Source organism: Micromonospora sp. DT228, from assembly GCF_049841595.1.
In the GTDB taxonomy this organism is placed as follows: domain Bacteria; phylum Actinomycetota; class Actinomycetes; order Mycobacteriales; family Micromonosporaceae; genus Micromonospora.
In genome coordinates, this window is sequence record NZ_JBNCKO010000004.1 from 350,813 (window position 1) to 408,483 (window position 57,671).

Annotated in this window: 47 protein-coding genes and 1 pseudogene (1 of these 48 cut by a window edge); 20 read left to right on the plus strand and 28 right to left on the minus strand. The window is 69.6% G+C overall.

The window, feature by feature from the left end:
- The first annotated feature begins 132 nt into the window (after nucleotides 1–132).
- From ACLQ29_RS11055 to ACLQ29_RS11075, 5 genes are all read left to right on the plus strand, one after another.
- Nucleotides 133–969, plus strand: coding sequence for a PIG-L family deacetylase (locus tag ACLQ29_RS11055; RefSeq protein ID WP_393367282.1), 837 nt, complete (start codon nucleotides 133–135; stop codon nucleotides 967–969).
- 555 nt (nucleotides 970–1,524) lie between these two features.
- On the plus strand, nucleotides 1,525–2,136 hold the full coding sequence (locus ACLQ29_RS11060; protein ID WP_425771512.1) for a DUF5753 domain-containing protein: 612 nt from the start codon (nucleotides 1,525–1,527) through the stop codon (nucleotides 2,134–2,136).
- Complete coding sequence (locus ACLQ29_RS11065) at nucleotides 2,127–2,318, plus strand: DUF397 domain-containing protein (RefSeq protein WP_425771513.1); 192 nt, start codon at nucleotides 2,127–2,129, stop codon at nucleotides 2,316–2,318. Before ACLQ29_RS11060 ends, ACLQ29_RS11065 begins: the two co-directional genes overlap by 10 nt.
- Nucleotides 2,319–2,667: 349 nt before the next feature.
- Nucleotides 2,668–3,861, plus strand: coding sequence for an endo-1,4-beta-xylanase (locus tag ACLQ29_RS11070; protein ID WP_425771514.1), 1,194 nt, complete (start codon nucleotides 2,668–2,670; stop codon nucleotides 3,859–3,861).
- A 224-nt stretch (nucleotides 3,862–4,085) separates the two neighbouring features.
- The gene (locus tag ACLQ29_RS11075) at nucleotides 4,086–4,427 is read left to right on the plus strand and encodes an ArsR/SmtB family transcription factor (protein WP_208641223.1); all 342 of its coding nucleotides are present in this window, start codon (nucleotides 4,086–4,088) and stop codon (nucleotides 4,425–4,427) included.
- A 4-nt stretch (nucleotides 4,428–4,431) separates the two neighbouring features.
- Here the strand turns inward: ACLQ29_RS11075 and argS are convergent, their stop codons facing one another.
- Nucleotides 4,432–6,150 (minus strand): arginine--tRNA ligase, encoded by a 1,719-nt coding sequence (gene argS, locus ACLQ29_RS11080; RefSeq protein ID WP_425771515.1) that lies wholly within the window; start codon nucleotides 6,148–6,150, stop codon nucleotides 4,432–4,434.
- 413 nt (nucleotides 6,151–6,563) lie between these two features.
- Between argS and ACLQ29_RS11085 the strand changes: the two genes are divergently transcribed.
- Nucleotides 6,564–7,265 (plus strand): hypothetical protein, encoded by a 702-nt coding sequence (locus ACLQ29_RS11085; RefSeq protein ID WP_425771516.1) that lies wholly within the window; start codon nucleotides 6,564–6,566, stop codon nucleotides 7,263–7,265.
- A gap of 133 nt (nucleotides 7,266–7,398) precedes the next feature.
- Entirely contained in the window at nucleotides 7,399–8,079 is a 681-nt protein-coding gene (locus tag ACLQ29_RS11090) for a class I SAM-dependent DNA methyltransferase (protein ID WP_425771517.1), read from the plus strand.
- Here ACLQ29_RS11090 and ACLQ29_RS11095 read toward each other — a convergent pair.
- The gene (locus ACLQ29_RS11095; RefSeq protein WP_425771518.1) at nucleotides 8,069–8,452 is read right to left on the minus strand and encodes a hypothetical protein; all 384 of its coding nucleotides are present in this window, start codon (nucleotides 8,450–8,452) and stop codon (nucleotides 8,069–8,071) included. The two genes, ACLQ29_RS11090 and ACLQ29_RS11095, sit on opposite strands and share 11 nt — an antisense overlap.
- A gap of 423 nt (nucleotides 8,453–8,875) precedes the next feature.
- On the opposite strand from ACLQ29_RS11095, the gene ACLQ29_RS11100 reads away from it, so the two are divergent.
- A complete protein-coding gene (locus ACLQ29_RS11100; RefSeq protein ID WP_425771519.1) occupies nucleotides 8,876–9,298 on the plus strand; it encodes a DUF6223 family protein in 423 nt (140 codons plus the stop codon).
- Between the two features lie 16 nt (nucleotides 9,299–9,314).
- Here the strand turns inward: ACLQ29_RS11100 and ACLQ29_RS11105 are convergent, their stop codons facing one another.
- The 4 genes from ACLQ29_RS11105 to ACLQ29_RS11120 all read right to left on the minus strand — a co-directional run bounded on the left by ACLQ29_RS11105 (nucleotide 9,315) and on the right by ACLQ29_RS11120 (nucleotide 13,876).
- Nucleotides 9,315–9,977 (minus strand): response regulator, encoded by a 663-nt coding sequence (locus ACLQ29_RS11105; protein ID WP_425771520.1) that lies wholly within the window; start codon nucleotides 9,975–9,977, stop codon nucleotides 9,315–9,317.
- A complete protein-coding gene (locus ACLQ29_RS11110; protein WP_425771521.1) occupies nucleotides 9,974–11,119 on the minus strand; it encodes a sensor histidine kinase in 1,146 nt (381 codons plus the stop codon). Before ACLQ29_RS11110 ends, ACLQ29_RS11105 begins: the two co-directional genes overlap by 4 nt.
- 92 nt (nucleotides 11,120–11,211) lie before the next feature.
- Nucleotides 11,212–13,197, minus strand: coding sequence for an ABC transporter ATP-binding protein (locus tag ACLQ29_RS11115; RefSeq protein WP_425771522.1), 1,986 nt, complete (start codon nucleotides 13,195–13,197; stop codon nucleotides 11,212–11,214).
- 187 nt (nucleotides 13,198–13,384) lie between these two features.
- Complete coding sequence (locus ACLQ29_RS11120; RefSeq protein WP_425771523.1) at nucleotides 13,385–13,876, minus strand: MarR family winged helix-turn-helix transcriptional regulator; 492 nt, start codon at nucleotides 13,874–13,876, stop codon at nucleotides 13,385–13,387.
- A 108-nt stretch (nucleotides 13,877–13,984) separates the two neighbouring features.
- On the opposite strand from ACLQ29_RS11120, the gene ACLQ29_RS11125 reads away from it, so the two are divergent.
- From ACLQ29_RS11125 to ACLQ29_RS11155, 7 genes are all read left to right on the plus strand, one after another.
- Nucleotides 13,985–15,034 (plus strand): LLM class flavin-dependent oxidoreductase, encoded by a 1,050-nt coding sequence (locus tag ACLQ29_RS11125; protein ID WP_393367268.1) that lies wholly within the window; start codon nucleotides 13,985–13,987, stop codon nucleotides 15,032–15,034.
- Entirely contained in the window at nucleotides 15,027–16,055 is a 1,029-nt protein-coding gene (locus tag ACLQ29_RS11130) for an LLM class flavin-dependent oxidoreductase (protein WP_425771524.1), read from the plus strand. Before ACLQ29_RS11125 ends, ACLQ29_RS11130 begins: the two co-directional genes overlap by 8 nt.
- Before the next feature lie 27 nt (nucleotides 16,056–16,082).
- Nucleotides 16,083–16,778 carry an NADPH-dependent F420 reductase gene (locus ACLQ29_RS11135; protein ID WP_425771525.1) on the plus strand — a complete coding sequence of 232 codons (696 nt, stop codon included), beginning with the start codon at nucleotides 16,083–16,085 and terminating at the stop codon, nucleotides 16,776–16,778.
- A gap of 96 nt (nucleotides 16,779–16,874) precedes the next feature.
- Entirely contained in the window at nucleotides 16,875–17,324 is a 450-nt protein-coding gene (locus tag ACLQ29_RS11140; protein ID WP_425771526.1) for an iron chaperone, read from the plus strand.
- A gap of 222 nt (nucleotides 17,325–17,546) precedes the next feature.
- Nucleotides 17,547–19,787: a YncE family protein gene (locus ACLQ29_RS11145; protein WP_425771527.1), complete on the plus strand. Its 2,241-nt coding sequence runs from the start codon at nucleotides 17,547–17,549 to the stop codon at nucleotides 19,785–19,787.
- Nucleotides 19,788–19,844: 57 nt separating this feature from the next.
- Complete coding sequence (locus ACLQ29_RS11150; protein WP_425771528.1) at nucleotides 19,845–20,639, plus strand: inositol monophosphatase family protein; 795 nt, start codon at nucleotides 19,845–19,847, stop codon at nucleotides 20,637–20,639.
- Nucleotides 20,640–20,737: 98 nt separating this feature from the next.
- The gene (locus ACLQ29_RS11155) at nucleotides 20,738–21,415 is read left to right on the plus strand and encodes an HAD family hydrolase (RefSeq protein WP_425771529.1); all 678 of its coding nucleotides are present in this window, start codon (nucleotides 20,738–20,740) and stop codon (nucleotides 21,413–21,415) included.
- A gap of 138 nt (nucleotides 21,416–21,553) precedes the next feature.
- Here the strand turns inward: ACLQ29_RS11155 and ACLQ29_RS11160 are convergent, their stop codons facing one another.
- The 5 genes from ACLQ29_RS11160 to ACLQ29_RS11180 form a co-directional block, all read right to left on the minus strand.
- Nucleotides 21,554–23,104: a pectate lyase family protein gene (locus tag ACLQ29_RS11160; RefSeq protein WP_425771530.1), complete on the minus strand. Its 1,551-nt coding sequence runs from the start codon at nucleotides 23,102–23,104 to the stop codon at nucleotides 21,554–21,556.
- A gap of 403 nt (nucleotides 23,105–23,507) precedes the next feature.
- Nucleotides 23,508–24,662, minus strand: a complete 1,155-nt coding sequence (locus tag ACLQ29_RS11165) for a serine hydrolase domain-containing protein (RefSeq protein WP_425771531.1) — start codon at nucleotides 24,660–24,662, stop codon at nucleotides 23,508–23,510.
- Between the two features lie 3 nt (nucleotides 24,663–24,665).
- The gene (locus ACLQ29_RS11170; protein ID WP_112585274.1) at nucleotides 24,666–25,490 is read right to left on the minus strand and encodes a carbohydrate ABC transporter permease; all 825 of its coding nucleotides are present in this window, start codon (nucleotides 25,488–25,490) and stop codon (nucleotides 24,666–24,668) included.
- Nucleotides 25,487–26,440 (minus strand): carbohydrate ABC transporter permease, encoded by a 954-nt coding sequence (locus ACLQ29_RS11175; protein WP_425771532.1) that lies wholly within the window; start codon nucleotides 26,438–26,440, stop codon nucleotides 25,487–25,489. Before ACLQ29_RS11175 ends, ACLQ29_RS11170 begins: the two co-directional genes overlap by 4 nt.
- Nucleotides 26,437–27,753: an ABC transporter substrate-binding protein gene (locus tag ACLQ29_RS11180; RefSeq protein WP_425771533.1), complete on the minus strand. Its 1,317-nt coding sequence runs from the start codon at nucleotides 27,751–27,753 to the stop codon at nucleotides 26,437–26,439. Before ACLQ29_RS11180 ends, ACLQ29_RS11175 begins: the two co-directional genes overlap by 4 nt.
- A 411-nt stretch (nucleotides 27,754–28,164) precedes the next feature.
- Between ACLQ29_RS11180 and ACLQ29_RS11185 the strand changes: the two genes are divergently transcribed.
- Together ACLQ29_RS11185 and ACLQ29_RS11190 are read left to right on the plus strand one after the other, a co-directional pair.
- Nucleotides 28,165–29,190, plus strand: a complete 1,026-nt coding sequence (locus tag ACLQ29_RS11185) for a LacI family DNA-binding transcriptional regulator (RefSeq protein WP_425771534.1) — start codon at nucleotides 28,165–28,167, stop codon at nucleotides 29,188–29,190.
- A 53-nt stretch (nucleotides 29,191–29,243) separates the two neighbouring features.
- A pseudogene (locus ACLQ29_RS11190) lies at nucleotides 29,244–30,218 on the plus strand (family 43 glycosylhydrolase); the annotation flags it as partial.
- Between the two features lie 64 nt (nucleotides 30,219–30,282).
- Here ACLQ29_RS11190 and ACLQ29_RS11195 read toward each other — a convergent pair.
- The 6 genes from ACLQ29_RS11195 to ACLQ29_RS11220 form a co-directional block, all read right to left on the minus strand.
- Entirely contained in the window at nucleotides 30,283–32,679 is a 2,397-nt protein-coding gene (locus ACLQ29_RS11195; RefSeq protein ID WP_425771535.1) for an RICIN domain-containing protein, read from the minus strand.
- Nucleotides 32,680–32,753: 74 nt separating this feature from the next.
- The gene (locus tag ACLQ29_RS11200; RefSeq protein WP_425771536.1) at nucleotides 32,754–33,605 is read right to left on the minus strand and encodes a sugar phosphate isomerase/epimerase family protein; all 852 of its coding nucleotides are present in this window, start codon (nucleotides 33,603–33,605) and stop codon (nucleotides 32,754–32,756) included.
- Between the two features lie 6 nt (nucleotides 33,606–33,611).
- Nucleotides 33,612–34,793: a substrate-binding domain-containing protein gene (locus ACLQ29_RS11205; protein WP_425771537.1), complete on the minus strand. Its 1,182-nt coding sequence runs from the start codon at nucleotides 34,791–34,793 to the stop codon at nucleotides 33,612–33,614.
- Between the two features lie 13 nt (nucleotides 34,794–34,806).
- Entirely contained in the window at nucleotides 34,807–35,790 is a 984-nt protein-coding gene (locus tag ACLQ29_RS11210) for an ABC transporter permease (protein WP_425771538.1), read from the minus strand.
- A gap of 2 nt (nucleotides 35,791–35,792) precedes the next feature.
- Nucleotides 35,793–36,767 carry an ABC transporter permease gene (locus ACLQ29_RS11215; RefSeq protein ID WP_425771539.1) on the minus strand — a complete coding sequence of 325 codons (975 nt, stop codon included), beginning with the start codon at nucleotides 36,765–36,767 and terminating at the stop codon, nucleotides 35,793–35,795.
- Between the two features lie 114 nt (nucleotides 36,768–36,881).
- Nucleotides 36,882–38,393: a sugar ABC transporter ATP-binding protein gene (locus tag ACLQ29_RS11220; RefSeq protein ID WP_425771540.1), complete on the minus strand. Its 1,512-nt coding sequence runs from the start codon at nucleotides 38,391–38,393 to the stop codon at nucleotides 36,882–36,884.
- Between the two features lie 525 nt (nucleotides 38,394–38,918).
- Between ACLQ29_RS11220 and ACLQ29_RS11225 the strand changes: the two genes are divergently transcribed.
- Nucleotides 38,919–42,467 (plus strand): ThuA domain-containing protein, encoded by a 3,549-nt coding sequence (locus tag ACLQ29_RS11225; RefSeq protein ID WP_425771541.1) that lies wholly within the window; start codon nucleotides 38,919–38,921, stop codon nucleotides 42,465–42,467.
- Nucleotides 42,468–42,551: 84 nt separating this feature from the next.
- Here the strand turns inward: ACLQ29_RS11225 and ACLQ29_RS11230 are convergent, their stop codons facing one another.
- The 7 genes from ACLQ29_RS11230 to ACLQ29_RS11260 form a co-directional block, all read right to left on the minus strand.
- Nucleotides 42,552–43,559 (minus strand): aldo/keto reductase, encoded by a 1,008-nt coding sequence (locus ACLQ29_RS11230; protein WP_425771542.1) that lies wholly within the window; start codon nucleotides 43,557–43,559, stop codon nucleotides 42,552–42,554.
- Between the two features lie 70 nt (nucleotides 43,560–43,629).
- The gene (locus ACLQ29_RS11235) at nucleotides 43,630–44,391 is read right to left on the minus strand and encodes an SDR family NAD(P)-dependent oxidoreductase (RefSeq protein ID WP_425771543.1); all 762 of its coding nucleotides are present in this window, start codon (nucleotides 44,389–44,391) and stop codon (nucleotides 43,630–43,632) included.
- Nucleotides 44,388–45,413, minus strand: coding sequence for a zinc-dependent alcohol dehydrogenase (locus ACLQ29_RS11240; RefSeq protein WP_425771544.1), 1,026 nt, complete (start codon nucleotides 45,411–45,413; stop codon nucleotides 44,388–44,390). Before ACLQ29_RS11240 ends, ACLQ29_RS11235 begins: the two co-directional genes overlap by 4 nt.
- 107 nt (nucleotides 45,414–45,520) lie before the next feature.
- Complete coding sequence (locus tag ACLQ29_RS11245; RefSeq protein ID WP_425771545.1) at nucleotides 45,521–46,744, minus strand: mandelate racemase/muconate lactonizing enzyme family protein; 1,224 nt, start codon at nucleotides 46,742–46,744, stop codon at nucleotides 45,521–45,523.
- Between the two features lies 1 nt (nucleotide 46,745).
- Nucleotides 46,746–47,573, minus strand: coding sequence for a carbohydrate ABC transporter permease (locus ACLQ29_RS11250; RefSeq protein ID WP_425771546.1), 828 nt, complete (start codon nucleotides 47,571–47,573; stop codon nucleotides 46,746–46,748).
- Nucleotides 47,573–48,553: a carbohydrate ABC transporter permease gene (locus ACLQ29_RS11255; protein ID WP_425771547.1), complete on the minus strand. Its 981-nt coding sequence runs from the start codon at nucleotides 48,551–48,553 to the stop codon at nucleotides 47,573–47,575. The genes ACLQ29_RS11250 and ACLQ29_RS11255 overlap by 1 nt, the downstream gene beginning before the upstream one ends.
- 5 nt (nucleotides 48,554–48,558) lie before the next feature.
- Nucleotides 48,559–49,710, minus strand: a complete 1,152-nt coding sequence (locus ACLQ29_RS11260) for an ABC transporter substrate-binding protein (protein WP_425771548.1) — start codon at nucleotides 49,708–49,710, stop codon at nucleotides 48,559–48,561.
- 257 nt (nucleotides 49,711–49,967) lie between these two features.
- Here ACLQ29_RS11260 and ACLQ29_RS11265 point away from each other — a divergent pair, with 257 nt between their 5' ends.
- Entirely contained in the window at nucleotides 49,968–50,738 is a 771-nt protein-coding gene (locus ACLQ29_RS11265; RefSeq protein WP_425771549.1) for a FadR/GntR family transcriptional regulator, read from the plus strand.
- Between the two features lie 81 nt (nucleotides 50,739–50,819).
- Here ACLQ29_RS11265 and ACLQ29_RS11270 read toward each other — a convergent pair whose 3' ends face one another.
- From ACLQ29_RS11270 to ACLQ29_RS11280, 3 genes are all read right to left on the minus strand, one after another.
- Nucleotides 50,820–52,205, minus strand: a complete 1,386-nt coding sequence (locus ACLQ29_RS11270; protein WP_425771550.1) for an RICIN domain-containing protein — start codon at nucleotides 52,203–52,205, stop codon at nucleotides 50,820–50,822.
- 168 nt (nucleotides 52,206–52,373) lie between these two features.
- The gene (locus tag ACLQ29_RS11275; RefSeq protein ID WP_425771551.1) at nucleotides 52,374–53,843 is read right to left on the minus strand and encodes an endo-1,4-beta-xylanase; all 1,470 of its coding nucleotides are present in this window, start codon (nucleotides 53,841–53,843) and stop codon (nucleotides 52,374–52,376) included.
- Nucleotides 53,844–54,362: 519 nt separating this feature from the next.
- Nucleotides 54,363–55,361: a PaaX family transcriptional regulator C-terminal domain-containing protein gene (locus ACLQ29_RS11280; RefSeq protein ID WP_425771552.1), complete on the minus strand. Its 999-nt coding sequence runs from the start codon at nucleotides 55,359–55,361 to the stop codon at nucleotides 54,363–54,365.
- 267 nt (nucleotides 55,362–55,628) lie between these two features.
- Here ACLQ29_RS11280 and ACLQ29_RS11285 point away from each other — a divergent pair, with 267 nt between their 5' ends.
- Nucleotides 55,629–56,975, plus strand: coding sequence for an extracellular catalytic domain type 1 short-chain-length polyhydroxyalkanoate depolymerase (locus ACLQ29_RS11285; RefSeq protein WP_425771553.1), 1,347 nt, complete (start codon nucleotides 55,629–55,631; stop codon nucleotides 56,973–56,975).
- 142 nt (nucleotides 56,976–57,117) lie between these two features.
- Here ACLQ29_RS11285 and ACLQ29_RS11290 read toward each other — a convergent pair whose 3' ends face one another.
- Nucleotides 57,118–57,671: the 3' portion of an arabinofuranosidase catalytic domain-containing protein gene (locus ACLQ29_RS11290; protein WP_425771554.1), read on the minus strand. 1,051 nt of this gene lie beyond the right edge of the window; the window shows 554 of its 1,605 coding nt (coding positions 1,052–1,605); its start codon lies beyond the right edge, outside the window; it ends in the stop codon at nucleotides 57,118–57,120.

Below are 57,671 nucleotides of genomic sequence, written 5' to 3' on the forward strand. Positions count from 1 at the left end.
AATGTAGGGAACCCGCCGGGTGGGCGATCGGGGTTTGCCGGTGCTCGGCCCCGGCCCGCCGCGCGCTGGCTAGGATGCACACAGCGTCGCCCCGCGCGACTCCGGGTGCGGAAACGACCGTAGGGTGATGGCATGGCTGAGCGACCTCTGACCCTGATGGCGGTGCACGCCCATCCCGACGACGAGGCGACGAGCACCGGTGGCGTCCTTGCCCGCTACGCCGCGGAGGGGATCACGACGGTGCTGGTGACCTGCACCGACGGGCGATGCGGCGACGGCCCGGGTGGGGTCAAGCCGGGTGACCCGAAGCACGACCCCGCCGCTGTCGTGGCGATGCGCCAGGCCGAGTTGGAGGCCAGCTGCGCGGTGTTGAAGGTCAGCCACCTGGAGACCCTCGGTTACGCCGACTCCGGGATGATGGGCTGGCCGACGAACGACCAGCCCGGCGCGTTCTGGACCACGCCGGTGGCGGAGGCGGCGGACCGCCTCGCCGAGCTGATCCGGCAGTACCAGCCCGACGTGATCGTCACGTACGACGAGAACGGCTTCTACGGCCACCCGGACCACATCCAGGCGCACCGGATCACCATGGCCGCCGTGGAGCTGACGGACACCCCGGCGAAGGTCTACTGGACCACGGTGCCGCGCACCGCGTTCGAGCAGTTCGGTCAGATCATGCAGGAGCTCGGCGTCGAGTGGGACGAGCCGGCCCCGGGGGCGGAGCCGGAGCCGATGCCGCAGCTCGGCCTGCCCGACGACGAGATCAGCACGTGGGTGGACACGAGCAGCTTCGGGGCGCAGAAGTTCGACGCCCTGGCCACCCACGCCAGCCAGACCGAGAACATCTTCTTCCTGCAACTGGGCCGAGAGCGGTTCACGGAGCTGATGGGAGTGGAGACCTTCGTTCGGGTTCGGGACCACACCGACGCGCCGACCCCCGAGGACGACCTCTTCGCCGGCCTGCGCTGAGCGCACAGGTCAGCTCCCGTAGCGACGCCCGAGCAGGCGACACGGGTTCCTTCCGCGGTCGCGAGGTGGAGCTGCGCCGGGTTGCACGGCCAGGGCGCGGCGCAGTTGCGGCACAGCCACGCGGGGCGCATCGGGATATGGGCGCGGGCGACGCGAGAAGTCCAGCGGCGGGCGCGGCGATCGGCCGGCGGCGGTAGGCCAGCGGACGGGATCGGTCCAGGCGGCCAGGGGCCAAACGGCGCTATCGGTGCGTCGAGCTTGGCGGGCGGCGTCGGCTCACGCTTCGGCTTCGGCTTCTCGTCGGGCACAGTTCTCCCCCTGCTGCTGTTGGGAAGGGGCCGCCCCAGGAGCGCTCGCCCGCAGGGGCGGCCCCGGTGCGAACGCGTCCGCCGGGTTTCGGGTCCCTACCGGCCGCGCCGCCTGGTTCCACTCTTGTGCGTGACCGCCTAGTGTCGGAAGGTGTTCGACCACGTTGGAGAGACCGCGAAGGCCAACGTTCGCCCTGGTGGGGACACATGGGGGTACGCGAGCTAGAGGCGGGGAAGGGCCGGAGGAATGTTCGCTCGGCTGCTCGATCGGCTCTCCGACCTTGACGCCGCGCCGCTCTGGCTGCGTGAGTGGATCACTTTCGAGCAGCAGGCTCGCACGTTGCGATGGTGTGAGGTCGCGTGGGTGCCGGGTCTCTTGCAGACCGAGGCGTACGCCCGTGCCGTGTTCGCCAGCGACGGCCGGGTTAGCGCCGAGGAGGTCGAGACGCGGGTAGCTGGAAGGCTCACCCGGCAGAAGATCCTTACCAGTGACGACCCACCACACCTCGTCGCCGTCCTGGACGATGCCGTTCTTCGGCGTCCCGTCGGTGGCGCGGCGGTGATGCGTGAGCAACTGTTCCACTTGGCGCAGCTCAACCAGGACCGGCGGCGGGTACGAATCCATGTCGTTCCACGCGGTGTCGGCGCGTACGCTGGCCTCGACGGGCCGTTTGTCCTCGCGACCCTGGCGGATGTGGTTGATGTGGGCTACCTCGACAACCGGCTCCGGGGTCAGGTGGTCGAGCGGACTGCCGAGGTAGCGGCCCTGCGTGAGCAGTGGGAAGCCATCCTCGCCGAGGCGCTGACCCTGCAACAGTCCACCGAGCTGATAACGGAAGCGGCAAAGTCATGGACCTGACCGGCGCACGTTGGCACAAGAGCACCCGCAGCGGCAGCAATCAAGGGGCCTGCGTAGAGGTCGCCGACAACCTTCCCGGCATCGTCGGCGTACGGGACTCGAAGGATCCGGCCGGGCCGGCGCTGATCTTCGCGCCGGAGTCCTGGCGGGCCTTCGTTGGTCTGGTCGCCGAGCGCTCGTAAGCAACGCCAGACGCATGAGGCGCCCGCCTCCGATATCGGAGGCGGGCGCTTCATGTTGTTCGACGATGTCGGCAGCGTGGCCGCAGCACACCCCCGTCATCCGGAAGTTTCGCGGGCATCTCCAACGAGCCCGCGCAGGTCATATGACGAATTTCCGGAAGTTTTCAGCGTTGACGCCTGGACATAGACGGCCTTAACGTTTCGAGCAGGTTTCCGGTCACCGGCCGGAACTACCGGCCCACTGCCCGCGCCAGGGCGCTCGATCGCGAATCCCGCTCCCCATCCGCCAACACCGGACCCGCACCTTATTGATCGACACTTGTCGATCAAGGTCTGGAAAGGAAGGCACATGTTGCTGAGACAGTGGACCACCGTCGGCGTGGTCGCCGTCGTCACCGTTGCGGCGCTGAACTCGGTGCCCGCCACCGCGAGCCGGCCGTACGACCCCACCGCGCAGAGCCTCGGCGCCCTCGGCCTGCGCCACGGCCTCCACGTCGGCACCGCGGTCAACATGGATGCGCTCGACGACGCCGGTGACCCGCAGTACCGCGCGCTGGCCTCCTCGGAGTTCACCTCGGTCACCGCCGAGAACGTGATGAAGTGGGAGGTCCTGGAGCCCACCCGGGGCACCTACAACTGGGCCGCGGCCGACCAGCTCATCGACTTCGCCAAGCGCAACCGGCAGAGCGTCCGCGGGCACGTGCTGGTCTGGCACAACCAACTGCCCGCCTGGCTGACGGGTGGTGTCGCCGACGGCTCCATCAGCAAGCAGGAGCTGCGCGAGCTGCTGCGCAAGCACATCACCACTGTCGTCAACCGGTACCGGGGCAAGATCTGGCAGTGGGACGTGGTCAACGAGGCGGTCAGCGACCCCTGGGACACCCCGTCGACCCTGCACTACAAGGGTTTCTGGGCGGAGAACCTCGGGCCCGGCTACATCGCCGACGCGTTCCGCTGGGCGCGGGCGGCCGACCCCAAGGCCCTGCTGTTCTACAACGACTACAACATCGAGGCGTTCGGCTCCGGCAACCCGGCGGACGACAAGACCCAGTTCGTCTACGAGATGACCAAGGGGCTGCGCGCCCAGGGTGTGCCGATCGACGGCGTCGGTTCCCAGGGTCACCTGGGCACCCAGTACGGCAACTTCGACACCCTCCAGGTGACCGCCGCGCTGAAGAAGTTCAGTGGACTCGGCGTCGCCACCGCGTTCACCGAGGTCGACGTCCGCAGTCAGCTGACGGCAGGCGTCCAGGCCGGCAACGCGGAGGAGATCAACCCCCGGTTGCAGGCGTCGGCCGCCAACTTCAGCGTGCTGATGAAGGCGTGCCTCGCGGTGCGGAGCTGCCTGTCGTACACGGTCTGGGGTTTCAGTGACAAGCACTCCTGGGTGCCGGGCTGGTTCGACGACCCGCCGGAGGGCCTGGCCACCATCTACGACGAGAACTACCAGCCCAAGCGGGCGTACCAGGAGCTGAAGTCGGACCTGATCCTCGCTGGCCCGCCGTACGTGCAGCAGCGCAGCACACCCCGACCTCGCCGCTGACCTCCGGTCGCGGCCGACTCGACGGCGTGTCCGTCGGCGTAGGGCCGTGTGGGGCGCGGCGGCGCCCCACACGGCCGGTACGTCTCCACGGTCGTCGACGTTCGACTCACGTTCAGCCGTCCCGAGTGGCCGTACGGACGCCGTTGGAGTATTGATGCCGGTTCTACCTGCTTATTGACGGTGTTGGTGTAACCATAGTGGGCGTGGGAACTGCGAAAACTGCCATGCCTGCGATCTCGCCGCTCACCGGCGATCCAATCAAGCGGGCCGATGCCGAACGGCTCGCGGGGGTGCTGAAGGCCTTCGCCGATCCAGCGCGACTGCGTCTGCTCAGCCTGATCCAGTCCGCGCCCGAAGGTGAGGCGTCCGTCAGTGACCTCACCGGGGCGCTCAACCTGTCCCAGCCGACCGTGAGTCATCACCTGCGGATCCTCACCGAGGCTGGCCTACTCGAGCGCGACAAGCGGGGGGTGTGGGCCTACTACCGCCTGGTGCCCGCCGCGATCGCGCAGATCGCCGACCTGTTGACGCCGCCCCGAAAGCGGGCGACGAAGAAGACCCGCTGACCCCTCACATCCGCTCCGGGGTGCGGATGCCGAGCAGGTGCAGCCCCTGCCGCAGCGTCCGGGCCGTCAGCTCGGCCAGCAGCAGCCGGCTCTCCCGCAGCTCGTCCGGTGCCCGCAGCACCGGACAGCGCTCGTAGAACGCGTTGAACGCGGTGGCGAGCCGGTGCAGGTAACCGGCGAGGTGGTGAAACTCGAGGCTACGCTCCACCTCGCCCACCACCGCGGCGAAGCCGAGCAGCTCGACCGCTAGCGCCCGCTCCGCCGGCAGCGTGAGCACGAGGGGCGTGTCCGGCCGCGCGGTGGTCCCGGCGCGCCTGGACATCGACCGGATCCGGGCGTACACGTACTGCAGGTAGGGCGCGGTGTTGCCGTCCAGGGCGAGCATCCGCTCCCAGTCCAGGACGTAGTCCTTGCTCCGGTCGGTGGACAGGTCGGCGTACTTGACCGCGCCGATCCCCACCGCGCGGCCGATCTCGGCGGCGGCTTCGGCGTCCAGCTCCGGGTTCCGCTGTTGGGCCAGGTCGGTGGCCCGGGTGACGGCCTCCTCCAGCAGCCCGACCAACTTCACCGACTCGCCCGCCCGACTGCGCAGCATCCGCCCGTCCGCGCCGAGGATCGACCCGAACCCCAGATGCTCGGCCCGGGCCGGCGGACACAGCCAACCGGCCGCCCGGGCAACCGCGAACACCATCGCGAAGTGCTGCCGCTGCGGCAGCCCGACGACGTAGAGCAGCCGGGTCGCGCCCAGCTCACCGACACGTTGCCGCAGCGCGGCCAGATCGGTGGCCGGATAGCCGTACCCCCCGTCGCTCTTGCGCACGATGAGCGGCATCGGCTCGCCGTCGCGGCCGCTGAACCCGGCCGGGAAGACACAGTCGGCCCCACCGCTGGGCGCCAGCATGCCTAACCGGTCCAGGTCGTCGACGACCTCCGCGAGCAGATCGTTGTAGGCGCTCTCGCCCCGGAAGTCGTCATCGGACAACGTCACGTCGAGCAGGTCGTAGACGGTCAGGAAGTACCGCTCGGACTGCGCCACCAGCAGCCGCCACCACCGCAGCGTCCGCTCGTCGCCGCCCTGCAACGCGACCACCCGCAGCCGCGAGCGTTCCCGGAACGCCTCGTCGGCGTCGAACTTCACCCGCGCCGCCCGGTAGAAGCCGTCCAGGTCACCCATCGACAACTCGTGCGTTGCCCCGACCTCGCCGAGGTCGGCCAGGTGCTCGATCAGCATTCCGAACGGTGTCCCCCAGTCACCCAGGTGGTTGACCCGCACCACCCGGTGCCCCAGCCAGTCCAGCAGCCGTACCGCCGCGTCGCCGATGACTGTGGAGCGAAGATGCCCGACGTGCATCTCCTTCGCCACGTTCGGCGCCGAATAGTCGACCACCACGGTCTGCGGGGCCGCCGTCACCGGCACGCCGAGCCGGGCGTCGCCGGCCAGCCCGGAGACCATGTCGGCGAGTGCCAGATCGGCGACCGTGAGGTTGATAAACCCCGGACCGGAGACCTCCGCCGACACGCCGACGTCGTCGAGGACCGCGTGTGCCAGCACCGCGGCGGCGATGTCGCGCGGCGGGCGGCCGAGCCGCCGGGCCAGCGCCAGCGCCGCGTCGGATTGGAAATCCGCTCGCGGAGAACGCCGCACGAGCGGGTCGACAGGTCCGCCGGCCACCGCGCCGAACGCCGGTGCCAGCCGGTCGGACAACAACCTTTCAAGATCCATGAGTACGCCGATCTCACTCGGACCCGCACTGTCAGGCGGGCCTCGGACGACAGGAGATGCGGGCGGACCGAGGACGACCAGCGCACGACCGGCGGCTCGATCCGCCGGTCGCAGGGAAACAGGTCAGCGCGGGCGGGCGACGGGTCGCCGGCGTCGCCGTGCACCGACCTGGACGTCACACGACGCTCCGGTGCAGATGGCGATCACGCTTGTCATGCGGGCACCCTAGCCGGCCGGTGGATGTGTCGGCATCCCGATTACCACCGCCCGGGTGAACGTCCGGTGGTCGTGATGTGTCGTTTGGGACGGGACGCCACCGGGAACTGCCCCGACATCGACGGAAGGTGATCATGAGCCGACACACACCGCTACCGCCCGCCCGTACGCGACGCGTGCTTGCGCTTGTCCCGTTATTGAGCACCATCACACTCGCCGCCGCCTGCACCACCACCGCGGACCCGCCCGGCTCGAACCCGTCGAGCGCGGCACCGACCACGGCGGCGGCAGGGGTGGACCCGACGGGCCAGCCCTCGCCGAGCGCGAGCGGCCCGGCGACCATCCCGACGTCAGCGTTCGTCGAGTTGCCGCCCGAGCTGCGGAAGTCTCCGCGTCGAACGGTGCCGGTCGAGGAGGCCCTGCCGAAGCTCTGCGGCAACGAGTTCGGCACCGGAGGCCGCCAGGTCACCGCCGCCGCGGCGATGACCGTCACCTACAAGAAGGCCGACGACGATCCCTCCAACACGCCCCAGGGGATGGTCCACCAGACCATCTTCACCTTCGGGGGCACCGGGGCCACGGACTACATGGCGCGTCTGCGCACCGACCTGGCGGCGTGTCCCTCCTTCCAGCACGACGGGAGCCGGGCGACCGCCAAGAGCGAGGCTCTGCCCGGCGTCGGCGACGAAGCGCTGCTGCTGACCCTGACCTGGCCCGCGACCAGCATCGGCGGAGAACACACCGGCGGCAACGAGACCAGCCAGATCGCGGTGGCCCGCGTCGACACGGTGGTGACGGTGTTCGACGACCAGGGCTGGGAGGGATCCAGCGGCAATCCCGCCATCCTGGACCGGGTCGTCCGCGACGGCGTGCGGACCATCGACACCTGGCAGCGGTAGTACCCCCACGGCCGCCTCCGGCGCGGGGCGCGGCCCGCAGGTCTTCGGCGCGACACCGTCACTCGTGGCGATGCGCGCGCCGAAGACCCGCCGCCGGATCAACGGGTGATCCCCCGGTGCGATGATGCGGCCCGTGACCCTCTCGCCCGCCGATCCGCTCGACCTACGCCGTGTGCGACGGGCCTACGACACCGTCGCCGAGGACTACGCCACCCTCCTGCCGGACACCCGTGCCGAGGCCGCACTCGACCTCGCCATCGTCGACGCGTTCGCCGAGGCGGTGACGGCGGGCGGCGACACCCGGGTCCTCGACGCCGGATGCGGCCCGGGCCGGATGAGCAGGTACCTCACCGACCGTGGGTGCCTCGTGCACGGAGTCGACCTGTCGCCGGGCATGGTCGGCAGAGCGCGACGGGACCACACCGACCTGAGGTTCACCGTGGGCTCGCTGACCGCCCTCCCCTACCCGGACGACAGCTTCGCCGGCGTCCTGCTCTGGTACTCCACCATCCACACACCCCCCGCCGGGCAGGCACGCGTCTTCGCCGAGGCGGCCCGGGTCCTTCGACCCGCGGGCCACCTGCTCGTCGGCTTCCAGGCCGGCGAGGGCACGCGCGACCTGTCCGAGCCCTACCGCCGCCGCTTCGGCCACGAGATCCACCTGGAGCGACACCGTTACACGGCAGACCAGGTCGCCGCCGAGATCGAGGCCGCCGGCCTGCGGGAGGAGTGCCGCCTGGTGCGGCGGGCTCGGGGCACCGAGCGGGACGATCAGGCGTTCCTGCTGGCTACGGCGCGTCAGGTCAGCGGTTGAAGGCCACGTAGAGGCCGAGGCCGAAGTTCACCATCAGGATGATCGCGCCGACCACGGCGAACCCGCGCTGCCAGGCCGTCCACCGGACCGTCCTCTTCGACTCGACGAAGCCCGCCTCCTGCACCCGGACCGCCGCGATGTTCTCGCGTTCCCTGGTGTCCCGGCGATCGGCGGTCACGCCGGCACTGAACTGGAACACGTTGGCGCGAAGCTCCTCGGTGAGACTCTGCAACGCCTGGGTCATCGAGTCGATCGAGCCGTTGATGTGCCGCAGGTGCTCGTCGTGCCCGTCCAGACGCTGCTCGATCCGGCCCGCGTCGAGACCGCGGTTGTAGGCGGCCGCCCTCTCATCGGTGCTCTCCGGGCTCGTCATCGTGGTCTCGTCGGGCGCGATGGGGCGGCATCACCAGCGCGCGTGGGCGTGACCCCCGGGTCGGCCGCTCGCAAGGGTCGGCGTCGGAGGGTGGTGCTGGTGTTACGCATGGAAGGAGCCTCCTCAGGACCACCGCCCCCGCCGGTTGGTCGATGCTCAAGTGGTACCACCCGAACACCGAGAAAGCTACTGTCCGGATCCGACAGAACCCCAGGTCAGAGCGGCTTTCGTTGGGCATTCGGACATCATCACGCCCGCCCCGGCGGCGCTTGGGTCGGGCGACAGGCACAACTGCGGCGGTACGGCGTCCCCGACCCGTACCGCCGGGGAGGTAGACGCATCGACAACTCCGGCCCGACGACTCCGGGGCCCTGCGCTCCATACGCTGCGGCTGCACACGTCAGGCGACCGAAGGGAAGTGCGATGTCCATCCACCACTTGTTCAGCGCCGCAATCGCTCCGCTCGGAGGGCTCGCGCCGGCGGCGGCGCACGCGTCGGTCGGACCGGCCGCCGCCACCGCTCTCACCATGAGCTCCGGGCGGCTCGGCGCGAGCGTGGCCGTCCTGCTGGGGCTGGTCGGCGTCGTTGTCGGCGGGCTGGCTCTGGCTCGCCCCGCCAGCCGCGTCGGCACCAGCTCGGCGCGACTCGGAGCCGTCCTGGCCCTGACCCTGGGACTGGCCGGCATGGTGCTCGGCGGGATGGTGGTCGCCACCTCCGACGGCGGCATCGGTACGGGTAACGGGCGCGGCGGGGCCTTCGTGGCGCTGGCTGTCGGGCTGGTCGGCGTGGTCCTCGGTGGACTGGCCCTGGTCCGGGCCCGCCGCAGTGCCCGCCTGACCGCCTGACCGCCTGAGGTCACGGTCAGGGGCGGGTGAGCCAGCCGGGAACGGCCAGGCCGGACTCGTAGGCGAGGATCACCAACTGGGCGCGGTCCCGGACCTGCGCCTTGGTCATGATCCGGCTGACATGCGTCTTGGCCGTGGCGGGGCTCAGCACCAACCGCGCGGCGATCTCGTCGTTCGACAGGCCCGCGGCGACAAGTGCGAGCACTTCGCGCTCCCGGGTGGTGAGCACGCTCAGTCGCGGCCCGGGGTCCGGATGCGTGGCCCGGGCGCTGAACTCGGCGATCAACCGACGGGTGATCGACGGCGCGATGAGCGCGTCGCCACGGGCGACCACCCGCACCCCGTGGATCAGCTCGGCCGGCTCGGTGTCCTTGACCAGGAAGCCGCTGGCGCCGGCCCGCAGCGCGGCGTAGACGTAGTCGTCCAGGTCGAACGTGGTCAGGATGATCACCCGGGCCGCGCAGGTCCCGACGATCTGCCGGGTGGCGGCGAGGCCGTCCAGGACGGGCATCCGGATGTCCATGAGGACGACCTCCGGCCGCAGCCGCGCGGCGAGCCGCACCGCCTCGGCGCCGTCGGCGGCCTCGCCGACCACCTCGATGCCATCCTCGCCGTCCAGGATGGAACGGAAGCCTGCGCGGACCAGGGTCTGGTCGTCGGCGAGCAGCAGCCGGATCACGCGGGCTCTCCCACAGTCGTCGGGCCGGGCCGCAGCGGCAGTCGGGCGCGGACCCGGAAACCGCCGTCCGGCCGGGTGCCCGTGGTCAGTGAACCGCCGAGCGCGCTCGCCCGCTCACGCATGCCGATGATCCCGCTGCCCGGAGCGCCGGGTGTGGCGGTGCCGTCGTCCTCCACCTCCACCACCACGTCGTCGCGGTCGGGTCGCACCCGGACCACCGCGGCGGAGGCGCCCGCGTGCCGGGCCACGTTCGTGAGTGCCTCCTGGACGATCCGGTATACCGCCAGGTCGACCTCTGGGGGCAGCGACCTGGTTTCGGCCAGGTCGGTGCTGATCGTCAACTCCGGGCGGCCGGCCGTCCGGATCAGATCACCAAGGCGATCGAGGCCGGGGCCGGGCGCGGTCGGAGCATCGCCCTCCCGCCGCAGCACGCCGAGCGTCGCCCGCAGCTCCCGCAACGTCTCCTTGCTCGTCTGTTTGATCGCGGTGAGCGCCTGCTCGGAGCGGGCCGGGTCCGGCCGGTGCAACGCGGCGCTGGCCTGCACATTGATCAGCGAGAGGTGGTGGCCGAGGACGTCGTGCACCTCACGGGCGATGCGCAACCGTTCCTCGGTGGCCCGCCGCCGGGCCTCCTCCTCCATCCGCTGCTCGGCGACGACCGCGCGGGCCTGCGCTTCGGCGAGGTAGGCCCGGCGGTTGCGGGTCACGCCGACGATGACCGCGACGAGCCAACCGGCGTGCAGCAGCGTCGCCCCGTTCATGGTGTCCGGGGATCGGTTGTCGTCGTCCGCGGCGGCGAAGGCGATCACCGAGGCGAGACCGAGACCGGTGGCGATCCAGAGATGTCCCTCGTCGACAACTGTGTAGAGCGCCACGACGAAGACCAGCATGATCGGGCCGGCCTTGTGCAGCAACACCCCGTACGCGACGACGGCGGCCAGCGCCACCACACCCACTGGCACCGGATGGCGGCGGCGGAGGCTCAGCGCGGCGCAGGAGGCGAGCACCACCAGCAGCGCCGTCCACTCGGCGGTGGTGTCGATGCCCCGTGACTGCGCCACCAGGCCGGCGCAGGCGACCAGACCGACGGCGACCACCAGGGCGACCTCCGCCGCCCGGCCACGCCATCGCGCCCCTGACATACGCGCAGCCTAGCCTCCGGCAGGCAGGCGGACGAACGTCCGGAGCGTCGGACCTCGCCGGTGGACGCACCCCTCCGTCCTGGCGTCTCTCCTCAGTGCGAGGACGTCGTGTCCTGGTGCGGAAGCCGCGGCCGCTCGGCCAGGTTGGCGTCGTAGCCGGCGGCCTGGAGAGCGAACAGCTCGGCGTAGCGACCGCCGGTGGCGACGAGGTCGTCGTGGGTGCCCGCCTCCACCAGTCGGCCGTGGTGCAGGACGAAGATCCGGTCGGCGTGGCGGACGTTCGCGAGCCGGTGCGTGATGAGGATCGTGGTGGCGCGGCCTCGGCGATCACGGATGGCCTGGAACAGGGCGTCCTCGGCCCGGGGGTCGAGGGCGGAGGACGGCTCGTCCATGATCAGCAGTTCGGCGTCACGGAGGAACCCGCGGGCCGCGGTGATGCGCTGCCACTGCCCGCCGGAGAGGTCCTGACCTCTGGCGAAGGTCCGGTCGAGCAACGTCTCGTACCCGTGTGGAAGCTCGTTGATCATGTCGTGGGCGACCGCACGGGCGGCGGCGGCCTCGATGAGGTCCTGCCGGGCCTCGGTGTCGACGTCGCCGATGGCGATGTTCGTCGCCGCGGTGAACGGCCACTTGTGGTATTCCTGCGTCACCACCGCGATCCGGGCCCGCAGCTCGGCGACGTTCCAGTCCGCGAGCGGTCGACCGTTCCACTCGATGCTGCCCTCGGAGGGCGCCCGGAGGCCGGCGATCATCGCGGCGAGTGTCGTCTTGCCCGAGCCGTTCTCCCCGACGAACGCGACAGTCTGGCCGGCGGCGATCCGCAACGTGACGCCGTCGACGGCCGGGGTGTCCCGGTCCGGATAGCGCAGGCTGACCTCACTGATCGTCAACTCCCGCAGCCGTTGCGGACTGGCGGCGGCCGACGGCCGGGCGGCGTCCGGCAGGTAGGCGTCGGCACGGGTCATGAAGCCGGTGTAGTCACCGAAGTGCTGACCCTCGGTGTAGACGTGGTCGACCTGGAAGGTGGCGATGGCCAGGGACCGCTGCGCGGACTGCACCGCGATGACACAGGTCGCCGCGGCGGCGAGCGGGATCTGCCCATCCAGGAGCAGCAGGCCGAGCAGGACGTAGACGGTGCCGGTGGCGAGGCCGCCGATGATCGCCCCGACAGTTGTGGTCGTGGTGACCCGACGGGCCAGGGCGAGTTGGATGTCGGTCTCCACCCGCATCACCCGGTCGTACTGGTCGAGGAGGAAACCGCGCAAGCCGTACGAGCGCAACTCCGGGGCCGAGGCCCGTTCGGCCATCAGCTTGTGCAGCAGCCACAGTCGACGTCTGCGCACCGATCCGGCGGTGTACGTCTGGTAGCGCAGGTGCCCCGCCCGCAACGACGCCCAGGCGTTCGGCACCGTGGCCACCAGCAGCGCCAGCAGCAGCAGCGGGTGGATGATGACGACGGCGGCCACCACGGCGAGCAGCCCGGCCAGCCCGGCGAGCAGGTTCATCGACGCCTGCACCAGCCCGATCGTCGACTCGGTGCCCCGCGAGGCGCGTTCCATGTCGTCGGCGAACGCGTCGGCGTCGAACGCCTCCAGGCGTACCGCCGTGGACACCTCGAACAGACCCCGCTCCACCTCGCGGTTCACCCGCGGCGTCAACCCGTTCTGCGCGTACCCCGTGGCGATGCCCATCCCGGCGCGCAGCGCGGTCGCCACCGCCAGCACGGCCAGGGCGGGCATCGCGGCCCGCACCTTGTCCGCGGTCGGGCCGCCGGCGAACAACTCCACGAGCACCCGCTGGGTGGCCAGCAACCCGAAGGCCGCCATCACCCCCGCGCCGACCGTCGCCGCGGCCACCACGCCGGTACGGAGTCGGTCCGCGCGCCAACTGATGCCCAGGGCTGTCCGTACGAGCCTGGGCAGCTCCGCGAAGACGGCGAAGACACCGGCCTCGGCGCGCGCCCGCACCCCCGTCTCCCACCACATCTCCCGCAGCTCCGGCAACACCGACTCGGTGCTTCCGGGGCCGGAGCGGGCTGGTCGGGTGCGGTGGGCCTCTGCGGCGGCGGTTTCGATCATGGTCGTACCTCCCGGGCGGCGCAGCCGTCGCCGGCACAGCGTGCTGGCGGATTGGCGGGTTCCTGGAGGATTGGACCACCCGGACTTAGCCCTTCGCAATTGACTGATCACCCGCAGTCATGGCGACATGATCACCCAGTCCACGGTGCTCGGGCACCTCGCCAGACGACCGGAGCGTCCCCGGTGATCAGTCCTCGCCGGGCGCGTCGAGACGTGCTCGCAGCGCCGCCGCGATCTCGCCGGCCGCGACGACCTGCTCCGGTGTGAGGGCGTCGACGAAGAGTTCACGAATGGCGCGCAGGTGGGGGAAAGTCGCGTTGCCGAACGCCTCGGCACCGGCCGCGGTGAGCAGCACCTCCGCTCCCCGGGGGACTGTCGCGCACTCCTGACGGCGGATGAGGCCGCGCCGCTCCATCCGCCCCAGGTGGTGGGAGAGCCGGCTCCGCTCCCAGCCGATGTGCGCCGCGAGCGCGGACGAACGCATCGCCTGGTCGGGCGCCTCGCTGAGAGCGAGCAGCACGGCGTAGTCCCCGGTCGAGAGGGAGGAGTCGCCCTGGAGGCGGGACTCGAGCCGGGAGCTGAGCGCCGCCGTCGTCTCGATGAAGTCCCGCCAGATCCGCAGCTCCTCCGCCGCCGGCAGCTGGCGTCCTCCCCGCCGGGCGGGTGTGGTCTCCGTCATCTCATCGCTCCCGGGAATTGACGTGTCAATCGCCAAGTTAGCATCATTGACACGTCAACCGGTAGGTCCGCTTCCCGCGGGTCGCCGACGGGAGCCGAGGAGGCCACGATGACAGCTACAGGTTTCGAACTGGGGCTCAACTCGTTCGGGGAGGTGGCCACCGACGGCGACCGGGTCCTGAGCGACGCCGAGACCGTCCGACTCCTCGTGGACGAGGCACGACTCGCCGAGTCGGTCGGACTCGACGTGTTCAGCCTCGGTGAGCACTACCGGGAGGGCCACAACGACTCGGCGACACCCGTGTTGCTCGCGGCGGCCGCGACGGCGACCGAGCGGATCCGCCTCGGCACCTCGGTCACCGTGCTCAGCACGAACGACCCGGTGCGCCTCTACCACGAGTTCGCCACCCTCGACGCCGTGTCCAACGGCCGCGCCCAGCTCGTCCTCGGACGCGCGTCGGCGACCGAGTCGTTTCCGCTGTTCGGCTACGACCTGGCCGACTACGAGCGGTTGTTCGAGGAGAAGCTCGACCTCTTCCTGCGGCTGCGGCGTGACGAAACGGTCACCTGGTCGGGAACCGTACGAAGCCCTCTGACCGAGAAGCGCCTGCACCCACGGATGCGACCCGGCGGGATCCCGACGTGGATCGGCGTCGGGGGCAGCCCGAACTCGGTGGTCCGCGCCGCCCGGCACGGTCTCCCGCTCATGCTGGCGATCATCGGTGGGCGACCCCAGCGGTTCGCCGGCCACGTCGACCTCTACACCAAAGCGCTCGACCAGTTCGGGCATACCCCGCAGCCAATCGGGCAGCACTCACTCGGCCTTGTCGCGGACACCGACGAGGAGGCGGTGGAGACGTGGTGGCGATACTGGCAGCCGGTCGCGGCGGCGCTCGCCGCGGAACGCGGCTTCTACAAACCGGACCGCGCACGCTACGAGGCCGAAATCGACCACGGGGCGCTCTTCGTCGGGTCACCCGAGACGGTGGCGCAGAAGATCGCCACGGTCGCCCGCGACCTGCGGCTGAACCGCTTCGACCTGAAGTACGACATCATGCACCTGCCCCGCGAGGCACGCGCGCGCACCATCCAACTGCTGGGCAGTGAGGTCGCGCCGCGGGTCCGGGAGCTGCTGGCGAAGGAGCCCACCCATGTCTGATCTCTTGTTCGGCCTCGACACGTTCGGCGACGTACCGGAGGACGACGCCGGCAAGCTCGTCTCCCACGCCGCGGCGATCCGCCAGGTCGTCGACGAGGCGGTGCTCGCCGACCAACTCGGCGTCGACGTCATCGCGTTGGGCGAGCACCACCGGCCGGAGTACTCGGTGTCGACCCCGGAGACGGTGCTGGCGGGCATCGCCACCCGTACCGCACGGATCCGGTTGGCCTCCGGGGTGACCGTGCTGAGTTCGGACGACCCGGTCCGGGTGTTCCAGCGTTTCGCCACTGTGGACGCGCTGTCGCACGGCCGGGCCGAGGTCATCCTCGGGCGCGGCTCGTTCACCGAGTCGTTCCCCCTCTTCGGCTACGACCTGCGCGACTACGACACGCTGTTCGAGGAGAAGATCGAGCTGTTCGTGAAGTTGCTCGACGAGAAGCCGGTCACCTGGAGCGGCACCCTGCGCGCCCCGCTGGAGAACGCCGACGTCTTTCCCAAGACGGAGTCCGGGCACCTGAGCACCTGGGTCGGCGTGGGTGGCTCACCGCAGTCGGTCGTCCGCACCGCCCAGTACGGTCTCCCGCTCATGCTCGCCATCATCGGCGGCGCTCCCGAGCGCTTCGCGCCGTACCTGGACCTCTACCGCAGGGCGACCGAGCAGCTCGGTACGACGGCGCACCCGGTCGGCATGCACTCGCCGGGCTTCGTCGCCGACACCGACGAGGAGGCCAAGGAGGTGTACTGGCCGCACTACCGGGTGATGCGCGACCGGATCGGCGCGCTGCGCGGCTGGCCACCGATCCGCCGCCAGGAGTTCGACTCCGAGGTGGAGCACGGGTCCCTCTACATCGGCTCACCCGAGACGGTGGCCCGCCGGATGGCCCGCGCGATCCGCAGCCTCGGAGTCGGCCGGTTCGACCTCATCTACTCGGCCGGAGCGCAACCGGCGAGTGCCCGGATGCGGGCCGTGGAACTGTACGGCTCCAGGGTGATCCCCATGGTCCGCGAACTGCTGGCCTGATCAGCACGTCAGAACCGAGAGGACGACATGTTCGACAACGACCGACCCCAGACCCTTGGCGTGCTCGGGGCCGGCAAGGTGGGCACGGTGCTCGCTCGGCTCGCCGTCGCCGCCGGCTACCGGGTGCTGGTCGCCGGCTCCGGCGACCCGGCGAAGATCGCCCTCACCGTCGAGGTGCTCGCTCCGGGAGCGGCGGCCACCACGGCTGTCGACGCGGTGGCCGCCGCCGACATCGTGATCCTCGCCCTGCCGCTGGGTAAGTACCGCAGCGTTCCCGCCGAGGCGCTGCGCGGCAAGCTCGTCGTCGACGCGATGAACTACTGGTGGGAGATCGACGGCATCCGCGACGACCTCACCGACGCGCGCACCTCGTCGAGCGAGATCGTCCAGGCGTTCCTGCCCGGCTCCCGCGTCGTCAAGGCGTTCAACCACATGGGCTACCACGATCTCGAGGACGGGTCGCGGCCGAGGAGAACGCCGGACCGCAAGGCCATCGCGATCGCCGGCGACGACGTCACGGACCTCGCCACGGTCGCGACTCTGGTGGACGCGCTCGGCTTCGATCCGGTCGTCGCCGGCCCCCTGGCCGAGGGCGTACGACTCGAACCCGGCAGTGAGTTGTTCGGTGCCAACGTCAGCGCCGACGAGGTGCGGGCCATGCTCGACCGCTTCGGAGACTCCGAGCGTGGACGGACCATTGCCGCCGCCCGAGCCTCGGCATAACCGATCAGGAATCGAGAAGCCCGGCCGGTGTCGTCCGGCCTAACCTTTTCCCAGGTCGCGGCATGGTGCCGCACCTGATCGAGAGGGAGCCCGCGCATGTCCGCGAAGACCACCACGACCACGTCCGACGGTTTCAGCGCCGAGGAGCGGGCCGCGATGCAGGAGCGCGCCGCCGAGTTGCGCGCCGAGGGCAAGAAGGGCGCGAAGAAGGCCGACGGGCTCCAGGCGCTCCTCGACCGGATCGCGCAGATGGAGCCGGACGACCGTGCGCTCGCCGAGCGCGTCCATGTGGCGGTGACCGCCGCCGCTCCCGAGTTGTCCCCGAAGACCTGGTACGGGATGCCCGCGTACGCGAACGCCGACGGCAAGATCGTCGTCTTCTTCCAGGACTCCGGCAAGTTCAACTACCGCTACTCCACCCTGGGCTTCCAGGACGCGGCAAACCTCGACGACGGCGACCTGTGGCCGGTGGCGTACGCCCTACAGAAGTGGAGCCCCGCCGTGGAGAAGAGGGTCGGCGAGCTGGTGCGGGCGGCGGTCTCCTGACCGTCACCCGCCCATCGCCGCGAGGTGCGGCACGCACAATGTCGCAGTTATCGACATGTGAAGATGTCCGGCCGCCTGGCGAAGGCGGGTGGATTCCCGTCGGAGGGGCCAGCCATGATCCCCTGCGGGGTGCCGACCTGACGCCCCAGACGGGGGACATCGATGCTGCACCGACAATCATTCGCACGGGCGCGCGCCGCACTACCGCGCCGGATCGCGGGCGTGACCGCCGTGGCGACCCTGGTCGCCGCCGCCGCGGTCGGCGTGGCCGGGCCGGCCTTCGCCGCGGCCCCACCCAGCGCTTCCGCTGACACCATGACGCTCCTGCCAGACGTCACCGACGTCGCCGACACCGCTGCCGGCGGCGGCCGGGTCTTCGTGTCCGCGACGGACCGGGTGATCGTCGCCGACGCGACAGGCGCCATCACCGACACGGTGACGGGGCTTGCCGGCGCGAACGGCCTCGCCAGCACGCCCGGCGGAGACCGCCTCTACGTGGCGCTGTACGACAGCGGCGAGGTGGCGGAGATCGACACGAGCACCGCGAAGGTCACCCGCAAGATCGACGTTGGTCGGCGCTGCCCCCGGCACCTCGCGCTCTCCGGCAGTCGGCTCTGGGTCGGCTACGGCTGCGAAAGCGTCCACGAGGGCGGAGCGCTGACCCTGGACGTCGCCGCGGCCACCCCCACCATGGTCGGCATCATCGACAACACGTTCGGTGCGCCGGCCGTCGCCGTGGCCGGTGGCGTGCTGGCCCTCGGCGAGACCGATTTACATTCGTCAGTGGTTCACGTCTACTCCGTCGACGGTCAGCAGGCGACCGAGCGCGGCACGATCGAGGTGCCCACTCTCAACGACCTGGCGCTGACCCCGGACGGCTCGCTGCTGGTCGTCGCCTGGGGTGCGGATTTCTTGCACTTCGCGTACGACACCACCACCCTCGCCGAGGTGCGCCGCTATGGCGACTCCTCCTCGGCCTGGGCGACGGCGGCGGCGTTCAGCTCGGACGGCCGACACCTCGCCGCCGGCCACCGCTCCGCTGACGGCCCAGCGCTGGTGATCCACGACACCGCCAACGGCACGGTGGTCAACACCGCCAACGCCGAGAGGGGTTACCTGGTGGGTGGTGCCGTGAGCTTCCTCGGCAACGACGCCTTCGCGGTCATGGAGGGGGCCGAGAGTTTCTGGCTCTGGCGAGTGGCTGACGCGACGCTTCCGGCGTCCGCCATCTCCCTGAGCGCGCCCGCCTCCGGGACCGCGCTCGACCCGCTGCGCATCACCGGCCGGCTCACCCTGGCCGACGGCGCCGCTGCGGGGGTGCAGGAGCTGCAGGTCACCCGCACGATTCCGGACGGGACCTGGGCCACCCTCTCGGTCACCACCGCGGCCGACGGCACCTTCACCCTCACCGACGTCCCCCCGCTGAGTGGTCAGATCCGCTATGACGTCTACTGGAATCCGACCGCGGACTATCAACGCGGCACCGCCTCGGTAACCGTCCCGGTCGACGGCCGCACCGCGACGCTCACCCTCGGCGGACCGAGCAACGGCAGGGACGGCAGCCGGCTCTCGCTCTCCGGCGTCCTGGGCCTCGACGGCAAGGCTCCGGAGCAGCCACAGACCCTGGCGGTGACCCGGACGATCTGGAACAACCGCCTCGACGGCGCCGTCGAGCAACTGCCGAACGTCAGCACCGACAGCCGTGGCGCCTTCACCGTCCTCGACACACCCAGCCAGGGCGGCCGGTACGTCTACACCGTCACCTGGCACGGCGACTCCGTGTACGCGTCGCCGTCCGCCAGCCACGAGGTCGCGGTGACATCCGCGGACTCGCACATCGCCGGGCAGGTGGCGGAGCCCGCGTACATCGGGGTGCCGGTGCGGGTCACCGGTGCCGTGACCTACGACGTCGGCGCGTGCCAGGGCCCGACAGTGGTGCACGTGAGCCGGCGGATCAACGGCGGTGCGGCGACGCGACTGCCGGACGTCACCACCGACGCCTCGTGCGGGTTCGGTTTCGACGACACCGTGGGCAGGACGGGGCCGGTGACCTACACCGTGGCCTGGGACGGCAACTCCACCCATCGCAGGACCACCGGCGCCATCTCCGTCACCGTGCAGAAACAGCCGTCGTTCGTCGAGGCCACCTCTCCCGACCGCACCCTGCTCAACGGGCAGCAGGCGGTCATCGAGGGCAAGGTCACGGGTCTCAACGGCGAGTCGATCAGCGGGCGGTTGAAGCTGACCGTGCAGCGGATCGGCCCGGACGGCTCCTCGGTCACCCTCCCGAGCGTGACCACCGCCGCCGACGGCACCTTCTCCTACCGCGACTCGCCGCCGGCCATGGACGCCAGCACCTACCCGCAGTTCCAGTACGAGTTCTCCTGGTCCGGCACCGCCACGTACCGGGCGACCACGGGCAGTGTCTTCTTCTACATCGTGCCGCCAGACTGCGATTGCTGATGTGCCTGCGATGCCGCCCGCCCGCCCGTTGTGCGGGCGGGCGGCATCATGTCGGACATGTCAATCACCGATCACGCACTGGCCATCGCGGCGGCGGAAGCCGGAGCCGCTGTCGTCCGCGCGCAGTACGGCTCATCGCTGGCACGCTTCGTGAAGACCGCGGACGACTTCGCCACCACGGCGGACGTCGAGGCCGAGAAGGCGATCCTCGACGTCCTGCGCGTCGGACGCCCGCAGGACGCCGTGCTGGCAGAGGAGAGCGGGCGCACCGGCGTCGGCGGGAACGGACGTACGTGGCTGGTCGACCCGTTGTGCGGAACGTTGAACTATGCCGTGCGGACCATGCTGACCTCGGTCAACGTCGCTCTGCGGGCCGGGGCACGCGTCTCCGTGGCCGCCTCGGCTGACCCGTTCACCGACGAGGTGTTCTGGACCGACGGCACCGCCGCGTACGCCAGGCGTGGTGGCGTCGACGAGCCGCTCACCCCGTCGGCCGAGTCACGACTCGTCGACGTCAATCTCGACCCGCCGTTTCCCCACCGGCACGTCTTCCTGGCCGCCCGGATGCTCGCGGACGAGGGGTTCATCGAACAGTTCCGCCCACGTGTCGTCTCCACCACGCTGGCCGTGGCCTGGGTGGCCGCCGGTCGGCGCGCCGGCTATGTCACCGATGGCGAGCACCTCTGCGACAGCGTCCACTTCGCGGCCGGAATCGCCCTCGGTCAGGCTGCCGGTTGTGTGGTCACCGGGATCGACGGCGGGCCGGTTCACCCCGGCGGGAAGGGTCTTGTCGTCGCCGCCGACGAGCGGACGCACGGCGCCCTCCTGGCTCTCATTCACCACCAGCGGTGACCGTCGGCCCGACGGCCACGGCACGAGAGCCGAAGCCCGAGCGCGACAATCTTCGGCCACAGGACGTGGCCGAAACCAGCACCGGGATACTGGCCACCGTGACGACCAAAGCCCTGATCTTCGACTTCGACGGTCTGCTGATGGACACGGAGACCACGCTGCTGGAGAGCTGGCGTTGGGAGTGGCGGCGGCACGGCCTGCGGCTCGACCCGACGGGCTTCTTCGCCGACCACGGTGGCGACGCGAACGAGGCTCGGTATGCGGCGCTCGAAGCGGCGATCGGGCCGGCGTACGACCGCACGTCCAGCCACACACTGCGGATGGCGTACCGGGCAGAGCTGAATGCGGCGCTGACGCCCGCGCCCGGCATCCTGGGGTGGTTGGACCGGGCCGCGGAGTTGGGGTTGCGGCTCGCCGTGGCGAGCAGTTCCCCGATCACGCATGTGGGCGCGCTACTGGACCAGGCGGGGCTGCGGGCGCGGTTCGAGGTGCTGGCGACCGGCGAGGAGGTGCCCGCCCACAAACCGGATCCAGCGGTCTACCTGCTGGCGCTGGATCGGCTCGGGCTGCCCGCGAATCAGGCGGTCGCGTTCGAGGACACCGCGCACGGCGTGGCGGCGGCACAGGCCGCTGGGCTCCGCTGCGTTGCCGTGCCGAACCGCCACGCGGACCACGCCCGATTCACGGCCGCGGACCTGGTGGTGCCCAGCGCGGCGGACCTGCCCCTGGACGCGCTGCTGGCCCGCCTGGCGCTGGGGGTGAGCAGTCTCCGGTGAGCGCCCGCCGGCGCCCGAAGATCGAGGAGATCTCGAAGATCTTCTGGGAGACCGAGCAGAGCTTGACCACCCGCCGAGGCGTGCTCGCGCCTGGGCGGGAGCGACAGGTTCCGCCGCTCCCGCCCAGGGACAGAACCGCTAGCTGGCGTACGTCTCGAACTCGCCGACCCGCGGCGTACCGCTGGAGCTGTTGATCCTGAAGTTGATCTTGGTCAGAGCGGTCGAGGAGAAGGTGATGGAACCTGCCCCGCTGCCGGCGGCCAGGACAGCCCCGTTGTCGTTGTTGACGAGCTGCCAGGCCCCGATGGAGCCCTGGGTCCCCGACGGCTCGCGGATGACCACTCGGGACACCCGGGTCGCGGAACCCCACTTGATCGAGATGGTGCCCGTCGCTCCGGCCGGCGACCAGTAGGTGCCGATGTTGCCGTCCCGCACGTTGCCGTAGCTGGTCCCGCTGGCCTTGCTGGATCCGTCGGCACCAGCGCCGAGGCTGAGGTTGGGCCCACTCGGCGGGGGCGTGGTGGGCGGCGGCGTGGTCGGCGGGGCGCTCGTCGGCGGAGCCGTGGTCGGCGGCGGGCTCTGCGGTGAGCAACTGCCGTTCGACACCCGCAGGCCCGTGTTGGCGCCCACCGTCTGCCGGACGATCTCCGGTACGCAACTCGCCCCGTCGAGGCTGTACGGATACGGGATGGTGACAGTGGTGTTGGACGTCGGGTTGGGGCCGGCGGGGTAGTTCTCGCTGCCGGCGCCGGACCAGGTGACGTTGTCGAAGATGTTGCCGCTCACCTGCCAGTAGCCGCGCTGGTCGGTGTAGAAGGTGCCCAGCACGTCCTTGGAATTGCGGAAGTAGTTGTTCTCCACCTTCGCCTTCGCCCCGGCCCGGGAGTTGATACCCGACTCGCGAAGGCTCACGTAGTGGTTGTTGTAGATGTGGGCCGTGCCGCCGCGCAGCAGCGGCGTCCGGGAGTCGATGTTCTCGTACAGGTTGTGGTGGTAGGTGATGAAGCTGTTCGAGAGGTCACTCTCACTGGACCCGACGAGGCCTCCGCGCCCGGAGTTGCGCAGGACGCTGTAGGACAGGGTGACGTACTGGGTGTTGTCCTTCATGTCGAAGAGACCGTCGTACCCCTGCGACTCCCCGCCCGAGGCCTCCAGGTTGACGTGGTCGACCCAGACGTTGCGGACCGTGCTCTCCATGCCGATGGCGTCTCCACCGTTGGAGGTGGGCGAGCCGGACTTCTTGACGTTCCGGACCGTCACGTTCTGGATGATGATGTTGCTGGAGTCCCGGATGTGGATGCCGAGCTGGTCGAACAGCGCGCCGCTGCCGACTCCGATGATGGTGACGTTGCTGATCTGCTTGAGTTCGATCACACCGTCGGCCGTGTTGCAGCTCGACCCCGACACCTTGCTGGTGTTGCCGTGGTTGATGGTCCCGGTGACCTCGATGGTGATCGGGGTGCCGCTGCTGGGACGACCGCACAGCGCCGCGTGGATCGCGGTGCCGGTGGTGGCCCGTACGGTCTGGCCGCCCGCGCCGCCGGTGGTCCCGCCGTTCTGGGTGGCATAGCCGGTGGCGCTGCCGACCGCCGCCGACGCCTGGGGCGTCGGCAGAGCCACCCCGATGGCGACCCCGACGGCCGCCGTGGCCAGTGCTGCCTGAAGTCGCAATGCGACTGGTCGTCTCATTTCGCCTCACCTTCGCATTCGTCAGGTCCATCGCCGGAGCGCGGCGGTCGCCCGACCGCACTCTGTGCGATCAAGGAGACGCTGCATTGACGAAAGTCAATTGCCGAGGGCTGCCCGGCCCTGACCAGCGCGGGGTTGGCCGCCCAAACGGCGCGCCCCGGCCACGTTGATCGATGCGCGATGACCCGATCCAGGAATAAGACATCGATGTAACGCAATGGTAGGAAAGCGGTTTCCCCGAAGGCAAGGGTTAGCGCTTGCAGGTTTTTTGCAGTGCTCCGGGAGATCGGAACCGGTGACGTGAGTTCCGAACCACGGTGATCATGAAGTTGTTGCGCCGACGCGCCCCGTGATTAATGGCAACAACTTCATGATCACCGGAGCCGCGCTGGGCCCGGTCGCCTCAGTCGTCCAGGCAGGCGCGGACGGCGGCGGTGAGCAGATTGGCGCGCTCGTCGCCCATCCCGCGCATCTGGTTGACCACGTAGCCGAAGCCCACCTGATGCTCGGCGTCGGCGAAGGCCAGGTTCCCGCCCGCGCCGTCGTGGCCGAAGCTGCGCTCACCCAGCAGGGGCCGGGCCGGTGGCGAGTGCAGCAGGAAGCCGGTGCCCCAGCGTTGCCCGGTGTCCGGCGGCCCGTGCCGCTGCTGACCACGCGAACGGACCACCACCGCGTCGTCCACCGACGCCGCCGTGAGCAGCGGTCCACGGTGGAGTTCCGACACGCAGGCGGCGTAGAGGCGTGCGAGGCCCTCGGCGGTGCTCACCGCGCCCGCGCCGGGGACACCGGCGGCCCGGATGGTGTCGTCGTTGAAGCTCACCAGGCCGTCGGCGTCGGCGGGGAAGGCGAATGCGCCACCCATGGTGATGCCCCGTTCGGCGACCGGGTCCACGAACGGGTCGGGGTCCGGGGGCGGGGCCAGGCCCCAGGCGACGGTGTCGCTCTCGGCGGCCGGGAGCCCCAGCCAGGTGTGCAGGCCGAGCGGGCCCGCGACGGTGTCGGCGAAGAACGCGCCGGGCAGTTGGCCGGTGATGCGGTGGATCACCTCTCCGACCAGCCAGCCGTAGGTCATCGAGTGGTAGCCGTGCGCCGTGCCCGGCTCCCACAGCGGGGCCTGCGCCTCGATCGCCTTGATGACCGGATCCCACGCCAGCACCTCGTCGAGGGTCAGCGGTCGGTCCACGGCGGGCAGACCGGCCTGGTGCGTGAGCAGCCAGCGCACCGGGATGTCCGCCTTGCCGTGCTGTCCGAACGCCGGCCAGTAGCGCGTCACGGGAGCGTCGAGGTCGAGCCGGCCCTGTTGGGCCAGCAGGTAGGCGCAGATCGCCAGGATCCCCTTGGTGCAGGAGAAGACGACGACCGGCGTTTGCGCGTCCCAGGGCCGCCCGGTACGGGTGTCGGCCACCCCGCCGTACAGGTCGACGACCTTGCTGCCGCGCACGTAGACGGTGACCGCGGCGCCGACCTCTCCCCGGGAGGTGAAGTTGTCGCGGAACACGTCGGCGACGCGCCCGAAGCGACCGTCGACGTCGCCGTGGATCTGCGGCTGTGTGACCACTGCCTACCCCTTCACTGACCCTTGGATCAGGGCCTTGATGAACTGTCGCTGGAAGATCAGGAACACGATGAGGGTCGGGGTGAGGATCAGCAGCGACCCGGCACACAGCAGCACCAGGTCGGTGCCCCACTGGCCCTGGAACGCTCCGAGCGCCCCGGCCATGGTGCGTTTGGTGGCGTCGTCCACGAGGACGATGGCGAGCAGGAACTGGTTCCACGTCCAGAGGAACATCAGGATCGTCAGCGAGGCGATCGCCGGCCGGGCGAGCGGCACCTGGACCCGCCAGAACAACTGCCACGTGCTGCTGCCGTCCACCCGGGCCGCCTCGGACAACTCGACCGGCACGTTTGTGAAGTGTGCCCGCATCCAGAACACCGCGAACGGCATGTACAGCCCGATCAGCGGCAGGATGATGGCCCAACGGGTGTTGAGCAGGCCGAGGTCCTGCATCTGGTAGTAGAGCGGCGTGACCACCGCCTCGAACGGCAGGGTCAGACCCAGCAGGAAGAGACCGAAGACGAGTCGGCCGCCGGGCACCCGCAGCTGACCGAGCCCGAAGCCGGCCATGGTCGCGATGAGCACCGACACCGGTACGACACCGGCCACGATGAGCAGGCTGGAGCGGAGCAGGGCGCCCATGTTCGCGGCGGTGAAGGCGTCGGCGAAGTTGCCCCACTGCGGATCGGACGGCCAGTCGAGCCCACTGGGCACTGTGCCCCGGGGCTGCAACGCCGCCGAGAGCATGCTCACGAACGGCAGCAGGGTGACGACGATCAGGGCGATCAGGAAGACTCGGCCGGTCAACTGTTCGCGTCGGCTCAGGTTCACTGCTTGTCCCCTCGGCTCAGGCGCTGGATCGGCAGCACACACGCCAGCACGAGCAGCATGAGTACGACGGCGAGCGCCGAGGCCAGCCCGACCTGCCGCTGCGAGAAGGCCAGCCGGTAGATCTCCAGGCCCGGCACCGTGGTCTGGAGGCCGGGGCCGCCGCTGGTGGAGATGTAGACGATGTCGAAGCTCGCCAGCGCCGCGATGATCGTCACGGTGAGGCAGACGCCGATCTCCTGGCGCAGGCTGGGCAGGGTCACGGCGAGGAACTCGCGGACCGGACCGGCACCGTCGAGGCGGGCGGCCTCGTACAGCGCCGGATCGATCTTGCTCATGCCGGTGACCAGCAGGATCGTGCAGAGGCCGAGCAGGACCCAGGCCCCGATGACGCCGACGGCTGGCAGCGCCGTGTCGAAGTCGCCGAGCCAGGCGCGGGCGACGCCACCCAGCCCGACCGCGCGCAGCGCCTGGTTGACCAGACCGTTCGACGAGAGCAGCCAACTCCACGCGATGCCCGCCGCCACCAGGGGGATGACCTGCGGCAGGAAGAGGATGGTACGGACGACGGTGCCGAACGCGCCGGTGGTGATCCGGCGAACCATGCTCGCCACCAACAGCCCCAGCGCGACGGGGATGAAGCTGAAGAAGACGATCAGCACCATCGCGTTGCCGATGATTTTCAGCAGGTCGCTGTCGGTGAAGACGGTGAGGTAGTTGTCCAGGCCCACCCAGCGGGCCATCCCGATGCCGTTCCAGTCGTAGAGCGAGTACTGGAGCGTCAGGGCGAGCGGGCGCAGGACGAACACCGCGTACATCACCAGGGCGGGCAGGACGTACAACCAGCCGGTCCCGGCCGCGCGGGCCCACCGGGATCGGTGGGCCCGCGTCGGGGTGGGGCGGACGCGACGATCGTCGCGCCCGGTTGGTGCGCTGCCGAGGGCAGACGTCATCGGGACAGTTCCTTCTGATACTCGGCCTGGACCGCCTTCACGTACCCCTCGGGCGTCTGCTGACCGGCGATCAGCTTCTGCATCTCCGGCGTGATCGCGGCGGCGAAGATGCCGCCGGTCGCGTTCGCGGTGAAGTCCACGGCGCCGTTCTCCACGCCGAGCTGCTGCGACGCCTTCAGGGTTTCGGCCAGCACGGTGTTCGGGGCGGCGCTCGGCACCGGCAGGTCACTCGGGCCGCCGGGGCTGGAGCCGCCGACGGTCACCGAGATCTCGCGGGCCTTGGCGTTGGTGTGCACCCAGTTCAGGAAGTACGCGGCGGCGTCCGGGTTCTTGGCCTTGGCGGAGACGCCGAAGGTGTTGGGGGCGGACATCGCCACGTGCTTTGCACCGGGAGACTCGGTGGGGAAGAGGAAGAAGCCCACGTTGCCGGGCATCGACTTGTCGAGGTTGGCCGACTCCCAGTCGCCGTTGAACATGAACACGCCGTTGCCCTTCTGGAACTCCCCCACCATGCCCGCGTAGTCCAGGGCGTTGGCGTCCTTGGTGAAGTAGCCGGCCTGGGCCCATTTCTGAATGGTCTGGGTGGCCTTCAGTGCGGCCGGGGTGTCGAACGTGGCCGCCGGCTTCTGGAAGATCCAGTCGGCGACCTGGGTCGGGTCGCCGAACTGGTTCTGTAGCGCCTGGTGCGGGAAGTTGATGCCCGCGGTGTTCTTGTTGAACTGCATGATCGGCTGGACTCCGCTGGTCTTCGCCTTCGCCAGCAGCTCCTCGAACTCGGCGACAGTGGCCGGCGGCTGGGTCATGCCGATCTGGCTGGCCAGTTTCTTGTTGTAGAAGACGCCGGTGACGCTGTAGCCGAGCCCCATCCCGTACAGCGAGCCGGTGCCCCGGGTGTTCTCGCCGACGCGCAGCTGCATGAGCTGCGAGGCGGGGAACTTGTCCCAGCCGTACGCGGTGAAGTACGGGTCGAGGTTCTTGAGCAGGTCGTCCTTGACCAGGTCGACCATGGTCGGGAGCCGGATGATGTCGGGCGAGTTGTCCGAGGCCATCACTCGGGGCGCGTTCTCCACGATCACCGTGAACTGGTCCTCACGGATGTTGAACGTGACGTTCGAGTGCTGCTTGGAGAACTCGTCGGCCAGCGCCTTGGCCAGCGGGAAGCCGGTCTCCGCGTACATGTCCAGGGTGATCGGGTCGGTGCCCAGTTCCGTCTTGACGGCGGCATCGGACTTCTGGGTCGACGACCGGTCCTCGCCCGGCGCGCTGCAGGCCGTCGCGGCCATCCCGACCGCCAGCAGCGACGCGAGGAGCACTGTTCTCCGTCGCGAAAACTTTGTCAGCAATTCTGCCATTTCATGACTCCTCGACATCACCACGCGTCCCGCGACCCATGGCCGCGCGACGGCTCCACCGGGACCACCGCGACCGGGTGGCCGCCACGACACGTACGCCGTGATCTGTCGCCCAGGCGCAGTACCCGTACCGTCAGCAGAAAAGAACCCGGCACGGCCACCGAAGGGGCCTCTGGATGCACCAGAAGTGGTCGCTAAACTGATTTAGCAGAGCATGCGCGCGGCACGGGGAGCTGTCAAGGACAACTTGGCAACGGTGCGGAAACGTCGGGTTCACACCACGCCGACGTGACCGGCGCTCGATCCCGGACGGCGACGCATCATGATGGGCGGGAGCGGCGCCTGTGGCACCGCGCCTGATTCGGAGGACTGATGGGCCGCAACAGAGCAACACTCGCCGACGTCGCGCAGAAAGCCGGGCTGTCCAAGACCGCGGCGTCGATGGTGCTCAACGGCCGGGAGGGCACCAGACTCTCGGCCGAGGCGCACCAGCGGGTGTTCGCCGCCGCCGAGGAACTCGGCTACCGGCCCAACCTCGCCGCGCGCAGCCTGCGCACCCGCAAGACGGCCACCATCGCGTTCGTCTCCGACATCGTGGCCACCACCCGGTTCGCCGGCGACCTCATCCGCGGTGCCCTCGACGCGGCCCGCGAACGGGACCACGTCCTGCTCATCACCGAGACGCAGGGCGACGCCACCTTCGAGCAGTACGCCATCGAGGCCGTCCTGGACCGGCAGGTCGACGGGGTGATCTACGCGGCGATGGCGACCCGACGGCTGACGGTACCCGCGGCCATCCTCGGTGGGCCGGTGGTGCTGCTCAACGCCACCAGCCCCGACGGCCTGCCCAGCGTGGTCCCCGACGACGAGGGAGCCGGCCGCTCCGTCGCCACCGCCCTGCTGGAGCTTGGGCACCGCGACGCGATAGCGCTCATCGGTCGCAACCGGCTCAAGGAGGACGACCCGGAGGTCTCGCTCGCCGCCAGCGCCCGCCTGCACGGCATCCGGCAGACGCTGGACGAGGCGAAGGTCGGCCTCCTGGCCGAGTGTTTCTGCACCGAGTGGTTGCCCGAGCACGGGTACGCCGCCATGCGCAGCCTGCTGAGCAAGCCGAAGCGACCCAGCGCGATCATCTGCATGAACGACAGGTTGGCCTTCGGCGCCTACCAGGCGCTCGGCGAGGCGGGGCTGACCGTTCCCGAGGACATCTCGGTCATCTCGTTCGACGACGACCCGATCGCCGCCTGGTTGCGTCCGAGCCTGGCCACCACGGCGCTACCGCACGAGCAGATGGGGCGGCGAGCGGTCGAGCTGCTCCTGGACGGGGGCGCCGCCGAACCCTCGCTCGTTCCGATGCCCCTGCGCCGACGCCGCTCCCTCGCGCCTCCGGCCGGCTGACCACCGGTCCTCCGACGCGCGCCCCGGCTTGGCGTTGACCGACGCTAAAACGGTTTAGTGCTAGGTTTCCGACCATGCTTCGTCTACCCGACCACTGGGTGTGGGACAGCTGGTACGCGCGGGACGACAACGGCCTCTGGCACGTGTTCTTCCTGCGCGCGTCCCGCGCCCTGCACGACCCGCACCGCCGCCACCGCCGGGCCACCATCGGCCACGCCGTCTCGGCGGACCTACGCTCGTGGCGCCTGGTCGCCGACGCCGTGGTCCCCGCCGACGCGCCCAGCTGGGACGACCTGGCGACCTGGACGGGCTGCACCGTCCGCGGGCCGGACGGACGGTGGTACCTGTTCTACACCGGGGTCGGCCACGCGGAGGACGGGCTCGTCCAACGCATCGGACTGGCTGTCTCCGACGACCTCATGACCTGGCACCGGCACGGCACCGAACCGATCGTCCAGGCCGACCCCACCTGGTACGAGCTGCTGGACAAGGAACTGTGGTACGAGCAGGCGTGGCGTGACCCGTGGGTGTTCCCCGACCCCGACGGCGAGGGTTGGCACATGCTCATCACCGCCCGCGCCAACACCGGTCCGGCGAACACCCGTGGCGTCGTCGGGCACGCCACCTCCACCGATCTCGTCACCTGGACCGTCGCGCCGCCGCTGTCGACTCCGGCCGGCTTCGGTCACCTGGAGGTGCCCCAGGTCGCGGTCCTCGACGGGCAGCCGCTGCTGCTCTTCTCCACCGAGGCCACCGGCAGCGCTCGGCGCGACGACCACCGGATCTGGGTGGCGCCCGGCGAGACCACCCTCGGGCCGTGGGACATCGCGTCCGCCCAACCGTTCGCCCACCCGCACCTGTACGCGCCCCGGCTGGTCCCCGGACCCGCCGACGACTGGTCCCTCATCGGCTTCCTCGACCACGTCGACGGGACGTTCGTCGGGGAACTCACCGATCCCATCCCGGTCCGCTACCAGGCCGCGACCGGGCTGACAGTGGACCCGGCGAGGGCGGACGTGGCCCGGTAGAGCGGACAGGTCCGGGCCGAGGCGTCGCGCCCCGGCCCGGACCTGTCGGTGTCCGGCTACTGGATCAGCTGCGTACCGTCCACCGCTGGTTGGTGCCACCGCTGCAGGCCCAGAGGATCAACTTCGTGCCGTTCGCCGTCGCGGCGGCGTTCGCGTCCAGGCAGAGACCCGACTGCACGCCCGTGATGGTGCCGTTGGAGTTGATGTTCCACTGCTGGTTGACACCACCGTTGCAGTCCCAGATCACGACCTTCGTACCGTTGACGGTGCCCTGGCCGGAGGCGTCCAGGCACTTGGTGCCGTAGATCATGAGCTGCCGGCTCGCGGTGTGGGTCCACCGCTGGTTGGTGGCGTTGCTGATGCAGTCCCAGATCTGGGCCTGCGTGCCGTTCGTCGTGCTGGAGTTGCCGATCTCGGCGCAGCGACCCGACTGGGCACCGACGAGCTGCACGTTCGTCGGGTTGGTGCTGCCACCGCTCTGCGGACCGGCCGTGTTGATCACCGTCTGCGCGCCCGACGGCCAGTTGCCGCCGCTGACCGTGACGTTGTTGTTGACGACGTTGCCGCGGTCACCGTTCGTCACGTTCGTGCCGCTGCTGCTCGACCAGTTGTTGGTGACCGTGAAGTTGCCCATGTTCTCGGCGTAGTAGTAGTTGGCGGTGGCCCAGGTGCCGGTGGAGGAGAACACGTTGTTGCGGGCGGTGTAGTAGCGCGAGCCCTCGTCGAAGTAGAGCCCGAACCAGCCGTTGGTCCGCAGGCAGTAGTTCTCGGCGATCAACCCGCCCGGGTTCGCCGACAGCGAGTAGATGCACCCGCCGTCGGTCATCTGCTGCATGACGTCGTGCACGTAGTTGCCGATGACCTGGTTGTTGGCCGCGGTGGTCGCCGTGGAGTACCGCGGCTGGTAGTTGTACAGGCCACGGTTGGCGTAGTGCTGGCTGCCGCCGGCGTCGTTGGCGCCCCAGCCGTAGCCGATCGACATGCCGGTGTACGGCATGTTGTAGACCTCGTTGTGCGAGACAAGCGAGGTGTTCACGTAGGTGGTCAGGATCGAGACCACGCCCCGGTACTCCAGACCGAGATCGTGCACCTTGTTGTTGCTGATGGTGACGTTGCGGTTGACCATCCGCTGGTCGGTGGGGTGGTGGGCGTCGGCGCGCACGCCGCCGACCACGACGCCACCGGCCGAGTTGCGGGCGATCTCGGAGCGGGTGACGGTGATGTTGTTGGCGGCCAGACCGACGCCGCTGGCGTGGGCGTTGGCGTCGTTGCCGATGCCGATGGCCGTCTGCCCCAGGTTGACGAACTGCGAGTCGCTGAAGCTGATGGTGTTGGCGGCGGAGACCTGCACGGCGGCGGGCATCTGGGCCCAGCTCGGGCGGGTGGCCTCGAACAGCGAGCAGCCCTCCTGGCAGGAGGTCAGCGCGTCGGACGGACGGGCCCAGGTGCCGACGATGTGCGCGCCGGTCTGCTGGTCGGCGAAGCCGTTGCTGCTGCTCGGGCCGAGCCAGCTGGTGCCGGTGAAGGTGATCCCGCTGAACGAGATGTGGTGCGCGGGCGCGTCAAGGGTGCCGCCGACGTTCACCAGGGACTGCAGCTGCGGCAGCTCCACGCTGACGGTGCTCATGTTCTGCCCGGAGAGCGGGATGTAGTTGAGCTGGCCGCTGGCGGGGTTGAGATACCACTCCCCCGCCGAGTCCAGGAACTCGTACGCGTTGGCCAGGTAGAACGGGCCCGCGCGGTGCGGGCGGGACAACGTGTCGAAGCCGAAGGTGTTGTTGTTCCAGGCGGGCTGCTGCATCGTCAGGAAGTTGCCGCTGATGCTCTGCACCGGCGAGTACCTGTCGGTGAACGACCCGACGCTCTCCACCTCGACCCGGCTCTGGTTGCCGAGGTTGTTGAGGTAGTTGAGCGCGCTGTTGGTGAACCGCATCCCGGACGTGGTGAAGGTGAAGTCGGCGCGGTTCACGGCGGTGCGTGCCCGGGTGGCGACGGCCCCGTTGACGTAGAGCTGACGGGAGTCGAGGCCGGCGGGCACGTTGGCCCGCCAGATGTTCTTCCCGGAGTCGACGAGCGACCAGCCGGTGACGGCGCGGGCGCCGGTGATCGACGGACGGGCGCCGGCGGCCGCCCGCCAGATCACCTGGTAGCCGTTGTTGCCGGAGTCGGCAGCGGTCAGCCGCATCGGCGACGAGAGCCGGTACGCGCCGTCGGCCAACTCCACCACGATGTCACCGGACATCGTGGTGTTGGCTGCCCGCACGGCGGTCTGCGCGGCGGACAGCGAACACGGTTGGCTGGCCGAGCAACTGGTGCCGCTGCCGGAGGGCGACGCGTAGAGGGTGGTGGTGGCCGCGAGCGCGGGGGACGCCGAGGCGGTCACCGCGACCAGAGCGGTCAACGCTGACGCGGCGGCGCCGGCCAACAGTCGCCGCAGCGGTGAGATGGACGAGACAGACACGGGACGGTGCTCCTGACTCTAGTGGGGGGTGGCGGGCAGAGCCCGAGGGCCGGGCCTTGGGTGGTGGGGGGCGGTCACCCGAGGATCTCCCGGAGATAGCGCAGGCCGTCCGTGGCGAGACGGTCCTGTGAGGGGGCCAGCGGACGCCAGATCGCCGCGGCGACCGCGATGGCCTCGTTCTCCGCCGTGAACGACTCGATGCAGATCGCACCCTGGTAACCGGTGTCCCGCAGGACGGCGAAGAAGCGGGGCCAGTCGAAGTGGTCCGCACCGGGAGCGCCCCGGTTGCTGCCGCTGACCTGCACGTGCTTGATGTGCGGGCCAGCGGCGGCGAGAGCCGCGTAGGGGTCGGCCTCCTCGATGTTCATGTGATACGTATCGATCATGATGCCGACACTCGACGGAAGACCGTCGATCAACTCGACCGTCTGCTCGATCGTGTTGACGACGCTCGTCTCGTAGCGGTTCAACGCCTCGACACCGATGCTCACGCCCAACTCGCCGGCCTGCTCGGCAACCGGCGCCAGGGCCCGCCGGAAGTCCGCGTAGCAGGCCGCGCGAGCCGCCGGTGACATCCGCCAGGTGCGGCCGACCGAGGCGTACACGGGGCCGCCGACGCATCCAGCGCCGACGGCCGCCGCGCTCGCCACACAGCCCTTGAGGTACGCCACCGTCGACTCCACCACCGCTGGCGCGGCGTCGACCAGCTCCCGCCCCGGCGAGAAGGCCGCGCAGACCCCGGCGGCGACGAGGCCGTGCTCGGCCAGCAGGTCCCGGGTGCGGACCGGGTCCCAGTCACCGGGCTGCTCGATCGGCAACTCGACCGCGTCGAAGCCGAACGAGGCGATCCGTGGGATCAGCTCCGCCAGGGCCTCGTCGTCGACAGGCGAGGCCCACACCCAGGGGTTGACGCCGATGGCGTACATCAGGCCCTACTTCCAGCGCTGCGGGTAACCGGGCAGGTCGGTGCAGCCGCACATCGCGTAGTGCAGCGGCGGCATGCTCGCGTCGAGGTACTTGTCCAGGTTGTCCTGGGTGACGGTCGGCTGCGGCAGCTTCCACGGGTTGGAGACCTGCTCGCCGTCGAGGATCCGCAGCGCCGCGATGATCGGCGTACGCCACTGGTAGGTCGGGTAGGTCGGCGCGATCGCGGTGAGCTGCTTGTCCTTCCAGATCTTCAGGAAGTCGAGCTGGTCCTCGCCGTTCATCGGCGGAACGGGCTTGCCCGCGTCCTGGAACGCCTCGACCGCGGCGACGGCAACCGCGCCGGCGTCCATCCAGACGCCGTCGATCGTGCCGTAGCGCTGGATGTAGTCGTCGACGATCTTCTTGGTCTTGGCCGGGTCGCCGTCGGTGAACTCGACGCCCACGACGTCGACCTTCGCCTTGTCGAAGGCCACCTTCGCCGCCGACCAGCGGGTCTCCAGGACGTCCACACCCGGCAGGATCCGCAGGGCGAGGACCTTGCCGCCGGGCTTCATCTTCTGACTGACGAACTCGGCGCCGACGTGGCCGAACCCGTAGCCGCCGATGGGGTTGATGAAGGTCACCGGGCACTTCGTGTCGACACCACGGTCGAAGACGACGACCGGCAGCCCCGCCTTGCAGGCGGCCTCGACGGCCGGGGTCAGCGTGGCGGTGGTGTTGGGCGAGACGATGAGCGCGTCGCAGCCCTTGCCGAGCAGGTCGTTGATGTCCGCGATCTGCTTCTGGTCCTTGCCCTCGGCGTCGACGTGCACGAACTCCTTGATGCGGCTTTTCTGCGCCTCGACCTCGGCCTGCATGGTCTTGAACCCGACCTGCCGCCACGGGTTGTTGAGCGCCGCGTTCGAGAAGCAGATCTTGTGCGGACCGCTCTTCTTGTACTTGGCGGTGTCCACCAGCTTCGGGTTGAGCACCTGCTCCCACGGCTTGTCGGCGGGACCCGTCGGGGTCGCGTCGAGCAGCGAGAGCTCGGCGTCGTAGTCGGCCTGCACGAAGAACTTCGACTGCTCCCCGGTGCCCGAGCCGGCGGCGGAGGCGCTGCTCGAGGGGCTCGCGCCCGGCTCATCGGTGGAACAGGCGGCAAGGGACAGCAAGGTGACAGCGGCCAGCGCCGCCATGGAACGTCGCACTATGGGAACCCCTTTATCTCGACGAGGAACGCGTTGCCGAGACCGCCACGGCGAGCAGGATGATCCCGCCCTGGACGGTCGACCTGAGGGCGCCGGAGACGCCGTAGAAATTCATGAGGGCGAACAGCAGCTCGAGGGTCAGCGCACCGAGCATCGCGCCCACCACCGAGCCGCGACCCCCGCCCAGCGCGACGCCACCGAGGACGACGGCGGTGATCGCACCGAACTCCAGGCCGGCGCCGGCCTGGAACGACACGCCGCTGTAGCCGCCCAGCAGGATCGCCGCGACGGCCGCCGTGAGCCCGCTGAGGATGAAGGCGATCGTGCGGGTACGCCAGACCCGTACGCCGCTCAACTCGGCGGTACGCGGATTGTCGCCGACGGCGACGAGCGTCCGGCCGAAGTCGGACCGCATCAGCAGCACGGCCACCACCGCGAGGGCCACCAGGACCAGCAGCGCGAACGGCACGCGACCGAGCACCGGCACGTCCTCGAAGGCCCGCCGGCCGTACCGCCGGAACTCCTCGGACAGGCCACCCTTCGGGGCACCGTCGGACCACAGGTAGACCGCGCCGACCAGGATCAGGAACATGCCGAGGGTGGTGATGAACGACGGCACCCGCAGCCGCGTCGTGATCAGGCCGTTGACCAACCCGACGAGCGCGCCGAAGGCGAGCAGGAGCAACACCACGGGCCAGGTACGCCCCGGGTCGCTGTCGATGAGCCGGGCCGCGACGACCACCTGCGCGGTGACCAGGGAGCCGACCGAGAGGTCGAACTCGCCGGAGACGATCACGAAGTACTGGCCGGCGGCGAGCAGGATGATCGGCGCCGAACGCCCGAGGAACGACATCAGCGACGGAGGGGCGAGGAAGTCGGGCTGCCGAATGCCGACGAGCACCACCAGCACCGCGAGAATCGCGAGGATCGGCAGGATGCCACCGGGACGGACCCGCGGGAGACGCAGCGGCAGCGTACGACGCTCAACGGTCTGCATGACTAGGCAGCCGCCTTTCGCATGGCCCGGCGGGCGTAGACGGCCACCGCGGCGATGATGATCGCGCCCCGGATCACCTGCTTGAAGAAGGCGTCGACCTCCAACTGGTTGAAGATCGCGTCGATGCTGGCGAGCAGCAGCACTCCGCCGACCGTGCCGATGACGCCACCACGCCCACCGGCGAGCGCGGTGCCGCCGATCACCACCGCGGCTATCGACTCCAGGTCGTAGAGGCCCTCGGTGCCCACCCGGGGCGCCCCGGATCCGAGCCGACTGGCGAGGTAGATGCCGGCGAGCCCGGCACACATCGAGCACAGCACGTGGGCGGTGACCAGGACCCGGTCGTTGCGCACGCCCGAGAGCCGGGCCACCTCCGGGTCTCCGCCGACGGCGACCAGGTGGTGACCGAAGCGGGTCTTCGAGAGCGCGAACCAGGCCGCCGCGGTCACCGCGACCAGCAGCAGGAAGGACACCGGCACCGGGCCGATGCGCTGGTAGCCGAGCGACTGCACGAGCGACGGCGCGGTGGTGCCGGCCGGCCCGTCGTAGCCGTTGTCGAGGTAGCCCTTGAGCAGCAGCCCGACGCCGAGGGTCGCGATGAACGCGTTGACCCGGAGTTTGGTGACGAGGAGCCCGTTGAACAGCCCGATGCCGGCGCTGACGAGGAGCACCAGGCCGATCGCCGGCAGCACCGCGCCGTCGCTGCCGTTCATCGTCTCGGCGGCGACCAGGGTGCTGAGGCTGATCACGTACGCCACCGAGAGGTCCAGCGACCCACCCAGGATGACAAGGGTCTGACCGACGGCGACGAGCCCGAGCCCGGCCGCCACGTGCAGCAGACTCACGGTCGTGGACTGGTTGAAGAGCTGGCCGCCGTCGACGAGGACGACAAGCCAGCCGATCGCGAGGGTGAGGGTCAGGGCCACGAAGACGCCCGGTACGGGGCGGCGGGCCGGCAGGAGCGACAGGGCGCTCACGTGGTGGTCTCCATTCGCGACTGCGGGGCTCGCAAACCCGGCTCACTCCTCGCGCTCACTGAGTCATCTCCGATCGCGACTGCGGGGCTCGCAAACCCGGCTCACTCCTCGCGCTCACTGGGCGGTCTCCGGAACGGCGCCGACCGCAAGGGTGACGACGTCCTCCTCGCTCGCGCCAGCGGGCAACTCGCCCGCGACCCGGCCGTCGCGCATGACGACGATGCGGTCACTCATGCCCAGCAGCTCCGGTAGATCGGACGAGATCATCAGCACGGCCGCACCATCGCGGGCGAGGCGGCGGACGAGGTCGTGGATGGCCGACTTCGCGCCCACGTCGATGCCGCGGGTCGGCTCGTCGAAGAGCAGGATCCGCGGGTTGAGCGCGAGCCAGCGGGCCAGCACGACCTTCTGCTGGTTGCCGCCGGACAGGAAACGAATCTCCTGGTCGTCGCCCGCACCACGGACCTCCACGGCGTTGAGCAGCTCGCGCACCCGAACGGTCCGGGCCGCACGGCCGGACCGGGCCGCGAAGACGGCCCGGCTGGCGAGCAGCGCGTTGTCGAGCACCGACTGCCGGGGGACGATCCCCTCGCCCTTGCGGTCCTCGGTGACGTAGGCGATGCCGGCCCGCATCGCGGTGCGGGGTGAGCGCAGGCGGACCGGCCGGTCGTCGAGCGTGACGTCGCCGGTCGTGAACGGCGACACCCCGAAGATCGCACGGGCCAGCGCCGAGCGGCCGGAGCCCTGCAGGCCGCCGATGCCGAGCACCTCGCCGGCGCGCAACTGGAGGTTGATGTCGCGCAGCTTCCGGTTTCCCACGTCGCGAAGGTTGAGCCGCACCGGGCCCCGGTCCTCCGGGGCGGCGCGGTCCGGGTAGTAGCTGGACAGTTCCCGGCCGACCATGTGCCGCACCAACTCGTCGGAGGTGGTGCCCGTGGTGTCCACAGTGGTGACGTGGCGGCCGTCCTTGAGGACTGTGATCCGGCTCGACAGGTCGAACACCTCGGCGAGCCGGTGCGAGACGTACAGCAGGCCGATGCCGCGATCCTGGAGTCGGCGCACCAGCCCGTAGAGCAGCTCGACCTCGTGGTCGGCAAGCGCGGCGGTCGGTTCGTCCATGATGAGCAGTCGCGCGTCCAGGGCCAGCGCCTTGGCGATCTCGACGACCTGCTGCTGGGCGACGCCGAGCTGCCCCACCCGGGCGTCGGCGGGCAACGCCGTCTCCCCGATCGAGGCGAGCAGCCGCGTGGTGCGGTCGAGCATCTCCCGGCGGTCGACCAGCCCGCGCCGGACCGGCTCGTGGCCCAGGTAGACGTTCTCCGCGACGGTGCGCTCCGGCAGGAGATTGAACTCCTGGTGGATGATGCCGACGCCGGCCCGCTGGGCGTCGCGCGGGCCACGGAACGTGCGCGACTGACCGGCGAACTCGATGGTGCCCTCGTCCGGGGCGTACCCACCCGAGACGATCTTCATGAGGGTCGACTTTCCGGCGCCGTTCTCACCGACGACGGCGTGGACCTCGCCCGGCGCGACGTCGAGGTCGACATCGCCGAGGACGCGTACCCCGAGGAAGGACTTACCGATGCCCCGGAGGGTGAGCAGCGGCGTCGGCGGTGGGTCTGACATCCCGAAAGCCCTCACAGATAGTAGTTATCGACAAGGTGCACGGGCCGGCGGCCGACCCGCTCGTGGCCGCACCACGAACTTTCGCAGCTAGCTGCGGAGACTTACGTTTTTATGTTGCGAACATTCTCTTGACATCGACGAAACATCACACGTATGAAGAACATAGATGTTTGGATGCAGGTCCGCAATCCTCGACCGGGGCCGATTGCCAGGGCCGTCACTCGTCCGGCAGCGACGCCGTGCGCGAGCGATTCGGACATGGCCGTCGTCATCAGGGCAAGACGTCGGACGCCACACCATTCATTGACACCCATCTACTCCTGGCTCATCCTGACCTTGTGGACCACGGGACATGAACGACAGCCACCATCACTCAGTGTGATGTCCCGGGGGTCTGACTGCCGTTTCGGCGAACGGCACGAGGACAGACCAGCGCACTCGTACTCACCCATGTGTCAGGCACAACCTGACGCAGGGTGAGCCCGTGGGCGCAATCGGAGTTGCCCGTCCAACCTAGGAGACGCCATGCGTCGCAATACGATGATCATCTCGGTGATCGCGGGCCTGTTACTGGCTCTCGGACTCGCCCCACCGGCGTCGGCCGCCCCGGCCTTCCGCGCCCTGGTGTTCAGCAAGACCACCGGCTATCGGCACGACTCGATCCCCGCCGGGATCTCCATGCTCCAGCAGCAGGCCACCGCGAACAACTTCGAGGTGGTGGCGACCGAGGACTCGAGCGTCTTCACCGCTGCCAACCTGGCGACCTTCGACGTGATCGTGATGCTCCAGACCTCCGGCATGGTCTGGACCTCGGCCGCCCAACGCCAGGCGGTGGAGGGCTACCTCGCCAGCGGCAAGGGCATCGTGGCCATCCACAACGCCACCGACATGGGCATCGACACCGAATACCCCTGGTGGGACAACACCATCAACGGCGGCGCCCACATGCCGGAGCACTCCCCCGGCGTGCTGCCCGGCACCGCCATCGTCGCCGACAAGCAGCACCCGTCGACGGCCGGTCTGCCGGATCGGTGGAACCGCAGCGAGGAGTGGTACAACTTCGACTCCAACCCGCGTGGCAAGGTGCACGTGCTGGTGACCGCCGACGAGCGCACCTACAACCCCGGCTCCCGGGCGATGGGCCCGGACCACCCGATCTCCTGGTGTCGCAACACCGCCGGTGGACGGGTGTGGGCCACCGCGATGGGTCACGCGATCGCCTCCTACAGCGAGACGTACTTCCGCGACCACGTCCTCGGTGGCATCAAGTGGGCCGCCGGCAACGCTCCCGGCGACTGCGGCGGCACCGTGTGGGGCAACTTCGAGAAGCGCACCCTGGACGACAACACCGTCGACCCGATGGCGATGGCGGTGGCCCCGGACGGACGGGTGTTCTACGCCCAGCGCGGCGGGCAGCTGAAGATCTTCAAGCCGTCCACCAACAGCACCGTGACCGCCGGGACGCTGAGCGTCTACACCGGCGGTGAGGACGGTCTCACCGGCATGGCGCTGGACCCCAACTTCGCCACAAACGGGTACGTGTACCTCTACCACTCGCCGGCGAGCAGCTCGACCGATGTCAACCGGGTCTCCCGCTTCACCGTCACCGGCGACACGCTGAACACGTCCAGCGGCGTGACGATCATCGACATCCCCGCGTACCGGGACCGGACGTTCCCGGAGCCCGGTCACACCGGCGGTTACATCGAGTTCGGTCCGGACGGCAACCTCTTCATCGGCACCGGTGACGACACGCCCCCGAACCTCGACCCCAACTGGCAGGGCTACGCCCCGCTGGACTGGCGCTCGGGCAAGTCCAACCTGGACGCCGCTCGCAGCGCGGGCAACACCAACGACCTGCGCGGCAAGCTGCTGCGCATCCGTCCCGGGGCCAGCGGCAGCTACACCATCCCGAGCGGCAACCTCTACCCCCAGGGCACCGCGCAGACCAAGCCGGAAATCTACGCGATGGGCTTCCGCAACCCGTTCCGCTTCTCGATCGACCCCGCCAACGGCTGGGTCTACCTGGCGGACTACGGGCCGGACCGCAACCCGCCGACCACCAACCGTGGCCCGGAGGGCCTGGTCGAGCTGAACGTGATCAAGACGCCCGGCAACTACGGCTGGCCGTTCTGCCACGGCAACAACCAGCCCTACGCGCCGTACAACCCGGACACCGGCGTCGTCGGCTCGAAGTTCAACTGCTCGGCGCCTGTCAACAACTCGCCGAACAACACGGGCCTGGTCAACCTGAAGCCGGTCGTCATGCCCAACATCTGGTATGGCTACCCCGCCTCGACGACCTTCCCGGAGCTCGGCTCCGGCGGCTCGGCGCCGATGGGCGGCCCGGTCTACCGGTACGACGCGTCGAACCCGTCCCAGACGAAGTTCCCGTCCTACTACGACGGCGTGCACTTCTTCTACGAGTGGGCGCGCAACTACGTCAAGGAGGTCCACTTCGACTCCTCCTCGGCGGTGACCCGCACCAACCCGTTCCTGCCCGGCGGTAACTTCAACAAGCCGATGGACATGGAGTTCGGCAAGGACGGCTCGCTCTACCTGCTGGAGTGGGGCACCAACTTCGGTGGCGGCAACAGCGACTCCGGGCTCTACCGGATCGACTACATCCAGGGCGGCCGGTCACCGATCGTCAAGGCCACCGGCACACCCACCAGCGGCTCCTCGCCGCTGACCGTTCAGTTCAGCAGTGCCGGCACGTCCGACCCGGACGGCAACACGCTGAGCTACCTGTGGACGTTCGGCGACGGCACCACCTCGACGGCGGCCAACCCGTCGAAGACGTACACCGCCAACGGCAACTACACGGCCCAGTTGAAGGTCACCGACAGCACCGGTAAGACCGGCTTCGCCAACGTCCCGATCACCGTCGGCAACAGTGCCCCGGTGCTCACCATCACCACACCGGGCAACGGAGGCATGCTGACCTTCGGTGACAAGGTGTCGTACCAGATCACCGTCACCGATCCGGACGGCGGCACTGTCGACTGCTCGAAGGTGTTCCTCAACCCGGCGCTGGGTCACGACGACCACGCGCACGAGACCACCGAGTACCCGGGCTGCTCGGGCACCATCTCCACCGACCTGCTCGGTGGGCACCCCGATGGCGCCAACCTGTTCTACGTGCTGAACGCCCGGTACACCGACAACGGCGGCTCGGGGGGCGGGTCCCCGCTCACCGGCACCGCCCAGGCGATCCTGCAACCGAAGCACAAGCAGTCCGAGTACTTCAGCAGCCAGTCCGGCATCCGGGTCGTCGACCAGGCGGCGGCGGAGAGCACCAAGCGCATCGGTGACATCTCCACAAACGACTGGATCGCGTTCAGCCCGATGAACCTGTCGGGCATCTCGACGGTCAGCTACCGGGTATCGTCGCCCTCCGGCGGCGGTTCGATCGAGCTGCGCGCCGGCTCGCCGACCGGCACGCTGCTGGCCACCACCACGGTGCCCAATACGGGCGGCTGGGACAACTACCAGTCCACGACCCCGGTGAGCGTCGCCGCCTCCAGCGGGACACAGACGCTCTACATGGTGTTCAAGGGCAGCAGCAACTCGTTCGATCTGGACTCGCACACCTTCGGCGGCAACGGCGTCGGGACACCCGGCACCGGCACCGGCGGTGGCCTGGCGGGGAAGACCTACACGGTCACGGCGCAGCACAGCAACAAGCTGATGGACGTCAGCGGTGTCTCCACCGCCGACGGCGCCCAGATCACCCAGTGGGCGTCCACCGGTGCCAACAACCAGAGGTGGCAGGCCGTCGACGCCGGTAACGGCGCGCTCTACCTCAAGGCGGTGCACAGCGGCAAGTGCGTCGAGGTGGTCGGCAGTTCGACCGCTGCGGGTGCCTTCCTCCAGCAGGCCACCTGCAACAACGGCAACCAGCAGAAGTTCACCGCCACCGCGACGGGAACCTCCGGCGTGTACACGGTGAAGAGCGTGCTGAGCGGCCTCTGCGTCGACGTCAACGGCGCGTCCACCACCGACGGCGCCCGACTGTTGCAGTGGACCTGCCACAGCGCGGCCAACCAGCAGTGGCGGTTCACCGCAGTGTGACCTGCCGCTGACGCGGTAACGCAAAACGTCCCGGTCGGGACCGGTGTCCGATAGTCGGAGCCGGTCCCGGCCGGGACGTCTTTCTCAGTTCGGTTGGCCCGCCGCGCCCGGACCGGGCGCCACGGCGAGCAGCCCGGCCGCCGTCAGGGCGACCCACAGCTCCTCCGGTACGGCGACCTCGGACCGTCGTACCGTCTCGGCCAGCTGCGCCTCGGTGCGGACGCCGACCACCGTCGACACCACGGCCGGGTGCCTGCGAACGAAGGCGAGTGCCGCCTGCGGCAGGGTCACCCCGTACGTCTCGCAGATCGCCGCGATCCGCCGCGCCCGCTCGATCACCTCGGGTGGGGCCTGCTGGTAGTTGTAGACGGCATCGGCCGGCGGCTGGTCGCGCGACAGCAACCCCGAGTTGTAGACGCCCGCGATGACCACGCCCACCCCCCGGTTCTCGGCGATCGGCAACAGGTCATCCGCCGCACCCTGTTCGAGCAGGGTGTAACGCCCGGCGCACATCATCACGTCGACGTCGGTCTCCCGCACGAACCGCGCCAGCATCGCCGACTGGTTCATCCCGGCGCCGATGGCGCCCACGACGCCCTGATCACGCAGGTCGACAAGGGCCGGCACGGCCTCGTCCGCGGCCTGCTCCCAGTGGTCGTCCGGGTCGTGCAGGTAGGCGATGTCGATTCGGTCCAGCCCGCTGCGGTCGAGGCTGGCCTCGATCGAGCGAAGAACGCCGTCGCGGCTGAAGTCCCACACCCGCCGGTGGCTCGCGGGCACGTCGAACCCGTCAGAGTCCTGCTCGTGGGCGTTCTCGGGCGACGGCACCAGGAGTCGTCCGACCTTCGTCGACACCACGTACTCGTCGCGCGGTCGCTCGCGCAACGCGGCGCCGAGGCGGCGCTCGGACAACCCGAGTCCGTAGTGCGGCGCGGTGTCGTAGTACCGCACGCCCGCCGCCCACGCCGCGTCGACCGCCGCCGCGAACTCCTCGTCCGTCGTCCCCCGGTACAGGTTGCCGCCCTGGGCCGCGCCGAAGCCCAGCTCGGTGAGACGCACCCGCGGGGCACGCGGCAGCGCTCGCGTCCTCATGACGCAGCCCACCGGGCTACGCGGTGAGCGGGCTCGCCGACGAGGCTCACCGGGGGCGCCGGTCGGCCCTTCATCGGCCCAACCAACCGCCGTCGACGGGCAGCACGACCCCGTTGACGTAGTCCGACGCCGACGACGCCAGGAACACCGTGGCACCGCCGAGATCGTCGGCGCGGCCCCACCGGCCCGCCGGGATCCGGCCGAGGATCGCCTCGTTGCGGTCGGGATCCTCCCGCAGCGCCTGGGTGTTGTCGGTGGCGATGTAGCCGGGGGCGATGGCGTTGACGTTGACCCCGCGGGCCGCCCACTCGTTCGCCAGCGCCTTGGTGAGCCCGGCGATGCCCGACTTCGACGCCGCGTAGCCGGGGACGGTGATGCCGCCCTGGAAGCTCAACAGCGAGGCGGTGAAAATGATCTTCCCGTGGCCACGCTCGACCATCGTCCGGCCGATCTCCCGGCTCAGGATGAACTGGCTGCTGAGGTTCACCTCGATAACGTGGTCCCACATCTCGTCCGGGTGCTCGGCGGCCGGGGTGCGGGCGATCGTGCCGCCGTTGTTGACCAGGATGTCGATCGGCCCGAGAGCGGTGAGATCCCGGGCCAGTTGGTGTACGGCCGCCCGGTCGCCGAGATCGGCACGCAGCCCGGTGAACTGCCGGCCGGCGGCCCGTACGCGGCGTTCGACCTCGCTGCCAGCCGATTCGAGCTGGGCGGAGACGCCCACGATATCGGCGCCGGCAAGCGCCAGGGCCTCGGCCATGGCGAGGCCGATGCCGCGTCGGGCACCGGTCACCACGGCGACGCGTCCGGACAGGTCGAACAGGGCCGTCACTTGCCCACCTCCCGCAGGTCGAGCAGCACCTTCATCACGCCGCCACCCTCGAGTGCCGTGAAGGCGGCGCTGGCCGCCTCGACCGGCTCCACCCGGGAGATGAGCTGTTGTGCCGGAATCGCGCCCGAGGCGACCAACCGGATCGCCTCCACCATGTCGTCGCGCTGGTACAACCGCGCGCCGAGGAGTTCCAGCTCACGCCAGAAGAACCGGTGCAGGTTGACCTCGCGGGGCCGGGGGTGGATCGCCACCATCACCAGCCGACCGCGGGTGGTGAGGACGTCGACCGCGGTGGTCACGCCACCGGCGGAGCCGGACACCTCGAAGGCGATGTCGGCGCCCGCGCCGTTGGTGCGCTCGTTGACAAGTGCCACGACATCTGTTGCTCCCGGGTCGACGGCCTCGATCCCGATCCCGGCCGCCACCTCCCGTCGGAACGGGTCCGGCTCGACGAGGAGCACCCGCGCGCCGCGGCCCTGCGCGACGACGGCGATGAGCGCGCCCACCGGCCCACCGCCGACCACGACCACCTGGTCGTCGGCTGTCACGTCGCCCCGGCGGACGTCGTGCACGGCGACCGCGACCGGCTCGACGAGCGCCGCGTGGTCCAGCGGCAGGTCCTCGGGGAGCGGCAGAACCAGTTCCGCCGGCACGGTCCAGTAGGACTGCATGGCGCCCGGTGAGTCGATACCGAGGAAGTTCATGGCGTGGCAGACGTGGGAGTGCCCGCGCTGGCAGGCAGCGCACTTTCCACACGGCCGGGTCGGCAGCACGGTGACGGGCGCTCCGATGGTCCAGCCGGTGGTGTCCGGCCCGACGGCCGCGATCCGACCGGACATCTCGTGCCCGATGATCGCTGCGTCACCGACCCGAGCGTCCATGTCTCCGTGGTAGATGTGCAGGTCGGTGCCGCAGATCCCGGTGTACGCCACCTCGATCCGCACCTGGCCGGGGCCCGGCGGGACCGGTTCGCGATCCTCGATGCCGAGGTCTCGCGCCCCCCGGTAGACGACTGCCTTCATCGATCCTCCGTCTCGACGGCCGGCACGTCGTTCGTGCCGACCGGACATGGCCGTGGGTGCACCGCGATGGCGGTGCACCCACGCGTCCTCTGTTTCTGTCGGTCAGCTCAGTGCCGCCCGGTGGGCGACACCTCGTTGCGGTAGTTCAGCGGCACGACGGGCACCTGGCGGGTGGGGACGACACCGTCGATGCCGCCCAGCAGGCGCCGACCGGCCCGCTCCGGCCGGACGTTGGGGCTCTCGGCCGTCTGCGCCCACGGGCGGTGGTTGGCCGTCCGGATCCGCTCCTCGTCGATGCGGACACCAAGTCCGGGTGCGTCGCCGAGAATGAAGGCGCCGTCCTCGACGTGCAGGTCGACGGAGACGCCGACCGGCGGGTGCAGGTCCTGCAACTCACTCGTCAGGTGGTTCGGCACCGAGGTCGCGGCGTGCAGCAGACCGATCGGGCTGTTGCCGATCGGGCTGACCGGCAGGTCGTACGCGTGCGCCAGGGCGGACGCCCGCAGGAAGTGGGTGACTCCCCAGACGGCGGCCATCTGGACGACGTCGACCGCGCCGGCGGCGAGCAGCGGACGGTACTGTTCGAGCCCGGTGAGGTTCTCCCCGGTGGCGACCGACGCGCAGACCCCTCGGCTGACGGTGGCGAGGCCCTCGGCGTCCCAGCGTCGGACGGGCTCCTCGATCCAGATGAGGTCGAGGGAGCGTTCGAGCTCGGAGACGTGGCGGACGGCCTGCTTGCGGGTCCATGCCTCGTTGACGTCGAGCATGAGACCCGGTCGCCGGCCGTGCCCCGCCTCGGTCAGGACGTCCCTGACCAGGGTGAGCCGGTGCCGGTCGCGTTCGATGTCGAGACCGCCCTTGAGCTTCGCGGCGCGCAGGCCGTGGCTGGCGTAGACCTCGTACTCGGCGACGAGTTCGTCGTCGGTGAGCCCGATGTCCAGCCCGGACGCGTAGGCGTTGACCCGCCGGTCACGCCCGCCCAGCAGCCGCCACAGCGGCTCGCCGGCGGCCTGCGCCTTGATGTCCCAGAGCGCGGTGTCCAGTGCGCCGATGGTGCCGAACACCGGGCCGGCGTGGCCCGCCTTGAAGGTGTGCCGCAACATGCGGTCGTACAGGGTCGTCACGGCACGGGGGTCTTCGCCCTCGATAGCTGCGAAGATCCGCTCGATCTCGACGTGCGGCCCGAGGCCGACTCCCGAGACGCCCTCGTCGGTGTCGACGATGACGATCGAGACCGGAACCACCCCGTCGGGGAACACCCCGTTGGCATCGCCGACGGGCCGCCCCCATTCCTGGACCGTGGTGAGCGTCCGATATCCCGTGATCCGCATGTCAACCCTTCGTGGAACCGGCGGCTACACCGTCGGCAATTTGGCGCTGGAGGAACAGGTAAACCAACAGGACGGGTATGGCGGCGATCAGCACCCCGGAGGCGAACGTGGGGATGTTGTCGGAGTACTGCCCCCGCAACGAGGTCACCCCGATCATGAGCGTCCGGTGATCGGCCGAGGGCATCATCACCAGCGCCATGAGGACGTCGTTCCAGCAGAACAGGGCGTTGAGGATGCCGACCGACAGCAGTGCCGGGGTGCCCAGCGGCAACATGATCCGGCGGTACACGCCATACACGGTGTTGCCGTCGATCCGTGCCGCGTCGATGATCTCCGGTGGGATGCCCCGGTAGTAGCTCGTCATCAGGAACACGGTGAACGGCAGGAACTGGGCCACATAGACGAGGATCAGACCGGGGTACGTGTCGATCAGCGCCGTGTCGGCCATGATCCGGGACAGCGGCACCATGATCACCTGGAACGGGATGAAGAGCCCCGCGAGGCAACCCAGGAACAGCGCCGACGAACCACGGAACCGCAGCTGGCTCAGCGCGAAGCCGGCCATCGAACCGAGCAGGAGCAGCAGCAGCACCGACACCGTCACCACGAACAGCGAGTTGACGAAGTAGCGGCCCATGCCGACGCTGTTCCACGCCGCGCTGATGTTCTCCCAGCGCAGGGCGTCGGTCAGGGAGAACCGGTCGAGGATGTAGTCACGGCGGGTCTTCATCGCGACGTTGGCGGTGAAGAGCAGTGGGTAGATCGTCGCCAGCGCGAGCAGTGACATGGGGATGGCGAGCAGCCACCATCCCAGGCGGGCCCGAGACATCAATCCTCCTTTCCGGATCGTTCGAGCAGCTTGATCTGCAACAGCCCCACCACGAGCATGATCATGAAGAGGATCGTCGACGCGGCCGACGCGAGAGCCGGACGGTTCATCTGGCCCTGCTGCTTCCAGATGTAGAACTCCGGCAGATACGTCGACCCCTCCGGTCCGCCGCTGGTCATGACGTAGAGCAGCCCGAACATCGAGGTCAGCATCCCGATCATCGTGGTCACGAAGACGAACTGGATGGTGCGCGAGAGGCTCGGGACGATCACGTGCCAGACCACCTGGCGCAGCGCCGCCCCGTCCACCCGGGCGGCGTCCAGGAGCGCGGGGTCCAGGGTGGCGAAGCCGGAGAGGAACACCACCAGGGCCATTCCGAAGGTGGCCCAGATGTGCACGCCCACCACCATGAACATCGCGATGTCCGGGTCACCGAGCCAGTCCACCGCACCGATGCCGAACGATCCGAGGATGGCGTTGAGAGGGCCGTCGAAGGCGAGCAACAGGTTGAAGATCGCGCCGACGATGACCGGCGAGAGCACCGCGGGGAAGAAGTACACGCTGCGGTAGAAGCGGTGGCCGGGCACCCGCAGGTAGATGAACGTCGCGAGCAGGCCGGGGATGGCCACCGCCACCGGGAGCAACAGCACCAGCAGCCCGACGTTGCTCAGCGCGGTCCGGAACAGCGGGTCGTGGAACAGCTCGCGGTAGTTGCCGAATCCGACAGCGGTCCCGTTCTGCGCACCGTCGCCGGTGAAGGAGAAGTTGACGCCGAGGAGCAGCGGATAGAGCCGCAGCACCACGATGATCAGGATGGCCGGAGCGACAAGGATGTAGGGAGCGAAGCGTTCGGCCCGCAGGCCGCCGCGGGCGCGACGAGGCTGCGCACCATGCCGATGGGTGGCGGGGGTAGGCCCCGCCCCGCCGGCCCGTCCGGCCTGAGCCAGACGGACCGACGGTTGCGTGTTTCCAATTGACACGAGGGTCAGCCCGCCTGGTCGGAAGCGGCCAACTGCTTCACCACCTCGTCGACGGTGATCGAGCCGCTGAGCAGTTGCTGGGAGAGGCGCCCCATCAGGTCCAGCGTCTTCGAGGAGAGCGCCACGTGCAGAGCGGGCTTGCCGCTCTTCAGCTCGCCGACGATCGTGGAGACCGCGGGCCCGCCCGCGGACACGTCGATGGTGGTGTCGGCGGCGATCGCACCGGCGTCGGCGTAGAAGGCCTTCAACGCGTCGGCCGAGCTCAGGGAGCGCACCAGGTCGGCGGCCACCTTCGGGTCCTTCGTCCACTTGGCGACCGCGTAGCCGATGCCACCGTCGTACGGGAGGCTCGGGGTGGTGCCAGCGGTGACGACCGGGGCCTTCATGACGCCGAGCTTCTCCGCGGTGAGGAACTCGTTGAAGTCCTGCCAGTGCCCCACGTCCGACATCAGACCCATGACGTGCGCGGCCTTACCGGACTGGAAGAGCGCGAAGGAGTCGTTGAACATCGCGGTCGAGTTGGCCCCGTCGCTGTTCATCTTCTTGTCGCCGGTCTCCTTCCAGAGCTGGAAGATCCGCTTGACGTTCGCGGAGTTCCAGTCGCGCTTGCCGGTGATCCAGGCGTCGTACTCCGCGGCCGTGAGGGTGACCGACCCCATGCTGGAGAGCCAGAACTGGATGCCGACGCCCTCCTTGTTGCCGAGGGCGAAGCACTTGGCGCCGGCCTTGGAGATGGCGGCGCAGTCGGCGACGAACTTGTCCCAGGTGGCGGCGGGGGTCGCCGGGTCGAGGCCGGCCTTGCGGTAGATCTCCTTGTTGTAGTAGATCGGATAGCCCTGCAGCGTCACCGGGGCGCCGTAGACCTTGCCGTCCTTGGTGAACGCGTCCCACCCGGCCAGCCGCTGCTTGTCCTCGGCCACGTAATCGGTGATCGGCACCAACGCGTCGACCCGGTCGCGAATCTGGCCACCGCCGTTGAACAGCATGACGTCCGGGCCCTTGCCGGACTGGATCGCCGCACCGAGCAGCGTGTAGTACTGGTCGAAGGGCTGCGCTACGAATTCGACCTCGACTTTGGGGTGCTTCTTCTTGAAGTCGGCCTTAGCCTTGTCCAGATAGGATTTGGCGAACGGCTCGCCGGACTTCCAGTCCCACACGACGAGCTTGCTGTCCGACCCGCTTGACGAGCTTGAATCGCTAGCACTTCCACAACCGGCCAGGGCCAGGCCCACAACGAGGACGGCCGACCATATTGCGCGCTGTCTCATCAGTTGTCACCTCAGAAAGTGGGGTGGCCGGCGGACGCGCCGCCGTGCCAATGTTGCCCGGAACGTAACTCGTATGACGTGTGACGTCAATACTCAGCCGTACACTGAGCCAGACGTCGTGCCACGGCGAGCCTTTCGGAGGGGACATGACGCCATCGCAGGAGACGGCCCTGAACAGCCCGGTGACACCGGCATGGGTGCGTCGGCCGACCAACCTGGCCCGAGCGGTCACCGCCGAACTGGTGGAGCGCATCGTACGTGGCGTGCACCCCTCCGGGACGTCCCTACCTCCCGAGCCGATCCTCTGCGAGACCTTCTCGGTGAGCCGGACCGTCGTCCGCGAGGCAGTCAAGATCCTTCAGGAGAAGGGGCTGGTGCAGGTACGCCAGGGCGCCGGCACCATGGTCACCCCCGCGGCGCAGTGGGACATGCTCGACGAGCTCGTCCTCGGGGCCACGATCGCCAAGGACGACAGCCTCGCCATCCTCGACGATCTCGTCGTCACCAGGCGCGTGCTGGAATCCGACATGGCGAACGTCGCCGCCCGGCTCGCCGACGCGCCGACCATCGACCGGCTGCGCGTCATGGTGGACCAGATGGACCAGCTCGTCGACGACCACGTCACCTACCACGAACACGACCGGGCCTTCCACGACGCGATCATGCAGACGTCCGGTAACCGCATCGCCCGCGGCGTCGTGCGGGCACTGGAGAGCCAGGTCATCAACACCGCCCGCTACATGGGCCGGACCGAGCGCTCCCTGTGCGTGGCGTCCAACCGGGGCCACCGGCGCATCTACGAGCGCATCGCCGCGCACGACTCGGAGGGTGCCGCCGCGGCGATGTTCACCCACATCACCGAGGCCTGGCTGGTCCGCCGCAGCGGCTCCGGCAAGCCGGTTCGTCTGCAACGCTGACCGGCCGGACGACGAAGCGGCGCCCACCCCCGAGGTACGGGAGCAGGCGCCGCCAGAGGCCGACCAGGTCGGCAAGGCCGGTCAGGAGAACTGCGCGAAGAACCTCCAGATCTCACCCTTGGTCCAGGTCGTGATGCCGCTCTCGGCATAGGTGCCGTCGACCGGGCCGGGCATGTGACCGTTGTCGTACGCGGCCCACTGCACCGGGTAACCGGCCCGGCAGCCCGAGTACGTGGTCGTGACGTGCGTGCGGCTGCCGGCCGCCGGCTCGCGCGGGCTCTGCGCGGTGCAGCCGTTGTTCCGGACGAACGTGTCGCGCAACGCCCGGCCACCGGAGATGCCCAGGACGTTGTCCGAGATGCCGTGCAGCCCGAAGTACGCGATGGGCTGCGTACCGCCACTGCAACCGCTGATCTGCCCACCGGAGATCACCGCGACGGCGCGGAAGACGTTGGCCCGCGCGCAGGCCACGGCGTAGCTCATGCCGCCACCCCAGCTGAAGCCGAGGGCGAACCGCTGCCTCGGGTTGACGCAGAGGCTGCTCTCGATCCGGCTGATCATGTCATCGACGAAGACGATGTCCTCACCGCCGGAGTTGCCCCAGCCGTTGCCGAACCCCTGGGGCGCGACCAGGATCGCGCTGTTGTTCGACTGCTCCTGCTGCCCGTAGTAGGACCACGGGGTCCCGCTGGTGCCGCCGGAGGCGATCTCCTGCATCGTGCCGCCGCGCCAGTGGAACGCGAAGATCAGCCGATAGGGGTTGCTGTTGTTGTAGTTGGCGGGCACCCGCAGGATGAAGGTGCGGCTCTTGCCGTTGCTCTGGATCGTGTGCGTGCCGCTGGCCAGCGTCGGCGCCTTGCCGCACCCGCTGCCACCCGACGGCGGCGGGTTGCTGCCGTCCGTGCGGACGAGCTGCCACTGCTGGTTGGTGCCGTTCCAGTCGGAGTACTGCACGATGTTGGCGCCGTCGGCAGTGGACGAGCCCTGCACCTCCACGGCCTTGTTGCTGTTGCGGTTGATCAGCCGGACGTAGCCGCCGTCCGAGTCGGCCAACCGGAACTGCTGGTTGGTGCCGTTGTTGTCGGACCACTGCACGATCGCCCCGCCGTCGGCGGTCGAACGGCCGCTGACGTCGAGCACCTTGCCGGAGTGCCGGGACTTCACCCGGTAGAAGCCGTCACCGGAGTCGACGAACTGCCACTGCTGGTTCGCGCCGTTGTTGCGCGTCCACTGGCTGATCCGGGCGCCGTCGTTGGTGGCCGAGGAGACCAGATCCAACGCCTTGCCGCTGTTGCGGTTGACCAGGACGTACCAGGCGCTGGTGTCCACCGTCGCCGCCGCCGCGGGCGCCGCGTTGACCGCGACGAGTGTGCCGGCCGCCATGAGCGCGGCCGCGGCGGCGGCCAACCCTGACCGCCAACGACGTCTCGGTGGAGAGGCGGGACGAACCTCACCGATGGCCTTCATGGTCCACTCCTTCGATCGGGGTCACCCACGAGCGGAACGCGCGCGTGCCCTGGGGGTGTGTGCCAGCGTCTGGTGGTGGCGTCGGCACGTTGGGGGTATGCGGGCGTAGCGGCCCACCCCGTCGGAGGGGGCGAGCCGCTACGGTTTCCAGCTAGATCGTGACGGTCGTCAGCCGATGCGGACGAGTTGCCACTGCTGGTTGTTGCCGCCCCAGTCGGCGTACTGGACGATGTTGCCGCCGTCAGCCGTGGAGGAGCCCTGCACCTCGACGGCCTTGCCGCTGTTGCGGTTGATCAGGCGCTGGTAACCGTCGGCCGACTGGGCGAGTCGGAACTGCTGGTTCGTCCCGTTGAGGTCGGACCACTGTACGATCGCCCCACCGTCGGCGGTCGAGCGGCCGCTGACGTCGAGCACCTTGCTGGAGAGTCGGGACTTCACCCGGTAGAAGCCGTCACCGGAGTCGACGAACTGCCACTGCTGGTTCGTGCCGTTGTTGCGCGACCACTGGCTGATCCGGGCGCCGTCATTGGTTGCGGAGGCGTACAGGTCCAACGCCTTACCGCTGTTGCGGTTCAGCAACACGTACCAGGCACTGGTGTCCACCCCGTTGCTCGGCGGAGGCGTGGTGGGCGTGGTCGAGCCGGCGTTGAGGGCGTTCAGGACGCTCGTGTACGCGGCCTTCTTGTTACCGTTGCACTCGAAGAGCAGGGCGTTGTCCGACCCACGCCACGAGTCACAGTCACGCACACCCCACGTGGTGATGCCCGTGCACCGCGAGACGGCCAGGCAGGCACGGGTGACACCGGCGAAGATGTTCGCCTGGTTGCCGCCGCCCATCACGTCCAGCTCGGTGATCTGCACGTCCACGCCGAGATCGGCGAAACGCTGCAGGTTGGCCTGGTAGTCACTGGACAACGAGGTGCCCAGGTGCGACTGGAAACCCACACAGTCGATCGGCACGCCACGGGACTTGAAGTCCCGCACCATGTTGTAGATCCCCGTCGACTTCGCGTTGATCCCGTCGGTGTTGTAGTCGTTGTAACACAACTTCGCAGCCGGATCCGCCGCCCGTGCCGCCCGGAACGCCGCCTCGATCCAGTCGTTGCCGGTGCGCTGCAGGTTCGAGTCACGCCGCCCGCCGCTGTTACCGTCGGCGAACGCCTCGTTCACCACGTCCCACGCGTAGATCTTCCCCTTGAAGTGGGTCGCCACCTGCGTGACGTGGTTGATCATCGCGCTGCGCAACGGGCTACCCGACATGTCCCGCGCCCAGGTCGGCTCCTGCTGGTACCACAACAGCGCGTGGCCCCGCACACTCATGCCGTTGGCCTGCGCGTGCGCGACCAGCCGGTCACCACCCGTGTAGTTGAACCGACCCTGCTGCGGCTCGGTCGCGTCCCACTTCATGTCGTTCTCGGCCACGACACTGTTGAACTCGCGGTTCAGGATCGTCACGTACGCGTTGTCGGAGAGCTTTTGGCCCGCGACGGCCGCACCGAAGTAGCGACCCTTCTCGGCCGCTGCCGCCTTCAGAGTCGTGCCGGCGCCACTGGCCGTGGGGGCGAGCACCGCCGTCATGCCCGCGGTGAGTGCGACGGCGAGGGACGCCGCCGCCAGCAGAGTTCTCTTGGGTTTCATGTCGTTCCTTTTCGGTGGTGGTCGCAACGGTGGTGGTCGCAACGGAACCGGGACGTAAATCTCGCATCGGCGCGTACCGACACCTGTCGTCCGGCCGGCTGACGCTGCCGAGGGTGCGTGATGGACGTCCGCATGCCCTGGGGAACGTCGTGACCGTGAGGTGCGACAGCGGCTCGCCCGGTGAGCCACACGTGCTGCCTTCCTCGATATCGAGGGTGAGCGATAACATGTCGTTCGTCAAGACGTAACATAAGCCCGTATCGATGCTGTCGAGTTCAGGTTCCGCCGAAGCCTGCCTCGTCACCGTCGTCCTGACGCGCTGCCCTGGTGGGGAGCCAGCCGCGCCGGTCGCACCTCGTGCACGCGCCGATCACGCAGACTCTGTTATCGCTCACAGGGCCGCGGACCAACCGGACCGTGACCACCCTGCGTAGGGCGGCGGTCACCCTCGGACGGGCCGTGGCCCGCCCGGGTCGGACCACGCACCAGCCGACCGGTCCACCGCGCGGCGGGCCGCCATCAAGAAGCGCATCCGCCGTGCGCCGGATCCGCGGGATTCCTGGCGGGGTGCACTCCGGCCAGGATGTCGGCGGTCGTGTGGGCCTCGACGCCGGGCAGCTCGCAGTCGGTGAACCGCGCGACGACCGCCCGGACGTGCCGCTCGGCCGGTGCCGCGAGGCCGTCGTAGACGGCCTCGAACACCTCCCGCGCCGGCCTCCGGAGCCATTTCTTCGGCAGCAGCTCCAGGGGTAGCTGCGGATCGAGGACGGGAAAACGGCGGAAGGTGTCCATGACCTCGGTTCGCGCCCGTACCGCGGCGGCACCGTCGATCTCCCCGGCCGCCACCCGGGGCAGCACCGCCGTCCAGTGCTCGAGGAACGCCTGGTAGCTCCGGCCGATCTCCGCGATGTCCCAGGCCTCGATCGGGGCGCGGTGGATGGCGGACCCGATGGCTGCCTGCCGGCCGCGGAACACCGTGACGGCACCGAGGGTGAGCTGGTCGAGCTGTGCGCGAGCGGCAGGGGTCAGCTCCTCGGGTGAGATCCACAGCCCGTCGTACAACGGCGCGTATCCGAGCCACCGCAGTTGGGCACGAAGGGCCCGACGCTGGGCGCTCCGGTCCTGCGGCAGCGAGAACGCGACGATCGTCCAGCAGCCGTCCCACCGCACGGTCGAGCTGGTCGAGGCAAGGATCCAGTTGCCGCCGGCGGAGAGGTTGGCGGCGGCCGCGCGGCTGAGCCGGTAGGAGCTGCGCCGTCCCAGCCGGCTGCCCTCCAGGACGCCACGGCGGGCCAGCCGGCTGATCGCGGTACGCGCGCCGGCCGTGGTCACCCCGGTCTCCTCGAGCAGCGCGACGATGGCGGCGGACGGGAGAGCGGCACGAGTCCGCAGGGTGTAATCCGCGAGCAGGGTCACCGCGACGCCCTGCGGCGAGTTGCCGACCTGCCGCCGGGGCAGCCGGAGCTGTCGGCCTCCGTCGTCGGGATAGATCTCGTCGATGTCGAACGGGCTTGCCACAGGCGCTCCGTGCTCTTCAGGGACGGTGTGACGACTGTAGACGGACCGCCGTCGAACGGGGAGTCACCGGTCCACCTTTGATCGAAGATTCTCGATTGACACTTGTTGGCCCGAGGAGAACACTAATCGCCACGCGATGTGGTCCGGAGTCGGGCAGGGCGAGCCACCGGTAGCGGGCATCGCGCGATCACCGCGGGCCTCGGGCACACCCGCGAGCCGATCGCGCGGCCATCCACAGCCTGCACAGGCAATCGAAGGAGTCGTCCGTTGAGAATCAGAAGAAAACTGCTGCTCGCCCTGGCCGCGTCGCTGGTGGCGGCCGGTCTGGCGGTCCCCGCGACGCAACCCGCGTACGCGGCGTCGCTGACCGAGCTGACAAGCTTCGGTGACAACCCGGGTCGGATGCGGATGCACGTCTACGTGCCGGACAACCGCCCGGCCCGGCCGGCGACAATCGTGGCGATGCACGGCTGCGGTGGGTCCGGCCCCGGCTTCTACTCCGGCAGCGAGTTCGCCGGCCTGGCCGACCGGTACGGATTCATCGTGATCTACCCGTCCGCGACCCAACAGGCAGGGTTCGGCAACTGCTTCGACGTCTGGTCAGACGCGGCCAAGCGGCGCGGCGGCGGCAGCGACCCGGTGTCGATCATCTCGATGATCCGGCACGTGCAACAGCAGTACGCCGCCGACCCGGACCGGGTCTACGCCACCGGCAGTTCCTCCGGCGGCATGATGACCAACCACATGCTGGCCCTCTATCCCGACGTGTTCAAGGCCGGCGCGGCGTTCATGGGCGTGCCGTTCAACTGCTTCGCCAACGCGGCCGACTTCCCACCCACCAGCAGCCAGTGCACCGGCGGGAACATGAACCGTACGCCGCAACAGTGGGGCGACGCGGTCCGCCAGGCGTACCCCGGTTACTCCGGGCCCCGCCCGCGCGTCCAGTTGTGGCACGGCACCAACGACACACTCGTGCCGTACTCGCTGTTGCAGGAGTCGATCGAGCAGTGGACGAACGTGTTCGGGTTGAGCCAGACGCCGACCTCCACCGACGCTCCGCAGCCGAACTGGAACCGGCGCAGGTACGCCGACAGCAGCGGCACGGTCCAGGTCGAGGCGTACAGCATCCAGGGCGCCGGGCACAGTCTGCCCGCCAGCGGCATGGCGGCGTCCGCCATCGGGTTCTTCGGCCTGTCCAACCCGACCAATCCGACCACGCCGCCACCAAACCCGACCACCCCGCCGCCCAACCCGACCACGCCACCGCCGAACCCGACCACCCCGCCGCCGGACTCCGGCGCCTGCCGGGTGACCGTCGCCGTCAACGCCTGGAACAACGGGCTGACCGAGAACATCACCGTGACGAACACCGGCGCCGGTGCCGTCAACGGCTGGTCCCTGGTGTTCACCCTGCCCGGCGGCCAGAGCATCACCTCGGGCTGGAACGCCTCCTACTCCCCGAACTCGGGACAGGTGACGGCCCGGAACGTCGCCTACAACGGCGGCATACCCGCGAACGGATCGGTGACCGTCGGCTTCCAGGCCACGCACACGGGTAACACCGCCAAGCCGAGCGCGTTCACCCTCAACGGCGCGTCCTGCTCGGTGGCCTGACACCGGATGCACTCCGGGGATGGGCACGTCACCGTGCCTCCCCGGAGTGTCGGCGGCCCCGCCAGGGCGGCCGGGCGGGCGGGCGTCGACAAGTACGTGCGCCGGTCACCAACTCGTGGTGACCGGCGCACGTGTTGTCGGGCTAGCGGTAGCCGGCGCTCACGATGCTGGCCTGCACCGCGGCCTCGGTCGCGTCGGACGGGTAGCCGGCGACCATGGCCCCCTCGTAGAAGGTGCCGGCGCTCAGGTTCGCGCCGCCGTCGGGCTTGCAGCAGTCACCGCCACTGCCCAGGATGATCGCGCCCTGCTTCTTCATCGGGCTGTAGCCCGGCGGGAGCGAGCCGTCGTACAGCGTGTAGAGGCTGCCGGACGTGGCGTCGCTGCCCTTGATGGCGAAGCGGGACGTGCCGTTGTTCTTCAGCGTCGCCGTCACGAACTTGCTGGTGAAGGCGCGCTGGTTCGGGTTCCAGCTCTGGCTGCCGCCGGGGAAGAGACCCCACTCGAGGTCTGCCTGCACCCAGGGTCCGCTGCCCGAGCAGCCGCCGAACCAGCACTGCTTGCTGAAGTTGATGGCGTCCATCGCACCGGCGGCGTCGGCCTTGCGCGTCGTCTCGCTGTTGCCGTAGTCGAAGCAGCAGCCGCTGTTGACGTGGGTGCCGCTCGTCACCATGTACATGCCCTCGGGCGCGGCACCGG

What these genes read in the sequence shown, in the direction of transcription:
- ACLQ29_RS11185 (WP_425771534.1), top strand. Translation starts at nt 28,165, where the DNA reads ATGGGCCGCAACAGAGCAACACTCGCCGACGTCGCGCAGAAAGCCGGG.
- ACLQ29_RS11175 (WP_425771532.1), bottom strand. Translation starts at nt 26,440, where the DNA reads ATGACGTCTGCCCTCGGCAGCGCACCAACCGGGCGCGACGATCGTCGC.
- ACLQ29_RS11060 (WP_425771512.1), top strand. Translation starts at nt 1,525, where the DNA reads ATGTTCGCTCGGCTGCTCGATCGGCTCTCCGACCTTGACGCCGCGCCG.
- ACLQ29_RS11100 (WP_425771519.1), top strand. Translation starts at nt 8,876, where the DNA reads ATGTCCATCCACCACTTGTTCAGCGCCGCAATCGCTCCGCTCGGAGGG.
- ACLQ29_RS11070 (WP_425771514.1), top strand. Translation starts at nt 2,668, where the DNA reads ATGTTGCTGAGACAGTGGACCACCGTCGGCGTGGTCGCCGTCGTCACC.
- ACLQ29_RS11075 (WP_208641223.1), top strand. Translation starts at nt 4,086, where the DNA reads ATGCCTGCGATCTCGCCGCTCACCGGCGATCCAATCAAGCGGGCCGAT.
- ACLQ29_RS11275 (WP_425771551.1), bottom strand. Translation starts at nt 53,843, where the DNA reads ATGAAACCCAAGAGAACTCTGCTGGCGGCGGCGTCCCTCGCCGTCGCA.
- ACLQ29_RS11245 (WP_425771545.1), bottom strand. Translation starts at nt 46,744, where the DNA reads ATGCGGATCACGGGATATCGGACGCTCACCACGGTCCAGGAATGGGGG.
- ACLQ29_RS11150 (WP_425771528.1), top strand. Translation starts at nt 19,845, where the DNA reads ATGTCAATCACCGATCACGCACTGGCCATCGCGGCGGCGGAAGCCGGA.
- ACLQ29_RS11120 (WP_425771523.1), bottom strand. Translation starts at nt 13,876, where the DNA reads ATGACGGAGACCACACCCGCCCGGCGGGGAGGACGCCAGCTGCCGGCG.
- ACLQ29_RS11095 (WP_425771518.1), bottom strand. Translation starts at nt 8,452, where the DNA reads ATGACGAGCCCGGAGAGCACCGATGAGAGGGCGGCCGCCTACAACCGC.
- ACLQ29_RS11210 (WP_425771538.1), bottom strand. Translation starts at nt 35,790, where the DNA reads ATGCAGACCGTTGAGCGTCGTACGCTGCCGCTGCGTCTCCCGCGGGTC.
- ACLQ29_RS11270 (WP_425771550.1), bottom strand. Translation starts at nt 52,205, where the DNA reads ATGAAGGCCATCGGTGAGGTTCGTCCCGCCTCTCCACCGAGACGTCGT.
- ACLQ29_RS11240 (WP_425771544.1), bottom strand. Translation starts at nt 45,413, where the DNA reads ATGAAGGCAGTCGTCTACCGGGGGGCGCGAGACCTCGGCATCGAGGAT.
- ACLQ29_RS11140 (WP_425771526.1), top strand. Translation starts at nt 16,875, where the DNA reads ATGTCCGCGAAGACCACCACGACCACGTCCGACGGTTTCAGCGCCGAG.
- ACLQ29_RS11230 (WP_425771542.1), bottom strand. Translation starts at nt 43,559, where the DNA reads ATGAGGACGCGAGCGCTGCCGCGTGCCCCGCGGGTGCGTCTCACCGAG.
- ACLQ29_RS11220 (WP_425771540.1), bottom strand. Translation starts at nt 38,393, where the DNA reads ATGTCAGACCCACCGCCGACGCCGCTGCTCACCCTCCGGGGCATCGGT.
- ACLQ29_RS11250 (WP_425771546.1), bottom strand. Translation starts at nt 47,573, where the DNA reads ATGTCTCGGGCCCGCCTGGGATGGTGGCTGCTCGCCATCCCCATGTCA.
- ACLQ29_RS11055 (WP_393367282.1), top strand. Translation starts at nt 133, where the DNA reads ATGGCTGAGCGACCTCTGACCCTGATGGCGGTGCACGCCCATCCCGAC.
- ACLQ29_RS11135 (WP_425771525.1), top strand. Translation starts at nt 16,083, where the DNA reads ATGTTCGACAACGACCGACCCCAGACCCTTGGCGTGCTCGGGGCCGGC.
- ACLQ29_RS11065 (WP_425771513.1), top strand. Translation starts at nt 2,127, where the DNA reads ATGGACCTGACCGGCGCACGTTGGCACAAGAGCACCCGCAGCGGCAGC.
- ACLQ29_RS11265 (WP_425771549.1), top strand. Translation starts at nt 49,968, where the DNA reads ATGACGCCATCGCAGGAGACGGCCCTGAACAGCCCGGTGACACCGGCA.
- ACLQ29_RS11225 (WP_425771541.1), top strand. Translation starts at nt 38,919, where the DNA reads ATGCGTCGCAATACGATGATCATCTCGGTGATCGCGGGCCTGTTACTG.
- ACLQ29_RS11160 (WP_425771530.1), bottom strand. Translation starts at nt 23,104, where the DNA reads ATGAGACGACCAGTCGCATTGCGACTTCAGGCAGCACTGGCCACGGCG.
- ACLQ29_RS11125 (WP_393367268.1), top strand. Translation starts at nt 13,985, where the DNA reads ATGACAGCTACAGGTTTCGAACTGGGGCTCAACTCGTTCGGGGAGGTG.
- ACLQ29_RS11115 (WP_425771522.1), bottom strand. Translation starts at nt 13,197, where the DNA reads ATGATCGAAACCGCCGCCGCAGAGGCCCACCGCACCCGACCAGCCCGC.
- ACLQ29_RS11200 (WP_425771536.1), bottom strand. Translation starts at nt 33,605, where the DNA reads ATGTACGCCATCGGCGTCAACCCCTGGGTGTGGGCCTCGCCTGTCGAC.
- ACLQ29_RS11130 (WP_425771524.1), top strand. Translation starts at nt 15,027, where the DNA reads ATGTCTGATCTCTTGTTCGGCCTCGACACGTTCGGCGACGTACCGGAG.
- ACLQ29_RS11110 (WP_425771521.1), bottom strand. Translation starts at nt 11,119, where the DNA reads ATGTCAGGGGCGCGATGGCGTGGCCGGGCGGCGGAGGTCGCCCTGGTG.
- argS (WP_425771515.1), bottom strand. Translation starts at nt 6,150, where the DNA reads ATGGATCTTGAAAGGTTGTTGTCCGACCGGCTGGCACCGGCGTTCGGC.